Annotated in this window: 55 protein-coding genes and 2 pseudogenes (1 of these 57 running past the window's edge); 35 read left to right on the top strand and 22 right to left on the bottom strand. The window is 46.8% G+C overall.

Features of this window, described 5'->3' with window-relative positions; translation table 11 throughout:
• The 7 genes and pseudogenes from SPI9445_RS32280 to SPI9445_RS0116405 all read left to right on the top strand — a co-directional run.
• Nucleotides 1-1,991, top strand: a pseudogene (locus SPI9445_RS32280) (tetratricopeptide repeat protein) (its annotated part extends 937 nt beyond the left edge of the window); the annotation flags it as partial.
• 138 nt (nucleotides 1,992-2,129) lie between these two features.
• Nucleotides 2,130-5,279 carry a CHAT domain-containing protein gene (locus tag SPI9445_RS32285; protein ID WP_475297053.1) on the top strand — a complete coding sequence of 1,050 codons (3,150 nt, stop codon included), beginning with the start codon at nucleotides 2,130-2,132 and terminating at the stop codon, nucleotides 5,277-5,279.
• A gap of 406 nt (nucleotides 5,280-5,685) precedes the next feature.
• Complete coding sequence (locus SPI9445_RS0116380) at nucleotides 5,686-5,943, top strand: type II toxin-antitoxin system RelN family antitoxin (RefSeq protein ID WP_017305859.1); 258 nt, start codon at nucleotides 5,686-5,688, stop codon at nucleotides 5,941-5,943.
• Entirely contained in the window at nucleotides 5,933-6,289 is a 357-nt protein-coding gene (locus tag SPI9445_RS0116385) for a type II toxin-antitoxin system RelE family toxin (protein WP_017305860.1), read from the top strand. Before SPI9445_RS0116380 ends, SPI9445_RS0116385 begins: the two co-directional genes overlap by 11 nt.
• A 318-nt stretch (nucleotides 6,290-6,607) precedes the next feature.
• A complete protein-coding gene (locus SPI9445_RS0116395) occupies nucleotides 6,608-6,928 on the top strand; it encodes a hypothetical protein (protein ID WP_017305862.1) in 321 nt (106 codons plus the stop codon).
• A gap of 130 nt (nucleotides 6,929-7,058) precedes the next feature.
• Nucleotides 7,059-8,504 (top strand): hypothetical protein, encoded by a 1,446-nt coding sequence (locus tag SPI9445_RS0116400; RefSeq protein ID WP_017305863.1) that lies wholly within the window; start codon nucleotides 7,059-7,061, stop codon nucleotides 8,502-8,504.
• A gap of 123 nt (nucleotides 8,505-8,627) precedes the next feature.
• Complete coding sequence (locus SPI9445_RS0116405; protein ID WP_017305864.1) at nucleotides 8,628-9,470, top strand: Uma2 family endonuclease; 843 nt, start codon at nucleotides 8,628-8,630, stop codon at nucleotides 9,468-9,470.
• 32 nt (nucleotides 9,471-9,502) lie between these two features.
• Here SPI9445_RS0116405 and SPI9445_RS0116410 read toward each other — a convergent pair whose 3' ends face one another.
• Nucleotides 9,503-10,102: a methyltransferase domain-containing protein gene (locus SPI9445_RS0116410; RefSeq protein WP_017305865.1), complete on the bottom strand. Its 600-nt coding sequence runs from the start codon at nucleotides 10,100-10,102 to the stop codon at nucleotides 9,503-9,505.
• A 204-nt stretch (nucleotides 10,103-10,306) separates the two neighbouring features.
• On the opposite strand from SPI9445_RS0116410, the gene SPI9445_RS25895 reads away from it, so the two are divergent.
• The 4 genes from SPI9445_RS25895 (at nucleotide 10,307) to blsG (ending at nucleotide 15,236) form a co-directional block, all read left to right on the top strand.
• A complete protein-coding gene (locus SPI9445_RS25895) occupies nucleotides 10,307-11,398 on the top strand; it encodes a MinD/ParA family ATP-binding protein (protein ID WP_017305866.1) in 1,092 nt (363 codons plus the stop codon).
• A gap of 51 nt (nucleotides 11,399-11,449) precedes the next feature.
• Nucleotides 11,450-12,790 (top strand): hypothetical protein, encoded by a 1,341-nt coding sequence (locus tag SPI9445_RS0116420; protein ID WP_017305867.1) that lies wholly within the window; start codon nucleotides 11,450-11,452, stop codon nucleotides 12,788-12,790.
• A 73-nt stretch (nucleotides 12,791-12,863) separates the two neighbouring features.
• Entirely contained in the window at nucleotides 12,864-13,892 is a 1,029-nt protein-coding gene (locus SPI9445_RS27725; protein ID WP_164674542.1) for a hypothetical protein, read from the top strand.
• A 249-nt stretch (nucleotides 13,893-14,141) separates the two neighbouring features.
• The gene (gene blsG, locus SPI9445_RS25905) at nucleotides 14,142-15,236 is read left to right on the top strand and encodes an arginine 2,3-aminomutase (protein WP_017305869.1); all 1,095 of its coding nucleotides are present in this window, start codon (nucleotides 14,142-14,144) and stop codon (nucleotides 15,234-15,236) included.
• Between the two features lie 160 nt (nucleotides 15,237-15,396).
• Here the strand turns inward: blsG and rpsD are convergent, their stop codons facing one another.
• The 4 genes from rpsD to SPI9445_RS0116450 form a co-directional block, all read right to left on the bottom strand.
• The gene (gene rpsD / locus SPI9445_RS0116435) at nucleotides 15,397-16,005 is read right to left on the bottom strand and encodes a 30S ribosomal protein S4 (protein ID WP_017305870.1); all 609 of its coding nucleotides are present in this window, start codon (nucleotides 16,003-16,005) and stop codon (nucleotides 15,397-15,399) included.
• A 159-nt stretch (nucleotides 16,006-16,164) separates the two neighbouring features.
• Nucleotides 16,165-16,506 carry a histidine triad nucleotide-binding protein gene (locus SPI9445_RS0116440; protein ID WP_017305871.1) on the bottom strand — a complete coding sequence of 114 codons (342 nt, stop codon included), beginning with the start codon at nucleotides 16,504-16,506 and terminating at the stop codon, nucleotides 16,165-16,167.
• Nucleotides 16,507-16,612: 106 nt separating this feature from the next.
• On the bottom strand, nucleotides 16,613-17,239 hold the full coding sequence (locus SPI9445_RS0116445) for an exopolysaccharide biosynthesis protein (RefSeq protein ID WP_017305872.1): 627 nt from the start codon (nucleotides 17,237-17,239) through the stop codon (nucleotides 16,613-16,615).
• Between the two features lie 45 nt (nucleotides 17,240-17,284).
• Nucleotides 17,285-17,764 (bottom strand): Fur family transcriptional regulator, encoded by a 480-nt coding sequence (locus SPI9445_RS0116450; RefSeq protein WP_017305873.1) that lies wholly within the window; start codon nucleotides 17,762-17,764, stop codon nucleotides 17,285-17,287.
• Nucleotides 17,765-17,946: 182 nt separating this feature from the next.
• Here SPI9445_RS0116450 and bioB point away from each other — a divergent pair, with 182 nt between their 5' ends.
• Together bioB and SPI9445_RS0116460 are read left to right on the top strand one after the other, a co-directional pair.
• Nucleotides 17,947-19,065: a biotin synthase BioB gene (gene bioB, locus SPI9445_RS0116455; RefSeq protein WP_017305874.1), complete on the top strand. Its 1,119-nt coding sequence runs from the start codon at nucleotides 17,947-17,949 to the stop codon at nucleotides 19,063-19,065.
• Entirely contained in the window at nucleotides 19,043-19,699 is a 657-nt protein-coding gene (locus SPI9445_RS0116460; RefSeq protein WP_017305875.1) for a biotin transporter BioY, read from the top strand. Before bioB ends, SPI9445_RS0116460 begins: the two co-directional genes overlap by 23 nt.
• A 302-nt stretch (nucleotides 19,700-20,001) precedes the next feature.
• Here the strand turns inward: SPI9445_RS0116460 and SPI9445_RS25915 are convergent, their stop codons facing one another.
• Together SPI9445_RS25915 and SPI9445_RS0116480 are read right to left on the bottom strand one after the other, a co-directional pair.
• On the bottom strand, nucleotides 20,002-20,781 hold the full coding sequence (locus SPI9445_RS25915) for an S-layer homology domain-containing protein (protein WP_017305877.1): 780 nt from the start codon (nucleotides 20,779-20,781) through the stop codon (nucleotides 20,002-20,004).
• A 99-nt stretch (nucleotides 20,782-20,880) separates the two neighbouring features.
• Complete coding sequence (locus tag SPI9445_RS0116480; protein ID WP_017305878.1) at nucleotides 20,881-23,187, bottom strand: RelA/SpoT family protein; 2,307 nt, start codon at nucleotides 23,185-23,187, stop codon at nucleotides 20,881-20,883.
• A 402-nt stretch (nucleotides 23,188-23,589) separates the two neighbouring features.
• Here SPI9445_RS0116480 and patD point away from each other — a divergent pair, with 402 nt between their 5' ends.
• The 8 genes from patD (at nucleotide 23,590) to glmM (ending at nucleotide 30,325) form a co-directional block, all read left to right on the top strand.
• Entirely contained in the window at nucleotides 23,590-23,955 is a 366-nt protein-coding gene (gene patD, locus SPI9445_RS25920; protein WP_017305879.1) for a heterocyst frequency control protein PatD, read from the top strand.
• A gap of 75 nt (nucleotides 23,956-24,030) precedes the next feature.
• Nucleotides 24,031-24,672, top strand: coding sequence for a TFIIB-type zinc ribbon-containing protein (locus SPI9445_RS0116490; protein ID WP_017305880.1), 642 nt, complete (start codon nucleotides 24,031-24,033; stop codon nucleotides 24,670-24,672).
• A gap of 83 nt (nucleotides 24,673-24,755) precedes the next feature.
• Nucleotides 24,756-25,454: a YdcF family protein gene (locus SPI9445_RS0116495; protein ID WP_017305881.1), complete on the top strand. Its 699-nt coding sequence runs from the start codon at nucleotides 24,756-24,758 to the stop codon at nucleotides 25,452-25,454.
• 44 nt (nucleotides 25,455-25,498) lie between these two features.
• Nucleotides 25,499-26,500, top strand: a complete 1,002-nt coding sequence (locus SPI9445_RS0116500) for a hypothetical protein (RefSeq protein WP_017305882.1) — start codon at nucleotides 25,499-25,501, stop codon at nucleotides 26,498-26,500.
• A 183-nt stretch (nucleotides 26,501-26,683) separates the two neighbouring features.
• The gene (locus SPI9445_RS0116505; protein ID WP_026079866.1) at nucleotides 26,684-26,911 is read left to right on the top strand and encodes a Calvin cycle protein CP12; all 228 of its coding nucleotides are present in this window, start codon (nucleotides 26,684-26,686) and stop codon (nucleotides 26,909-26,911) included.
• Between the two features lie 517 nt (nucleotides 26,912-27,428).
• The gene (locus SPI9445_RS0116510) at nucleotides 27,429-28,028 is read left to right on the top strand and encodes a DUF3177 family protein (RefSeq protein ID WP_017305884.1); all 600 of its coding nucleotides are present in this window, start codon (nucleotides 27,429-27,431) and stop codon (nucleotides 28,026-28,028) included.
• A 23-nt stretch (nucleotides 28,029-28,051) separates the two neighbouring features.
• The gene (locus tag SPI9445_RS0116515) at nucleotides 28,052-28,351 is read left to right on the top strand and encodes a DUF7734 family protein (protein ID WP_017305885.1); all 300 of its coding nucleotides are present in this window, start codon (nucleotides 28,052-28,054) and stop codon (nucleotides 28,349-28,351) included.
• Between the two features lie 507 nt (nucleotides 28,352-28,858).
• Nucleotides 28,859-30,325 (top strand): phosphoglucosamine mutase, encoded by a 1,467-nt coding sequence (glmM, locus tag SPI9445_RS0116520; protein WP_017305886.1) that lies wholly within the window; start codon nucleotides 28,859-28,861, stop codon nucleotides 30,323-30,325.
• A 65-nt stretch (nucleotides 30,326-30,390) separates the two neighbouring features.
• On the opposite strand, the gene SPI9445_RS0116525 is transcribed toward glmM, so the two are convergent.
• The gene (locus tag SPI9445_RS0116525; protein WP_017305887.1) at nucleotides 30,391-30,726 is read right to left on the bottom strand and encodes a winged helix-turn-helix transcriptional regulator; all 336 of its coding nucleotides are present in this window, start codon (nucleotides 30,724-30,726) and stop codon (nucleotides 30,391-30,393) included.
• 109 nt (nucleotides 30,727-30,835) lie between these two features.
• On the opposite strand from SPI9445_RS0116525, the gene SPI9445_RS0116530 reads away from it, so the two are divergent.
• The 3 genes from SPI9445_RS0116530 (at nucleotide 30,836) to SPI9445_RS0116540 (ending at nucleotide 33,830) form a co-directional block, all read left to right on the top strand.
• On the top strand, nucleotides 30,836-31,534 hold the full coding sequence (locus tag SPI9445_RS0116530; protein WP_017305888.1) for a pirin family protein: 699 nt from the start codon (nucleotides 30,836-30,838) through the stop codon (nucleotides 31,532-31,534).
• A gap of 260 nt (nucleotides 31,535-31,794) precedes the next feature.
• Nucleotides 31,795-32,814: an IS4 family transposase gene (locus tag SPI9445_RS0116535; protein WP_026079427.1), complete on the top strand. Its 1,020-nt coding sequence runs from the start codon at nucleotides 31,795-31,797 to the stop codon at nucleotides 32,812-32,814.
• A gap of 338 nt (nucleotides 32,815-33,152) precedes the next feature.
• The gene (locus SPI9445_RS0116540; protein ID WP_017305889.1) at nucleotides 33,153-33,830 is read left to right on the top strand and encodes a class I SAM-dependent methyltransferase; all 678 of its coding nucleotides are present in this window, start codon (nucleotides 33,153-33,155) and stop codon (nucleotides 33,828-33,830) included.
• Between the two features lie 4 nt (nucleotides 33,831-33,834).
• Here SPI9445_RS0116540 and SPI9445_RS28740 read toward each other — a convergent pair whose 3' ends face one another.
• The 4 genes from SPI9445_RS28740 to folB all read right to left on the bottom strand — a co-directional run bounded on the left by SPI9445_RS28740 (nucleotide 33,835) and on the right by folB (nucleotide 36,400).
• Nucleotides 33,835-33,978, bottom strand: coding sequence for a hypothetical protein (locus SPI9445_RS28740; RefSeq protein ID WP_237747976.1), 144 nt, complete (start codon nucleotides 33,976-33,978; stop codon nucleotides 33,835-33,837).
• An 83-nt stretch (nucleotides 33,979-34,061) separates the two neighbouring features.
• On the bottom strand, nucleotides 34,062-35,114 hold the full coding sequence (locus SPI9445_RS0116545; protein WP_017305890.1) for a glycosyltransferase: 1,053 nt from the start codon (nucleotides 35,112-35,114) through the stop codon (nucleotides 34,062-34,064).
• Nucleotides 35,111-36,016: a glycosyltransferase family 2 protein gene (locus SPI9445_RS0116550; protein ID WP_017305891.1), complete on the bottom strand. Its 906-nt coding sequence runs from the start codon at nucleotides 36,014-36,016 to the stop codon at nucleotides 35,111-35,113. Before SPI9445_RS0116550 ends, SPI9445_RS0116545 begins: the two co-directional genes overlap by 4 nt.
• Nucleotides 36,017-36,043: 27 nt before the next feature.
• Entirely contained in the window at nucleotides 36,044-36,400 is a 357-nt protein-coding gene (gene folB / locus SPI9445_RS0116555) for a dihydroneopterin aldolase (RefSeq protein WP_017305892.1), read from the bottom strand.
• A gap of 24 nt (nucleotides 36,401-36,424) precedes the next feature.
• On the opposite strand from folB, the gene SPI9445_RS0116560 reads away from it, so the two are divergent.
• Both SPI9445_RS0116560 and SPI9445_RS0116565 read left to right on the top strand, forming a co-directional pair.
• On the top strand, nucleotides 36,425-37,387 hold the full coding sequence (locus SPI9445_RS0116560; RefSeq protein ID WP_017305893.1) for an o-succinylbenzoate synthase: 963 nt from the start codon (nucleotides 36,425-36,427) through the stop codon (nucleotides 37,385-37,387).
• A complete protein-coding gene (locus SPI9445_RS0116565; RefSeq protein ID WP_017305894.1) occupies nucleotides 37,363-38,703 on the top strand; it encodes a 2-succinylbenzoate--CoA ligase in 1,341 nt (446 codons plus the stop codon). Before SPI9445_RS0116560 ends, SPI9445_RS0116565 begins: the two co-directional genes overlap by 25 nt.
• Nucleotides 38,704-38,858: 155 nt before the next feature.
• Here SPI9445_RS0116565 and SPI9445_RS0116570 read toward each other — a convergent pair whose 3' ends face one another.
• The gene (locus tag SPI9445_RS0116570) at nucleotides 38,859-39,875 is read right to left on the bottom strand and encodes a CHAD domain-containing protein (RefSeq protein ID WP_017305895.1); all 1,017 of its coding nucleotides are present in this window, start codon (nucleotides 39,873-39,875) and stop codon (nucleotides 38,859-38,861) included.
• A gap of 167 nt (nucleotides 39,876-40,042) precedes the next feature.
• On the opposite strand from SPI9445_RS0116570, the gene SPI9445_RS0116575 reads away from it, so the two are divergent.
• Both SPI9445_RS0116575 and SPI9445_RS0116580 read left to right on the top strand, forming a co-directional pair.
• Entirely contained in the window at nucleotides 40,043-40,519 is a 477-nt protein-coding gene (locus SPI9445_RS0116575) for a hypothetical protein (RefSeq protein ID WP_017305896.1), read from the top strand.
• 606 nt (nucleotides 40,520-41,125) lie between these two features.
• A complete protein-coding gene (locus tag SPI9445_RS0116580; RefSeq protein ID WP_017305897.1) occupies nucleotides 41,126-42,133 on the top strand; it encodes a pentapeptide repeat-containing protein in 1,008 nt (335 codons plus the stop codon).
• 567 nt (nucleotides 42,134-42,700) lie between these two features.
• On the opposite strand, the gene SPI9445_RS0116585 is transcribed toward SPI9445_RS0116580, so the two are convergent.
• Nucleotides 42,701-43,117 carry a DUF4359 domain-containing protein gene (locus SPI9445_RS0116585; RefSeq protein ID WP_017305898.1) on the bottom strand — a complete coding sequence of 139 codons (417 nt, stop codon included), beginning with the start codon at nucleotides 43,115-43,117 and terminating at the stop codon, nucleotides 42,701-42,703.
• A gap of 109 nt (nucleotides 43,118-43,226) precedes the next feature.
• A complete protein-coding gene (locus SPI9445_RS0116590; protein ID WP_017305899.1) occupies nucleotides 43,227-43,649 on the bottom strand; it encodes an acyl-CoA thioesterase in 423 nt (140 codons plus the stop codon).
• A gap of 251 nt (nucleotides 43,650-43,900) precedes the next feature.
• Here SPI9445_RS0116590 and SPI9445_RS25925 point away from each other — a divergent pair, with 251 nt between their 5' ends.
• The 4 genes from SPI9445_RS25925 to SPI9445_RS0116610 all read left to right on the top strand — a co-directional run bounded on the left by SPI9445_RS25925 (nucleotide 43,901) and on the right by SPI9445_RS0116610 (nucleotide 47,440).
• Nucleotides 43,901-44,683, top strand: a complete 783-nt coding sequence (locus SPI9445_RS25925; protein WP_071525299.1) for an ABC transporter ATP-binding protein — start codon at nucleotides 43,901-43,903, stop codon at nucleotides 44,681-44,683.
• A 90-nt stretch (nucleotides 44,684-44,773) separates the two neighbouring features.
• A complete protein-coding gene (locus SPI9445_RS0116600) occupies nucleotides 44,774-45,280 on the top strand; it encodes an adenylyltransferase/cytidyltransferase family protein (protein WP_017305901.1) in 507 nt (168 codons plus the stop codon).
• Entirely contained in the window at nucleotides 45,277-46,530 is a 1,254-nt protein-coding gene (locus SPI9445_RS0116605) for a dihydroorotase (protein WP_017305902.1), read from the top strand. The genes SPI9445_RS0116600 and SPI9445_RS0116605 overlap by 4 nt, the downstream gene beginning before the upstream one ends.
• 232 nt (nucleotides 46,531-46,762) lie before the next feature.
• Nucleotides 46,763-47,440 carry a Uma2 family endonuclease gene (locus tag SPI9445_RS0116610; protein WP_017305903.1) on the top strand — a complete coding sequence of 226 codons (678 nt, stop codon included), beginning with the start codon at nucleotides 46,763-46,765 and terminating at the stop codon, nucleotides 47,438-47,440.
• Nucleotides 47,441-47,488: 48 nt separating this feature from the next.
• Here the strand turns inward: SPI9445_RS0116610 and nuoK are convergent, their stop codons facing one another.
• The 4 genes from nuoK to nuoH form a co-directional block, all read right to left on the bottom strand.
• Nucleotides 47,489-47,800: an NADH-quinone oxidoreductase subunit NuoK gene (gene nuoK, locus SPI9445_RS0116615; protein WP_017305904.1), complete on the bottom strand. Its 312-nt coding sequence runs from the start codon at nucleotides 47,798-47,800 to the stop codon at nucleotides 47,489-47,491.
• 79 nt (nucleotides 47,801-47,879) lie between these two features.
• Nucleotides 47,880-48,473 carry an NADH-quinone oxidoreductase subunit J gene (locus SPI9445_RS0116620; RefSeq protein ID WP_017305905.1) on the bottom strand — a complete coding sequence of 198 codons (594 nt, stop codon included), beginning with the start codon at nucleotides 48,471-48,473 and terminating at the stop codon, nucleotides 47,880-47,882.
• A gap of 62 nt (nucleotides 48,474-48,535) precedes the next feature.
• Nucleotides 48,536-49,132: an NAD(P)H-quinone oxidoreductase subunit I gene (gene ndhI, locus SPI9445_RS0116625; protein WP_017305906.1), complete on the bottom strand. Its 597-nt coding sequence runs from the start codon at nucleotides 49,130-49,132 to the stop codon at nucleotides 48,536-48,538.
• A 45-nt stretch (nucleotides 49,133-49,177) separates the two neighbouring features.
• A complete protein-coding gene (nuoH, locus tag SPI9445_RS0116630) occupies nucleotides 49,178-50,296 on the bottom strand; it encodes an NADH-quinone oxidoreductase subunit NuoH (RefSeq protein ID WP_017305907.1) in 1,119 nt (372 codons plus the stop codon).
• 447 nt (nucleotides 50,297-50,743) lie between these two features.
• On the opposite strand from nuoH, the gene SPI9445_RS0116640 reads away from it, so the two are divergent.
• Together SPI9445_RS0116640 and SPI9445_RS0116645 are read left to right on the top strand one after the other, a co-directional pair.
• Complete coding sequence (locus SPI9445_RS0116640; RefSeq protein ID WP_017305909.1) at nucleotides 50,744-52,672, top strand: AMP-dependent synthetase/ligase; 1,929 nt, start codon at nucleotides 50,744-50,746, stop codon at nucleotides 52,670-52,672.
• 63 nt (nucleotides 52,673-52,735) lie between these two features.
• Nucleotides 52,736-53,185 (top strand): YlqD family protein, encoded by a 450-nt coding sequence (locus SPI9445_RS0116645; RefSeq protein WP_017305910.1) that lies wholly within the window; start codon nucleotides 52,736-52,738, stop codon nucleotides 53,183-53,185.
• Between the two features lie 33 nt (nucleotides 53,186-53,218).
• On the opposite strand, the gene SPI9445_RS0116650 is transcribed toward SPI9445_RS0116645, so the two are convergent.
• Nucleotides 53,219-54,817: a B12-binding domain-containing radical SAM protein gene (locus SPI9445_RS0116650; RefSeq protein ID WP_017305911.1), complete on the bottom strand. Its 1,599-nt coding sequence runs from the start codon at nucleotides 54,815-54,817 to the stop codon at nucleotides 53,219-53,221.
• A 294-nt stretch (nucleotides 54,818-55,111) separates the two neighbouring features.
• Between SPI9445_RS0116650 and SPI9445_RS0116655 the strand changes: the two genes are divergently transcribed.
• Nucleotides 55,112-55,501: a response regulator gene (locus tag SPI9445_RS0116655; RefSeq protein ID WP_017305912.1), complete on the top strand. Its 390-nt coding sequence runs from the start codon at nucleotides 55,112-55,114 to the stop codon at nucleotides 55,499-55,501.
• 86 nt (nucleotides 55,502-55,587) lie between these two features.
• Here the strand turns inward: SPI9445_RS0116655 and SPI9445_RS32190 are convergent.
• Nucleotides 55,588-55,959 (bottom strand): annotated as a pseudogene (locus SPI9445_RS32190) (PIN domain-containing protein).
• Nucleotides 55,960-55,966: 7 nt separating this feature from the next.
• Nucleotides 55,967-56,263 (bottom strand): hypothetical protein, encoded by a 297-nt coding sequence (locus SPI9445_RS0116665; protein WP_017305914.1) that lies wholly within the window; start codon nucleotides 56,261-56,263, stop codon nucleotides 55,967-55,969.
• Between the last annotated feature and the right edge of the window lie 22 nt (nucleotides 56,264-56,285).

Consider the following 56,285-nt stretch of genomic DNA (forward strand, 5'->3'; position numbering starts at 1 on the left):
AAATGGCGGCAGTCTTTTTCAATCAAGGCGATTATGAAGCCGCACTAACTTATTATCGTCGATGTTTAGAGTTGGGGGAAGAGATTCAAAATGAACCGACCCAATTAGCAGCCTTTTGGGGGTTAGGGTCTTGTTATTTAAACCTCAAAGACTATGAGCAGGCTTTAAATTATTATCAGCAACAACTGGCCGCCGCCCAATCTCTTGAGCTTCTAGTTTCTCAGGCTCTAGCTTTACAAAACTTAGGGGCTGTCCATCAAGTCAAAGCAGAATATCCCCAAGCTATTGGTTATTACCAGCAGCAATTGGATATTGCTCAAAAACTGGACGATCCAACTCATCAAATCACGGCCTTAAGTAATTTAGTCAATGGGTTTATTTTACAAGAAGACTTTGACCAAGCCATTGAACGGCGCAATCAACAGTTAGACCTTGCCCAGAGGGTGGAGCGCAAAGACTGGCAGGCTGAGATTTTAGGAGCTTTAGCAGAAATTTACTGGTTGAAAAAGGGAGATTATCCCCCAGCAATTGATTATTTTGAGCAGCAACGGCAGATTGCTGAGGAATTAGGGGATATCCAGCAGCAAGGTCAGGCTGTGGGCAATTTAGGATATCTTTATCGAGGTTTAGGTGAATCTCAAACTGCTCTTCGTTATTTGAATCAATGGTTAGCAATTAGTCGCCAAATTGAGAATAAAATTTGGGAAAGTAATGCTTTAGTTGGGCTGGGAGATGTTTGTTACTCCCTAGGGGAGTATACCGACGCTTTGGAAGCTTATCAAGCACGATTGCCCATTATTCGGGACTTAAACGACAAAGCCGGGGAAAGTTATACAGTGGGTTGGATTGGGGCAAGTTATGCCAGTTTAGGGCAGCATGAATTGGCGATTGAATATCGTCAGCAGTGGCTGAATTTAGCGAGGGAGTTGGGGAATCGTCAGGATGAAGGAAATGCTTTGCAAAATCTGGCGATTAATTATTTTACCTTAACCCATTATCAGCCAGCAATTAATTGTTATGAATTGGCTTTAGAGATTCAGCGAGAGTTGGGGAATTTAGAAGAACAAAATGCTATTTTAGAATGGTTAGGACGAGCTTATTATGCGGTTCAGAATTACGAGCAGGCGCGGCTTATTTTTGAGCAGTGGTTAGGGTTATGTCGAGAGTTGGGGAACTTGACCCAAGAGGTAGAAGCCTTGGGTTGGGTGGGATATAGTGAGTGGCAGTTAGGTCATTTAGAGCAGGCTTTGAGTTATCTTGAACGGCGTTTAGGGTTGGTGCAGGAGTGGGAAGATAAGACGGTTTTCAAGGGAACATTGAATGATTTAATTAATCTTTCTAAGCAATTGCAGCAGACAGAAAAGGCTATTTCTTTTTCTGAAATGCAGGTGAGTTTGTTGGAAAATTTGGGGGATAGGGCGGGGGAATATTCCAATCGTTATGATTTGGCAGTGTTGCGGTTTAATAGTGGGCAATATCAGGAGGCGTTATCGGGTTTTGAGTCGGCTTTACCAGTGGCTGAAGGTTTGGAGGAGGGGAATGAGAAAAGCCGGAATATTGCCAATTGTCGGTATATGTTGGGGCAATGTTATCACAATTTAGACCAGAAGGAAGCGGCAATTAGTGATTATCAGCAGGCGGTGATTTTATATGTTCAATTGGGGGTGAAGGATTGGGCGGTTAAAGGGTTGGGTTATATCGGTTCTTTGTGTCGTAGTTTGAAGCGGTATGAGGAGGCAATTCAGGCGCAGGAGCAACGGTTGGGGATTGTGCGGGAGTTGAATGATAGGGTTTCTGAGCAGTCTTGTTTGTATGATTTGGGGTGTGTTTACAATGATCTCAAGGAATGGGAGCGGGGAGTTGAATATTTTGGGCTGGCTTTGGATTTGGCGGTTGAGTTGGGGCAGAAGCAAAATGAAGCAAATGCTCATTATATGTTGGGGCAATGTTATCACAATTTAGACCAGAAGGAAGCGGCAATTAGTGATTATCAGCAGGCGGTGATTTTATATGTTCAATTGGGGGTGAAGGATTGGGCGGTTAAAGCGTTGGGTTATATCGGTTCTTTGTGTCGTAGTTTGAAGCGGTATGAGGAGGCAATTCAGGCGCAGGAGCAACGGTTGGGGATTGTGCGGGAGTTGAATGATAGGGTTTCTGAGCGGTCTTGTTTGTATGATTTGGGGTGTGTTTGTAAGGATCTCAAGGAATGGGAGCGGGGAGTTGAATATTTTGGGCTGGCTTTAGATTTAGCGGTTGAGTTGGGGGAGAAATATAAACAAGCCAATGCTCATTATATGTTGGGGCAATGTTTTCGGAGTCTGAACTGGATTGATGAGGCAATTAAATCTTATTTGCAGGCAGGTGATCTATACAGAGAAACTAAAACAGAAAAATGGGCTGCTAATGTTTTAATTAAATTGGGAGATATTTATTTAAATAAGGTTGACGGGAGTAAAGCTGAAAATATAGAACAGGCTATTGGCTATTATAAAGCAGCATTAAAAGTCTATACTCGTGAAAAATATCCCGAAGATTGGGCAATAGTGCAATGTAGTCTGGGGGCTGCCCTCGGCACCCAAGCTGAGATGGGCATCAACCCCTCCGCCAATCTCAAAAGTGCCATCGTTGCTTGCGATGAAGCCGCCCGGATTCAGAGGGAGTTGGGGTTAGAGAAAGACCTCTCTGAAACCCTGACTAACCTCGGCAATGCCCGCATGATCCAAGCCCGGATGGGCATGAACCCGGTAGCGAATCTCGAAAGTGCGATCGCCGCCTACGATGAAGCCGCAGAGATTCGGCGGCGGTTGGGGTTAGACAAAGACCTCTCCGATACCCTGAATAACCTCGGAGTTGCCCGCAGCACCCAAGCCGAGATGGGCATCAACCCCTCCGCCAATCTCGAAAGTGCCATCGCCGCCTACGAGGAAGCCGCCAGGATTCTGCGGGGGTTGGAGTTAGAGAAAGACCTCTCCACAACCCTGAATAACCTCGGCGCTGTCCGCATGATCCAAGCCCAGATGGGCATGAACCCGGTAGCGAATCTCGAAAGTGCGATCGCCGCCTACGATCAAGCAGCAGAGATTAGTCGGCGGTTGGGGTTAGACAAAGACCTCTCCAGAACCCTGAATAACCTCGGAGTTGCCCTCGGCACCCAAGCCGAGATGGGCATCAACCCCTCCGCCAATCTCAAAAGTGCCATCGTTGCTTGCGATGAAGCCGCCAGGATTCTGCGGCGGTTGGGGTTAGAAAAAGACCTCTCCTCTACCCTGAATAACCTCGGAGTTGCCCTCGGCACCCAAGCCCAGATGGGCATCAACCCCTCCGCCAATCTCGAAAGTGCGATCGCCGCCTACGATGAAGCCGCAGAGATTCGGCGGCGGTTGGGGTTAGACAAAGACCTCTCAGATACCCTGAATAACCTGGGAGTTGCCCGCCGCACCCAAGCCCAGATGGGCATCAACCCCTCCGCCAATCTCGAAAGTGCGATCGCTGCTTGCGATGAAGCGGCAAGGATTAGTCGGCGGTTGGGGTTAGCCCGCGACTTAGCAGGAACTTTGAATAACTTTGGTTTTGCCTACCAAGCCCAATCTCGCCTAGCTGGGAACAGTCCCACCCAGACACAACAAGCCCTAGAAAATGCCTACCGTAGCTTCCAGGAAGCCCTAGACCAGGTGGAATATCTCCGAGGTGAAATTAAAGCCGATAGTGAAGGCTATAAACGCAACTTTAATGAAGAATGGAACAAGGTTTATCGCGGTATGGTGGAAGTGTGCCTAGAATTAGGCAGATACACTGATGCCATCGAATACGCAGACCGTAGCAAAGCCCGGAACTTGGTCGAACTCATGGCCACCCGTGACGCTTATCCGGGGGGCGTGATACCCGAAAACACCCGCCAACGGTTGCAAGCCCTTAAAATTGCCATTAGCCAAGAAGACCGCCGCCTACAAACAGACGAGAACCCGGACTATACCCACCTCAACCAACTGCAACAAGAAAAACAACAACTCGAACCCTATAAACCCCTGCATTTCGAGGCAATGCAAAAGTTACTCGATGAAGAAACCGCCATTTTGGAATGGTACATCCTCCCCGATAAATTCCTGACCTTCACCCTCACCCGCCACGGCCTCAACCTCTGGACATCTTCTCAAGAAGACCTAAACAACCTCAACGACTGGACTATTACCTATGTCAACGACTACCGCACCAACAAAACCCAATGGAGAACGAAACTCAAGCAACGCCTCCCAGAACTCCCCCAAATCCTCCACCTCGATGAAATCCTCTCCAACCTCCTGCAACAATTCCCCACCTGCCAAAAACTCATTCTCATCCCCCACCGCTACCTGCACCTCTTCCCCCTCCACGCCCTACCCGTCATCACCAAAGACGGTAAGAGTCAATGCCTACAAGACCTCTTCCCCCAAGGAGTCGCCTACGCCCCCAACTGCCAAGTCCTGCAACAAGCCCAAAACCGCATCAACCAACTCCCCCACTTTAACCAACTCTTCGCCATCCAAAACCCCACCCAAGACCTCTCCTTCACCGATATAGAAGTGGAAACCATCCAAACCCTCTTTAACCCCTCCCACACCCTCAAACACCACCAAGCCCAAAAAACCAACATCCTCGACTCCAACCCCAGCCAACCCAAAACCCAAGACTCCCTGAAAAACGCCCACTGCGCCCACTTCTCCTGTCATGGCTACTTCAACTTTCAAGAAGCCCTCAAATCCGCCCTCATCCTCGCCCAAAGCGAATTTACCCCCCCACCCCAACCCGACGACCCCACCCGCTACCTCCCCCTTAAAGAAAACAAATTCCTCGACCTGCAAAAGTGCCTCACCTTAGAGGACATCCTGCGCCTCGACCTGGGCAACTGCCGCCTCGTCACCCTCTCCGCCTGCGAAACCGGGGTAACAGACCCCACCTCCAGCAGTGATGAATATATCGGCCTGCCCAGTGGCTTCATTTTGGCGGGTTCTCCCAACGTGATAAGCACCCTTTGGACAGTGGCGGACATCTCCACCGCCTTCCTGATGATTCGCTTCTACCAGAAGGTGAAAGAGGGTCAAACCGTCCCCCTCGCCCTCAAAGAGGCTCAAATCTGGTTACGAGATACGCCACTACAAAGCTTAAGAGAATGGGCGGCTACAGTGTCCCCCACTTTAAGGGAGAAACTGAATCAAGAGTATCCAGAAAGGCAGTATCCACCCCAGAAAAAACTGTTCACAAACCCTTATTATTGGGCGGCTTTTTGTGCCATTGGTTTCTAAACTTTGTCGGTTGTATAGAATGAGATGTTATCCCATCTTTCCCAGTTGGTTGTTGGGTTGCGCTATCGCTCCACCCAACCTACGGATAGCTTTGTAGGTTGGGTGGAATGAAATGTAACCCAACATTTTCCAGTAGGTTGTTGTATAGAATAAAATGTAACCCCATCTTTCCCAGTTGGTTGTTGGGTTGCGCTGTCGCTCCACCCAACCTACGGATGGCTTTGTAGGTTGGGTGGAATGAAATGTAACCCAACATTTTCCAGTAGGTTGTTGTATAGAATAAAATGTAACCCCATCTTTCCCAGTTGGTTGTTGGGTTGCGCTTTCCCTGTGCCTAACCTACCAATCGCTTTAAAATGATAGCATTATGCCAGAATACTCGCTCCTTAATAATTGATGAGAAGCTATGAAAGCCTTTGAAGTAATGGGAAGAATTGATGCAGAGGGTAAACTATTACTTGATGAACCCTTAGAAATTAAATCGGAGAGTCGCGTTAAAGTGATCCTTTTGGTATCGGATGAAGGCGAATCTGACAATGAATCCGATGGTGACGATACACCTGTTGAAGAGATTCAGGCCAGTTTAAGACGAGCCTTGCAAGAAGCTCAAGCAGGTCAAAGAATCCCCTTAGAACAAATGTGGGAGGGAATTGATGCCGAATAACTCTCGACGGGTTCAAATTGATTTAACGCCTGAGTATCGCAATAATCTCAAAAAATTGGCTAAAAAATATAGAAACATTCGGTGTGACACTCAGGCTGTGATTGAACCCTTAAAACAAGGATGTGTCTTAGGGGATCGTCTTGCAGGATTTGGCGAGAATATTTATGTATACAAGGTTAGAGCCAAGAATAGTAATATCCAAAAAGGTAAAAGTGGTGGCTATCGCATCATTTATTTACTGGAATCAGAAACCAGTATTTTGCTGTTAACAATTTATACTAAATCCGAACAAGATGATATTACGGTAGAGCAAATTCAAGATATTTTAGCCGATTTCTCTGGATGAACTTATGTACCACCGATGAATATTAACGAAAAAAGTTCTAATCCAATTCGGAAAGCCAATATTTTGAACTCCGCTCAAGTTATTTATGCTCAAGGTAAAACCTCCGACTTTGTAGGTTAGGTGGAATGAAATGTAACCCAACATTTTTCAGTAGGTTTTTGGCTAGAATAAAATGTAACCCCATCTTTCCCAGTAGGTTTTTGGCTAGAATAAAATGTAACCCCATCTTTCCCAGTAGGTTTTTGGGTTGCGCTTTTCCTGTGCCTAACCTACGGATCATCTTAATGTTAATATATCCTTGAACCAAACTAAAACGCCATGAATATTGAAGAACTCATCGTCATTTTACCCCAATATCTTCAAGCAGAACCTAACGCTTTTTCTCCTGATGCGCTTAAGGCGTTGGATGAAATTCTCAACACCCTTGAAGACACAACAGACATTTGTCAAGTGATGCAGCAATGGCTACAAACCTATGACGAAGAATGGGACTCACTCCGCTTATATGCTCAAGAGAACCGAGAGGTGAGTCAACAAAAGGCTCTCTCAGAAATTGACGAGGCAACGATTCGTCAAAATCTGTTTGAGTTGCGACAAGAGCGACAAAATCAAACCCCACCCAATCCCCCCCAAAGATAAATCCCGTAGGTTCGGCACAGGAAAAGCTCAACCCAACAAATCACCCAAAAACCAATGGCTAAATATTGATTAATCCCTCCCCATTCAAATCAAATTAACTAACAATGCTTTCCCCAAACCATGAGAAAAAATGACTCAAATTTATGCTCCTAACGTTCATCTATTTACCTTTCATCTCGCCGAAAAAAACAACCCAGAGCATCTTTGGAATTACTATAACCAAACTATTAAAACCGCTTTTCATCTATCCCTACATCTAGAACCTAGACCCAGCCCTCTCGACATTAAAGCCTATTTAACCCCAAATGAAGCATCAGGAGTATTTTTACTCTTCAACGGTAAATTATCCGCTAAAAGCCCGGTTACGGATATCACCGGAATAGCTTGCCCTGTCCTAATTTATGATAGCTATGCTTTAGCCCTAAACCTGCGAATTCCAGAAAAAGATGAGCAAAATCAACCGACAAAACCTGTCAATTTAGCTGTTTTTAAAGAGTTTAATCCTCAACAAGTCTTACGCCCTGAAAAAGTTAATAGTAACTTAGGGCAAACCCTCCTTTTAACGGCTTGGCTTCTCCCACCAGAACAGAAACAGCGTGAACAGTGGCAAAAAATCGCTCATAATATCCTGAAAGAATTTCTCCATGATGAATATGTTCCGCCACTTTATCAAGCAAGCCAACTTTTTGGCAGTCCGATTTTTGAGTATGGTTCGCCTAAACATCCCAACTCACAGGGAAAAATTGAACATTATTTGGTCTGGCTTTTTTTAGATAGTACGGCTGATGAAAATTTGGGCTATTTTTATCAACAATTGATTGACCTCTGGTTATATCGCCAGAAAATCACTACAGCTTACCAACAAAGTCGGGCTGATTTTGCCAAGGTTAAGGCACAATATCAGGAGATTAAAAATATTTTCTCTGAAATCCCTCAACATCTCAACGTTAACGAACAATCAGCCCGTTTATCAACCTCCGATTTAACCTATCTCAAAACCCAACTCAAGAAACTGCCTAAACTCGATTTAGAGTATATGGAAAGCCTCAGTTCTTTAAAAAACTGGCATTCAACTTTGAGTATTAATCATCATAATTACAAGGAAAAAATTACCAATATTCAAGACAAAGCAACTAATCATGATTTGTCGTTTTTGTCAAGCTTCGGCACAAAAAATGCGGCGACTTTAAAAACCCAGATTGAGGATGATCTGAGCTATTTTGATCAAGGTTCTAATTGGGCAGATAAGGGGATTAATACGATTCGGGGCTTGGTGGAAATTGATCAAGCGGAAGCTAACCAAGATTTACAAGACCAAATCCAAGCGGTGGGGGTGGGTATTGCGGCGGGTGCTATTGTGGCTTCAACGTCGGGGTTAATCACCCAACCTTGGTATCTCCCCAATGGGCAAAAAATTCAATTGCCCTGCACTCTTCCTCATCCTTTTTTAATGGCATTGGTTGGGAGTATTATCTGTTCTCTGGGGGCTTGGTGGTGGACAAAGAGAGAGATTCAAAAAAGGCGTAGCCTTCCCAAGGAATCGCCTAATCCGCCCAAAGCAACGGATCAGCCCTGATTCCCAGTGGGTAGAAAAGGGGTTACAGGTTGGGTGAAGCGCCAGTGCAACCTAACAAGAAAACAGTATAATTGAATTAAGATAGTCACAGAAAACATCTGTCCTTTAACCTCGCGGATAGACATGACCCAAAGCGTAGACCGGACAATCATACCGCCTGCTTTTCCCGATCATACTCAATTACCTGAATCTGACGGAACGTTTGTGAAAAATTTTCAAGAACATCCCCAGAGTATTTTACTCACTGATTCTCTGGAAAGCACCCTGCAAGCTCTCCACCCTGATGGACAATATGCAATCGGCCAGGATTCTGGTATTTATTGGCGGGAAACGGATCCCCCGGAACGGGGCGCTGAGGCCCCGGATTGGTTCTATGTTCCCAATGTTCCACCCCGATTAGATGGGCAATATCGCCGTTCTTATGTGTTGTGGCGGGAGTATATTGTTCCGTTTATTGCGATTGAATTTGCGAGTGGGGATGGTTCTGAAGAACGAGATAATACTCCTTTATCTCGTTTGCCGGACGGTGTTAAGCAAAAACCGGGGAAGTTCTGGGTTTATGAGCGGATTATTCGTATTCCCTATTATGCAATTTATCTGATTCAAACGAATGAGTTAGAAGTGTATAACTGGCTGAATGGTCGCTACCACCGTTTGGAGCCTAATGAGCGTGGACATTATCCCATTGCTACGATGGGGGTGGAGTTGGGGGTGTGGGAGGGAAGTTATCAAAATCAAACTCAGCACTGGTTACGTTGGTGGGATACTGAGGGGAATTTGTTGCTGACGGGGAGTGAGTTGGCTAAACTCGAACGCCAACGGGCGGAAGCGGAACGCCAACGGGCAGATAGTGCTGAACAAAGTCAACGAGAGGCAATTCCTAAACTGTTGGCAATGGGTTTAAGTGTGGAACAGGTGGCTGAGGCTTTATGTTTGTCGGTGGAAGAGGTGGCAAGACTGGGGTAGATCCCATGAATCGGCCAGGATGAAAAACTAGGTTACTTTTTGCGCAACCGGGCAAAGTGTTCTTCTCCTTGCCGGGAGGGGACGGAGTGGGGGGTGGGGGAGAGGGTGAGAAGGTCAAAATAGGGGCTAAAACGTTGCTCGATTTCGGCCGGGGTGGTGCCAAAGGGAGGGCCTCCGGGACGGGTATGGGTGAAGAAAACGGCGATTAATTCCCCTTGGGGTTTGAGGAGAGAATGCACCAGTTCCACGTATTGGGGGCGCTGGTTTAAGGGGATGGCACAGAAACAGGTGTGTTCAAAGACATAATCAAAGGATTGAGGAAATTCTGTGGATAAATCAAAAATATTGCGTTCTAGGAAACGGGCGGGATTATCATAGTTTTGGGCGAGTTCTTGGGCATGGGCGATCGCAGAAGGCGCAAAGTCTACCCCTAATGTCTCATACCCCAACTCCCCAAACAACAGGGCATCATAGCCCCTTCCACAGCCCAAAACCACCACCGAACCGGGAGGGGGGGCTTCTGGACTCTGGAGGAAGTGGATTAAACTAGGAGTAGCTTGTCCTAAGTCCCAACGGGATGTTCCTTCTTGATAGCGGTTTTCCCAAAAGTGAGGGTGGGCAATTTCTGACATATCAATCCTTCTCTGGGTGGGGTTGAGGCCTCACAGGGGAAACTGTGGCAACAGAGGGAATAGCGCGAATTGAACCCGATGGAAAACTCTCTCTGGCTGATTTCCCTGATTCGGCACAGAAACCACTGTAACAAGAATTAGGGAGTTGGTGCGTCTTACGGGATTTTGCTTTGATTTTAATGACCTTGCCATCAGGATAGTGTTATGCCCCAAATTATCTCTATTCATTCTTTCCGTCATGGTACGGGCAAATCTACATTCACCACGAATTTAGCGGTGACATTAGGTCAACAGGGTTATCGGGTGGGTTTGGTGGAAACAGATATTCAGAGGCGATCGCATTTTTCCCCTCGTTCCCATTATTCCTCTTTGGGCGTAGATTGGGGGGAGCATCAACCTTTACTTCAGGATTATTTTCTTGGTCAGGTGAGTTTATCTGAGTTAGTGTGCGATCGCAGCGCACTCCTCAACCCCACTCTCTCAGATGCCCCCGGTTATCTAGGCATTATCCACCATCATTTTAACTTCGTCCAACCCCTGCCCCCAGAACTTCGTGATGTCCAACAAATTCACCAGATTCTTTGGGAAATTACAACCCATCTCCAGCTTGATTATTTACTCATTGATCTCTACCCCGGACTGAGTGAAGAAACTTTACCCCTAATTGCCCTCTGTGATATTTTTTTAGTCCTTTTATGTATTGACTATCCTGAATTTCAAGGGACGGCTGTCACGCTTGATGTTGCCAAACGTCTTGAAATTCCCCACATTACCCTCCTGCTTAATCAAGTTCCTAAAACTTTGAACACTCCCCTCTTAAAACAACAAATCGAAATGGCTTATGATACCTCAATTTTAGGAATTTTACCTTGGGCTGAACCCATGCAAACCCTTGAAAAAGAAGATATATTTTCCGTCTCTTTTCCTGACCATCCTTACAGCCAAGTTGTTCAAGATATTGCTCACCATTTACGTCAATTTTCTAGTGCTAACAGCCTCGAAAATAAACTTAACTCATCGTCAAATCCCGGATTAAGTATTTTTGAATTAATCGAGCTTTCTCCAGTTAAAAGACAACTTATAACAATCATGATTCGTCATTGCTCAATGACTTGGGAGGAACTAATCAACGCAACTGAACAAGAACCCCAGAAACTGCACATCTTATTACAAGAACTTCTCGAACAAGGTTTTATTGAAGCCCATCATACGAACCAAAAAACCTACTATAAACCTCGTTTAATTCGTTCTAAACCTTTACTCAAAAATCAATTATTTAATTTAGAAGACTTATAGTCTTATCTGAATAATTACCTTGATCATTTCATTCTATCCGTTGCTATTTACATGAAATTATTTCTCACTCGTCTTTTTGGTCTTCGTCCTCATGAACTGGTTTTAGTCTTACCATTAGGCTTAATCCTATGGAGTAATTCTCTAGCTGTCCAAATTTCCTATATTGCCTCCGTCAGTGGCTTTTTAAACAAAGTTGGAGTTAATCAATTTCTCCTTGTCTCAATTATTACCTATCTAATTATCTTGGGAATTCTTAGTTTAAAATCCCTGATTATCGATCGGCTATCCCGCGTCAACTTAATGGGAGGCATGACCTTTTCTTTTGCGATGATTTTTGTCCTGTTGCGACTGTTATTTGTCTTTAAGTTCCCTGACTGGCTAAACTATTCTTTCTTTTATTTACTAGCAGAACTCCAATGGTTATTTTTTCCGTTAATTTTTTGGATTTTTGCTAACTCTATTTTTAATATGGCCGAAGCCAAGCGACTCTTTCCCCTCATTGCCGCTTGGGGATTTTTAGGAAAATTACTAGGCATTGGCATTGCTACCATTGCACCGGGAGTTTTTGCTACCCTTGGTGTAGAGCCAGAAGAACTCATTTTGATTAATGTATTGTTTTATCTCTTTTCTTATATTTTAGTCAAAGTGTTTCTCAGTTCGACCCAATTTCATGATCAAACCCTTTATCAACCCGAATCAGTTCAAGATACCTTGACGGAATGTTTCAATTTTATTCAAGAAGTTCCTTCTTTTCAGTTTCTAACTTGGTCAATCCTCATCTTTTCCGCTTGCGACATCTTAATTGAGTTTCGCTTTTATGATATTTCTGATAATGCCTTTAGTTCATTAGGAGAATATCAAACCTTCTATGGGTTATATCGCTTAGGGATGACCCTTCTTTCCTTTGCCATACAAACCTTCTTAACGGGTAGAATTTTAACCTATTTTAACCTAAAAGATACGTTTTTGATTATGCCGTTTACCATGCTCACAGCACTTATTTTACTGCTTATTTATCCGAATTTAGTTGGAGGGGTTGGGGCGATTTTATTAGCGCGGCTTTCTTGGGATACGATTGATGAGTCTGCGCGGAAATCTTTTCAAGCATTAGTGCCAGAAGAGCGCAGAGGTCGTGTCAGTATTTTTATGGACGGGTATTTACTGGCAGTGGGAACAATTCTAGGTTCTGGAGTAGCTGGAATTGTTATTTTATTCCGTCATGTTCTTCCCTTTAGTGCCTTTTACGGGTATATTGGAATAGGTATTCTCACCGCATTTTTCGGGATCTGGTCAATTTTTCAAATGCGTGTTGTCTACGAAAATAGTCTGCTCAATTGGCGTTTAACTCGTCGTTCTAAAGCAAAAAGTGTTTTGGACAAGCTAAATATATAGGATAGCTCAAACCATGATCACCCAGGAGAAAAGTCTCAGTCAACAAAAAATATTTAGTTTGCGGTGGAAACTCTTGTTAGGGTTTACGCTACTTTTTAGTGGAGTTTTTACCATTGCTTTTTACTGGTTTTATAGCTTCTCAACAGAAAAAGCTTTAGAACGACTTAAGTTGGATTTACAAAACACCGCACTGGGAGCTGTAAAAAAGGTAAATGGTGATGAATCTTTGCGGTTGTATGAAGTAGGTCAAAGAAATTTTGTCGGCTACTCCCATGCACCTATTTATGAGAAACAACTCAACTGGTTTAAAACGGTTCATAGTATTGAACCTCGGGTTTATCCCTATACTATGTTATTAGGTGATCCTGCCACTAATCGCCGCATTGGAGAACCAAAAGTCGAGGAAGGAGAGCTAGAAATTATTTATCTAGTTGATTCATTGTGGGTTTATAATCCAGAACGAGCCTTATTATTTTTAGAACCTAATGCTCCTTCTCCAGAACACTTAAAAGCCTTTCAAGAAGAAAGGACAGTGATTCGGGATCTCTACACCGATCAATGGGGAAGTTGGCTTTCTGCTTATACCCCGTTAAAGGATAGTCAAGGGAATGTAATTGGTTTATTAGGGGCTGATATTGAAGCCAATCATGTGTTTGAAGTTCAACGCGCTATTCGCCAGCGTGTGATTATTGCCTTTGGCTTAACCTATGGTTCTTTATTTATTTTAGTTTATTTTGCTTCAGATTTCTTTATGAAGCCCATTTTACAACTGACCCAAATGGCTAAAGAAATTGGGGAAGCTAAATATGAACATGATTTTGCATTTTTTCAGAGAAAACGCTGGTTAGATGAAATTTCGATTCTGGCGAATGTTTTTGAAATGATGGTTGATAAGGTTCGCCAACGGGAAGAGAAACTGAAAAGACAAGTGGCGGAGCTAAAAATCGAAATTGATCAGGTAAAAAGAACGAAGCAAGTGAAAGAAATTGTCGAAACAGATTTTTTTTCTGACCTACAAAAGAAAGCGCGAGAGATTAAAAAACGTCGGCAATTGTCTGAGCAAGGTGGAGATGATTTAGGTTCTTCTGAAACGGGTTTGTGAAAGTTTTCCGGATTAGGTGTGCTTGCTCTGAACGGGGAAAGGAGATTACTGGTTAGGAATGAGGGGTGAGTGGTCATTGAGTCGTTTTTGTGGGTAGACTAGAAAAACAACGTAGCTTAATTGGCTGTGCATCTCTCTGACCTTGTACTCCTCATTACTCTGAGAAAAAACACTCAGAAACGATAAGAGGAGGGGGCGAAGTAATTTAACAAAATCCAGAAACTATCCAAATTATGGAGATTTTTGCTCATGTTGAACACCCAAAAACGTCAGTTGGTTTGGGAAGATTGGCGATCGCAACTGCAACACCGAATTAGCACCTTAGAACAATTGCGGGAGTGGGTCAACGTAACACCAGAGGAGGAAGAGGCGATCGCGCAATGTCAAGGAAAATACCGTTGGAGTATTACCCCCTACTATGCCTCCTTGATGGATCGCAACGATCCCAGCTGTCCCATCCGCCAACAAGCGATTCCCCAACTCGGAGAATTCAAAACCTTTGCCAACGCTTCAGAAGATCCCGTCGGAGACACAGAATATCGCAAAACGAACCGCGTCATACATAAATATCCCGATCGGGTGATCATGCTCGTCACAGAAGCTTGTGCTGTCTACTGTCGTCACTGTACCCGCAAATACCACACCACCGACCTAGAAGGCAGTTATTTTGAACAAAACGAAGCGCTGGCCTGGGATCAAGACTTCCGCTATATTCATGATCACCCTGAAATCCGGGATGTTTTACTCACGGGAGGAGATCCCCTGACCTACGGTGATGAAAAACTTGAGTGGATTATTGCCACCTTACGGAAAATCCCCCACGTTGAAATTATTCGTATTGGCTCCCGTTATCCTGTCTTGCTGCCTCAACGCATTACCCCCAAATTTTGCCAAATGTTGGATCGTTACCATCCCATCTGGCTAAATACCCACTTCAATCATGGCAAGGAAATCACCCCCGCCTCGGCCGAGGCCTGCGATCGCCTCCTACGTCACGGCGTTGTCGTCCAAAATCAAACCGTCCTTCTCAAAGGCATTAACGACAACCTCGAAACCATGAGGGATCTACTCAAAAGTCTCCTGAAAATTCGTGTTCGTCCCTACTATCTCTATCATTGCGATAACGTCACTGGAGTGTCTCATTTTGTCCCTAGTATTGAAACCGGACGAGCCATTATGCGCGGTCTACAAGGCTATATGACAGGCTTTGCAGTCCCCCAATATATCATCACCACCAAACTGGGTAAAATCCCCCTCTGGGAGCAACAAGTCCATCAACAAGGGAATGGCTATCACCTAGAAAACTATCGCGGTCAAACCATGCCGCTTTACGAAGACCTTTGAGATGGCAGACACTCGGTCTTAAAAAACTTAAAAAACCAGCTATCTCTGGGAGATAGCTGGTTTTTCAAGGAAGGAAACTAGGCGCACAGCGCGCCTCCACCCAAGCCTGTCAGCGATGGGTGGAGCATTCCCGCGCCATATTTTGGTAAGAACGAAAAAACTACACTTTGCGAGAATAGTACTCAACCACCAACAGTTCATTGATATTGAGAGCCACCCATTCCCGTTCAACAATACCATTCACCTTACCCGTCATGGTTTGTTTATCAAATTCCAGATGGCTCGGTAGATTCGCTAAACCGGGGTACTCCATATTAGCTTCCACCAAACGACGGGAATTCTCCTTATTCCGCACCGTAACCACATCTCCCGCACGGCATTGGTAACTGGCAATATCGACCACACGACCATTCACCATCACATGACCATGATTCACCAACTGACGAGCCGCCGGAATCGTTCCCGCCATTCCCAAGCGGAATACCGTATTATCTAAACGCATTTCCAGCAATTGCAACAGACGTTCACCTGTTGATCCCGTCGCTCTACGCGCTTGGCGCATATAACGAATTAACTGGCGCTCAGAAACACCATAGTTGAACCGTAACTTTTGCTTTTCCTCCAGACGGATGGCATATTCAGAACGTTTCCGCCGATTCTGTCCATGTTGTCCAGGGGGATAACTGCGACGGCTACTTTTCCGTGTTAAACCCGGCAATTCCCCTAGACGGCGGGTGATGCGCAAACGAGGTCCTCTATAACGAGACATATAATCTTCTTTCTCCTAATCGTACTAACGCGGCTTGGCGCAAATTTTTCAGAGGTTTGGCGATAGGGGGTTTGGTACAGAGCGAACCAAAATTTTACCCGAACTTTTAATTGTACAGCCTTTTGGGGCAATCGAGCAACACCCCTGATCCCCCCCACCCTAACCCGGTGGCCAAGCCAAGGGACGACCACCCAAAATATGGAGGTGGAGATGATTCACAGTTTGTCCCCCATCCTCTCCATTATTGATCACAATGCGATAACCATTGCTTAGTCCCGCCTGTGCAGCCACTTCTTTAACTTTAATTAATAAATGACCTAACAAGCGATGATCTTCCGGGTTAGCCTGAGACAGTTGGGGAATTGGTTGTTTAGGAATTAACAGAATATGAGTCGGTGCAACCGGGTTAACATCGGTAAAGGCCAAACAGAGATCATCTTCGTAGACAATATTAGCGGGAATTTCCCGGCGGATAATTTTCGCGAAAATTGTATCACTCATCAGTTTTGCAATTGTTTTTTTCCAAGTAACTTGGGAATCACCACAGGGTGAGTCAGGAGTTTTCAAAGGAATTCCCTTCCTCCTGACACACTCTTTTAAACCCCATTCATGATCGTCCTAACCACTCTTTGAGTAACTCCAATAAATTACTCCCCCCCCAAATGAGAGCAAAAAAGATGGACCCAGCCAACAATCCACCCATTAGACAGACGACTAAACCCATCAAAGTAATGATGCCATCATCTTCTACTAAACCAAACCCTGTAATAAAAATCCCCATAGCTGGGAGGGTATTGGTTCCCGGGATGGGGATCATCATACAAATGGCCATCAAGGAAATCGCTACCCCAATCACCACACGCCCGGAAAAACTGGTACAAATGGTCACTAATCGGGGTTTGGTGAACAATTCCAAGCGACGCAACCAAGGCATCCCACTTTTGACAATGCGTTGAGCGGTGGTTAAGCGCACGGTGGACTGTTTCATCCGTTCCGGCAACCAAGGACGTTTTCTCCCTGCCATTAACTGAACCGCTAATAAAAACATAACCACACCAAAAGGGATGGAGTAACCCGGAGCAGGTACGGGTAAGGCTGAGGGTAAGGACAGCAGAACAAAAAGAATCCCGAATACTCGTTCTCCGGCTAGGGTGAGAATATCGTAAAATGTGACTTCCGGGTTACGGTCTTCCTCGAAAAAGTAACGGTTCAATTCAACGGAAAGTTTGGCCATAGAGTTTGTATCGGGACAAAGAACTCAAAGTACTCGAATCCAACTTTAGCACTCTTGTTGACGATAGCCGTAAAAATCAATCCGATACTCGGTAATGGTTATCCCCGTCTGCTCCTCAATTTGCGCCAATAAATCGGCGGGTAACTCAATATGGACATCAATAATTTGTTGCGTATCTAAACAGTTAACATGACTATGAGTATCGCTGATGTTGCCGTACAGTCTGCCATCACAGCGCTCTACACACTCAATAATTCCCTGACTCGATAAAGCCTCTAAATTCTGATAAACCGAAGTGTGACCAATCCCTTTCCCTTTTTGATTCAAACGATCATAAATTGCTCGGGCGGAGAGGTGTTCTTGTTCTTCCCATAACAACTCTAAAATATAGCGACGTTGACGACTCAGACGCATCCCCAACACTTGACAGCGTTCATAGGCATCCTCTAAAGAACGAATAGGCTTTAAAGCGACTTTTGTCTGAGTTTGGGAAGACTGGGACAAGGGCAAATTAGTCTTGTTCATCCGTCAATTTTTGTGCATCCGTCAGTTGATGGCTATTTATTCATACTCGTTACCACTTTAGCTTAGAGGCTGGGAAATGTCTATCTTCACTTCGGAGGAATTCCTTGCTTTTCCGTTCTTCTCCCCAGGAAGATGATACAATTGCCTGACAAGCTTGGGGATAGTCGGCTAAATATCCAGCAATGGATCATACTATTGTTAGTAAAAAAGTATCGGAAAACGTGGTTCAAACAGTCATCAAACAAACCCCCCCCACAGAACCAGAGGCTTTAAAAAACTGGTTAGCAGAACTCGCAGAACGAGTGATTGCGGGGGAACAACTCAGTAAATCGGAAGCCTTGAGTTTAACGGAGATTACCGGACCCGAAAATATCTTACTGCTCTGTGAGGCGGCGGATTGGGTGCGTCAGGCTTGCTGTGGAAATGTGGTGGATTTGTGCAGCATTATTAATGTTAAGTCGGGGAATTGTTCGGAAAACTGCGGTTTTTGTTCCCAATCGGCTCACCATCCGGGGCAAGATTCCCCGATCTATGGTTTAAAGCCTCAAGCTGAGATTTTAGAACAAGCGAAAGCGGCGGCGGCGGCCGGGGCTAAACGGTTTTGCTTAGTCAGTCAGGGACGGGGGCCAAAATATAGTAGTCCTAAGTCCCAAGAATTTGAAGAGATTTTGGCTACAGTGCGGGAAATTATTGCCACTACGGAGATTAAACCCTGTTGTGCTTTGGGGGAAGTGACCCCAGAACAAGCCCAAGCGCTGCGGGAAGCGGGGGTAACGCGCTATAACCACAATTTGGAGACTTCTGAGAACTATTTCCCGGAAATTGTCACCACTCATAGCTGGCGCGATCGCGTCGAAACGATCAAAAACCTGAAAGCTGCCGGAATTCAAGCTTGTACCGGGGGTATTATGGGCTTAGGCGAATCTTGGGAAGATCGGGTAGATTTAGCCCTAGCCTTACGGGAGTTAGAAGTAGAATCTGTTCCCTTAAATTTACTCAATCCTCGCTCAGGAACCCCCCTCTCAGACCGCCACCGTTTAGACCCCTACGAGGCTTTAAAGGCGATCGCAATTTTCCGACTCCTGCTCCCCCAACAAATTCTCCGCTATGCTGGAGGACGGGAAGCCGTCATGGGAGAATTACAACATCTCGGCCTGAAAGCCGGAATTAACGCCATGTTGGTAGGTCATTACCTCACCACCCTCGGCCAACCCCCCGAAGAAGACGCTGCCCTGTTAAACGCATTAGGACTACAAGGAGGAGAAGCCCCTGTTCCCGGTGAGTATAAACCGTCGCACTAGAAGACCCAGAACAGCCCATTCCCAGCCCCGCCGCCCTAACGAGCGTCGGTTATCCTTTCCCCATCAACTGGCCTGGGCAGCCATTGGCTTAGTCTTAACCATTGGTGGCACCTTTATTGAAGCCTCGGCCACCAATTTTCCTTGGCAGTGGTCAGAACAAGGGGTAGTCGTCATCCCCCTCAGAATCTCCTTTCAAATTGCCGCCGTTTTATTTGTCGGCTGCATGGGAGGCGCTCAAGCGGCGGCCCTCTCCCAAGTCGTTTATGTTTTATTAGGCTTAATCGGTCTACCCATTTTCACCCAAGGGGGTGGCCCTGGGTATATTCAAGAATTAACCTTTGGTTATATTTTAGGCTTTATTCCAGGGGCCTGGATTTGTGGTTCCCTCGCCCTGCGCGCCAAAGCCCAACTGGAATCCTTAGCCTTTAGCTGTCTTTGTGGCTTGGCCATGATTCATCTCACCGGAATCACCTATTTAGCCGGACTTCAGTTATTAAGTCCCATTGGGGAGGGTTTAATGGCTCTCATTAGCGATATTATTCGCTATTCCGTTTATTTTTTCCCCCGTCAGTTAGTCTTAGTCTGCACTGTTTCCGTTCTCTCCTTCTGTCTGCGTCGGATTATGTTTTATTGAATAACTCGGGCTTGCTGAATAACTCTGCTCGTGGGGCTAGGGAACGGGGAACAGGGGAGCAGGGGAGCAGGGGAGCAGGGGAGCAGGGGAGAGGGGGAGATTTCTATTCGTCCTACTCCCTACTCCCTACTCCCTATTCCCTATTGCCTATTCCCTCTTCCCCGATTCCCGATTCCCGACACCCGATTCCCTAGGGCGCAAGCATTGCGCCCCTACACCGACTCCCGACTCCCGATTCCCGACTCCCGACTCCCTATTCCCCCGTTCCCTGTTCCCTTAACTTGTCAAGATTCGCCCTCCCCCTAAAGGGCGGGGATGGCTGGGGGACTGGTGGGGGGTGGGGGGAGGAAGTTGGGGATGGGTGGGGCGGGACTGCGGACGATGTATTGGGGGGGGAGGAGGGTGGAGTCCCCGAGGGCGCGACAGAGGAAGGCGGCGATTTCTCCTCGGGTGGCGAGTTGGCGGGGGTTGAGTTGGCGGGTGTCGGGGAAGTTGACGATTAAATCTTGTTCGGTGGCGGCGGCGATGATGTCATGGGCATAACGGGGGATGTTGGCGGCATCGCTAAAGCTGGTGTTGAGGATGAAGTCGGTAGGGTTGCGGGGGAAGTAGTGGTTTAAGCCAGATGCGATCGCCACAATCACTTCAACCCGGGGAATGTTTTGTAGGGGGGCAAATTGGCGGTTAGGATACCCGGAGAGAAAGTTCCTTTCGTAACTGTTGCGAATGGGTGCGATCGCCCAATACCAATCGGGTAGATCAATAAAACGGTCGGGTTGGAAAAAGCGCACGGGACTGGCATCGGGAAACGCCCGATTAATCACCGTGGCAAATTCCCCCCGCGTCATGGGGACATTGGGGCGAAAGGTTCGATCACCAAAGGGTTTTATAATCCCCTGTTCCACAATATGGGCTAAACAGTGTTGCGCCCAGTGGCCTTGGATATCCCGAGGGAGAACCGGATTTCTAGCCCATAGCCCCCCAAGGGGTAGGAGACTGAGTAAACAAGTTAAGACGGCGAGGAGGAAGAAAGTACCACGCCGACGGCAGAAGGATAAAAAGGGTAGAAGCAAGCGAAGCATCAAGAATTAAGGAGCAAGATCAAAGGGATTTGATCAGGGAGGGCATGAGGGATGAGAAGCACTGGCTGAAATTAACTGTCATTTCAGCCGCTTCCCGGGTTAGTCCTCGCTGCATTCACTGATTCGACGTAAATTTAACACATCACTCATCTGTCGAATATGGTTAAAAGTCAGTTCGAGTTGATGGCGATCGCGAATTTCAATCCCCAAGTTAATCACGGCTGGTTTTCCGGGGTTCGTCACCACATTAGCATTGGTCACATTGATATTCTGATCACTCAGTTTGGCTAGAATATCCCGCATAATCCCCACCCGGTCAATCACCTCCACCGAGATATTGACATGATAGGTCTGACAACGGCCGTGATGAGCCAGAGGATTCCAACTTACCGGAATCAGGCGATCGCCTTCCACCTTCTCCACATTAGGGCAGCCCTGACGGTGAATGGAAATCCCCTTTGTCCGCGTCACCACCCCTAAAATGGGTTCTCCCGGAATAGGACTACAACAGCCCGCGATATAGTGTAACAGTCCCTCCACCCCCGCAATCGGTGCATTGCTACAGACCTCCGGCTGAGTCGCCCGCATTTGGACTTGAGTCAACTCCTGAGACAGGGAAGGCGGTTCCGATAGAGTCTGCTGGGCTTTCACCGCATCCCGCAAACGGTTCACTACACCATTCAGCGTCACTTCCCCATAGCCTAAAGCGGCCAATAAATCGTCCACCGTTTGGTAATTAAACCGTTCCGCCACCAACTGCATGGGGTGAGACTTTAACAACGCTTCAAAACCATTTTTCCCCAGTTCCTTCTCCAGCAACTCGCGACCTCGGGCCATATTTCCCTCCCGGTGCGATCGCTTATACCACTGACGAATCCGATTCCGGGCGCTCGGTGTCACCACAAAATTCAACCAATCTAGGGTAGGATGACTATTTTTACTCGTAATAATCTCCACAATGTCGCCATTTTGCAGTTGATTATCCAACACCGACCAACGGCCATTAATCCGCGCCCCCTTCATGTGGTTGCCCACTTCCGTATGAATGCGATAGGCAAAATCTACCGCCGTTGCACCCCGTGCCAAAGAGATCACATCCCCTTGAGGCGTAAACACATAAACATCATCTTCAAACAGATTGCTCTTCAGATTCTCCACATATTCCTGAGCATCTTTTAGGTCATTTTGCCACTCCAACAATTGACGCAACCAGGTAAACTTTTCATCATCAGAACTGATTTGGGTAAACTCCGATCCCCCCGCCTCTTTATACTTCCAATGCGCCGCAATTCCATATTCCGCGATATGGTGCATTTCTAACGTGCGAATCTGAATTTCTAACGGCCGCCCCGTTGTTCCTAAAACCGTTGTATGTAGAGATTGATAACGGTTCGGTTTCGGCAAGCCAATATAATCTTTAAACCGCCCCGGAATCGGTTTAAACAAATCATGCACCACTGCCAAAGCCCGATAACAACTATCCTTAGTGTCCGTAATAATTCGCACCGCCGCAATATCATAAATTTCATGAAACGCCTTTTGTTGGCGATCCATTTTTTTATAAATCCCGTAGAGGTGTTTCGGTCTACCCTGAATCTCTACAATCTTAATCCCTAAACTGCCCACACGCTCGCGAATTAAGGCAATAACATCACTAATCCGTTCTTCTCGGTCAATGCGCCGTTCCGCCACCAGTTCTTGAATTTCCCGGTAGGCCGTCGGTTCTAAATACTTAAACGATAAATCCTCTAACTCCCACTTTAAACGACCAATCCCCAAACGGTTGGCCAACGGCGCGAAAATTTCCCGGGTTTCTTGAGCAATTCTTTTTTGTTTCTCCGGGCGTAAATACTCCAACGTGCGCATATTGTGGAGACGGTCAGCTAACTTGACCACAATCACCCGAATATCCTGCGCCATGGCTAAAAACATTCGGCGAAAGTTTTCGGCTTGTCGTTCTGTTTTGCTAGAAAAATTAAAGCTCGAAAGTTTTGTTACCCCTTCCACCAACTGCCGAACTTCTGACCCAAAACGCTCCTCAATTTCCTCCGGTGTTACCTCCGTATCTTCTACCACATCATGGAGAAACCCTGCCGCAATCATGGCACTATCTCCCCCTAAATCCCGCAATAATCCCGCTACAGCCACCGGATGGGCAATATAGGCTTCTCCTGACTTGCGGTATTGCCCCTCATGAAGAGTATAGGCAAACATAAACGCCCGACAAATTAAGGATATATCCGGATCTGGTACTGCATCGGAATTTTCTTGATAGGAAAGCAAGTAACGACTTAACCAATCCGGCAATTCCACCTCAAATTCCAGCTTCTCAGGAATCCGAGAAGCTATGGCAGAAAGCGGAGTAGAATTAACGAGGGTATTTTGGGTAAGTGTAGATACATTCATGGCGACTCCAAAGGTAGGGCGGTAAAGGTATAACGACTTAATCTGTGAGAGAAATGAGTTAGAAAAAACAGTGATAGAGCAGTGTCCCAAATTTGCAGGGAAGATTCAGTGCAGACAATTAACCAGTCGGGTTATTACAGAGACAATGGAATTGATGTAACTTCAGAGTTCCCAATATTAGCCCAGATGGAACAATCGGGAAAGGTTGAACTCTGAATGTAAACTCTGAATACAGGTGAACGCTTAAGCTAACAGAGCAGAGGAAAAACCGAAGACAGAATAGGGCGAGACTAAAACAGTGCCAATGAATTAAAACAGTGCCAATGAATTAAAACAAATGCACTTATTAGGAGACTTCAAGTATAGTGGTAACAAGTGTATTCTTGTTTTTAACCCTATTGTATGTTGTCTTCCCCTTATCGTGACGGATCTGAACAATTTTTGGAAGCCCTAATCACCTTAAAAGAGTCTATAGAATTGACGGAGCCAGACTTTAAACAAGTTCGTTTGCACTATCTTAAACTGCAAACTCTTGTTCAAGAAAACTTATCTCTAGAGAATTTGGAAGCTGAAAATCTGGCGATCGCACCCCGTCAACAATCTCTTCTAACCGAGATCCATCGCGCTCTGCGGTTACTACAAACCGATGTCTTATTCTTGCAAGCATCGCGCCAAAAATCAACCTTTTCCCAGCGTCTGGCTCTCTGCCGTCAGCGTATAGATCAACTCCAGCAGTTTTGTCAGCAATTCTTGAACTGCTGCGAATAACGCCTCCCTCAAGCCAAAAACTGTTTTTCCATCCTGCCTCCTACCCCTTAAAATAGGGAGCAATCGGTGAAATTTATGGAGGAAAACGAATCCGTGGAATGTCCGAAATGCAGAAAACCGATTCTGCAAGAAAAGCAATTAGGGGATATCTCCGCTCTCTGTTGTGACCAGTGTCAAGGACGCTGGCTCCCGGGTGACAGCTATAAACAATGGCAAGTTCAACACCCTCCTAAAACCGCGACTCCTGATGTTCTCCTCCAAGGGGTTGACTCTAACTTTCAACCCTCTACCCTCGACAGTCGAGCGGGATTGTGTCCCGAGTGTAGTCGTTATCTCTCCCGTGCAGCCGTTAAAACCCAACCTCCTTTTTTTGTGGAACGGTGTCCCCACTGTGAGGGCATTTGGTGCGACGCGGGAGAATGGGAACTCTTAACCCGGCTAGGTTTAAGTAGTTCGATTGAACAATTTTTTGATCGTCAGTGGCAGATGCAAGTCCGAGAACAAGAATCTCTCCAAACCGAGAGACAAACTCTGATGGATAAATTAGGCCCGGAATTAGCCCAGATTATTTTTGATTTAGCCGACCATCTCATGAGTCATCCTAACGGCGACTACGCCCTAGCTTATTTGATGCGTAAAATCATGAACAATACCGACTGGGCAGAATTCAAAGACAAACAAACCCTCAGCCAGGCGATCGCTGAAGAGATAAGATAGGTGAGCCGGGTGTGATGCCCTGTTTTGTTTTTGCCCCCGCGAGGTGCTAGAACGTCCTTAATTTAAACTTTCGGGCTTGTTTCATGAAACGATGGCGACTGATTATCTTAGCAATTCTCTCTAGTCTCGGGGTCATCCTCGCCGGCTGGGGAGTCAGCCTGATTCCGGCCTTGCAAAATGCCTCCAATCAGCCCATTGATGCTATTTTCGTCCTCGGTGGTAGTATTCGCCGGGAAATGTATGTCTCGGAACTCGCTCATGAATATCCGAATATTCCCATTTTAATTTCTAATGGGTCTAAAGATCCTTGTGTGTTGTTGCTGTTCCGACGCAGTGCAGCCCCGATTGAGAATGTCTGGTTGGAAAAATGCGCTCAAAATACCTTTCAAAATTTCGTCTATAGTGTCCCCATCTTGAAACGTTGGGGCGCACAACATATTAAGCTTATTACGTCCCCTACCCATCTCCCCCGTTCCCAATGGATGGCACAAATTCACTTCGGCGCTCATAAAATGTGGGTCGAAATGGATATTGTCGAAGAAATTGGCGTGCCGGGGAATCAGGAATTTTGGCTGAAAACTTTACTGGATCTCATTCGGAGTCTGTTCTGGGCTGTTTTGAGTCAAGGGTTTAATCCCTTGGTCTGCGATCAGGTGGTGGAACTGCCCCAGGTCAATCTCTCGGAGTGGTTACAGTCGGGGTTTGAGTGTGAATATCAAGGAGATTTGAATGAATGGATTGAACAACTCCAAAATTACAAGATAAGATCTTTTATTAACTGAAGCTGAATCGTTATCCTATGGGAATCTACCGATTTTTTTGACCCATGCCTAAATCTAAAACTGCCGCCAAACCCCTTGAAATCACTAACCTCCTGACCGGAGCCAATGTCGTGATTGTGGGGATTGCTTGGTCATTTTTTACCGTTTTATTCTTTTTATTGTTTAGTATCACGCCGCCGGGGCAAGAAAGCCCTTTTTGGTATTTAATTGGCACCTACATCTTAGAAACCTTTCCCTTTATCGTGGCTTCTGCGTTGTGTTATCGCAACTGGAAAAGCCCTCAAATTGCATCAGGAAGCAGTGTCTGGTTTTTTATATTTTTGGGAATTACGGCGTTTTCTTTAGGTAATATTGTCTTCGGCATTTGGGAGTTATATTTTGGGCTTGACCCGGAAATTTCCCCAGCCGACTTGTTCTATGTGGCTTTTACCCTATGTTTGGGCTGGGGGATGGTGTTGGCGGTGTTACCGCGACGGGTGAATTTAGACCCCAAACAGTGGGGGGTGATTGCCTTGGTGGCCATTGTGGGCATTGCCTTCGCGGTGTGGCTGAGTGTCTCAACCGCCCAAAGCCCAGAAGTTGAGGAGGGAGGAGAGACGGTGGAAACGGTGGAAGCAGAAGGGACGGGCGCGATCGCTGAGGCCCCAGCCATCGCGCCAGAAGTGGCGGCCAACCCCTATGATAACGTTCCGGGCTGGGTCAAGGCAGCGGATGATTTTCTGGCGGTCTTCTCCCGTCCTGTTAATCTATTTTATGCGATCGCCGATGTGGGCTTAATGATTATTGCCGCGACGTTATTGTTGGCCTTTTGGGGTGGGCGTTTTTCCCAGTCTTGGCGCATGATTGCGGCGGCCGCTTTGGCTAAATATGTTGCAGATATGTGGTTTAAATATGCAACCACCCTCTCCCAACCCTACGAAAGTGGAGGACTATTAGAGGTGTTTTATGTGTTTAGTGGGGTCTTATTCGCAATGGGCGCTGCTCTCGAATATGATGTGTCTACCAGTCGTCACAGTCGAGGCCGTCGGAGACGCGGCCGGGGTTAGCTAATCCGCGCCAGTTGCCTCGCGCTATACTGGTGGTTACGTGGGGAGGAAGTCACAATCTTGATCTATCCAAGTTCAAGGTTAAATTCTGCAAAATCGTCTCTAGAGTCCCCCGATTCTTGAGAATCCGCTAGAATAATCATGGATTTAAGTCCTGTAGCAGGAATTGGAAGCAAAACAATAATGGCGAATAACAACATTCACGAACAAATTGAAAAGGAACGCGAAGAGGCTAGAGCCGTTTGCAGCACAGAGGGCGCAACCTCGGCAGACTGTGCAGCCGCTTGGGATGCGGTGGAAGAACTACAGGCAGAAGCTTCTCACCAACAGGTGAAAGAACCTAAAAACTCTTTTGAGAAGTACTGTGATGATAACCCCGATGCTGCTGAGTGCAGAATCTATGATGACTAAAATCTAGCTTAAATTTAGAAAGATTGAGGGGCTAACTCCCCCATCCCTCTGCTTCAACTTTATGTTAATAGACCAAAAACACCGATCTCTATAGAGATCGGTGTTTTTCTCATCTTGTCCCCCCCGAACGTGATAAGTTCTGCTAATCCCCATAAAGTCAGGAGAGCCAGTGAACTACCCCACCCTGCTGAGGCGCGAGGATGGAGCTTCCTGATTCAATGGGAAGTGCTTTCTATACCGAAATATAGCGAGTCTTATCTTCCCTCCCCAGGCAGAAGTCCTAGTTCCTAAGACCCAAATTTTCTCTTGCAACACAGCCCTTTTTAGCATGGTTTTCGCTTTGGGAGTTAGTGGTCAAGTCCATCCCCTCCCTGCAAGCGAGGAAGGGGAATTCCGCAACATTTTTGTTAAAACCAGCGAGTCGCCCAACCCCTCGCTTGAAAGACGAGAGCTTGCGGGCATCCCATGTTATTATCGTCAAAATGATTAGGGCAATCTGGTTGACGAATAGAGAATCATGCAAGATGAAATCTGGTTTATTAAGCCTTGGGTTTGGATGGACTACCGTTTAGCGGTTTTGTTTGCGGTGTCTGTTCCCTTGGGGTTATTGATTTGGTCTTTAGTGAGGCGTTCTGAGGCCATTACTCGCCTATTGGTGATTTATTGGCGGGTGGCGAGTCTGTTGATGATTACCGTGTATTTGATGATTCCGGCTTGGCCGATTGCCTATGTGACTGGATTTATAGCGCGGATTTTGGTTCCCTTGGCGCTCTGGTTTTGGGTGGATATTAATGACGAAATCGAGGATATGCCGGGGAGTCGCTTTAAACTGTGGGTGACGGGTTGGCGTTGGGCGATGACAATTTATTGTACCCTGGGCGCACTGGTTTCTATTCCTACCCTGTCCTGTGCTTTTTCTCAGGTGGCCTTTCAACAGGAGTTTTGCCAAGTGTGGCGAGAAGCACCGTTACTCTATAAGGGGTGGTTTCATCGCAATACAGACCCCGGAATTGTAGGCTTTTTTGGAGCGGTGGCTTTGGTGGTTTATGGGGTCTATTTGGGGTATTTTTTGATTATTCGTCTGGCTCGTCAAGGTCGAATCGCGATTGAACAGTAGAGCAGGAGGAGGATTGAGGGGTTATGGTGGAAAGGAGTGCGATCGCCAAACGATTAGAACAATACACCCTGAACCATCCCGAAGAGGTTCTTCTGGTGACGGCAGAAATTGACGGGGAACTGGATCAAATTGCCATTTTTAAAGGGGTATCCAGTTCCCTGATGCGGCCTACTGCTTTTGATCCAGATGTGCCTGTTTTACCCCAGCAAGCCATGATTTTAAGTATTGATCGGATCCGTAGTCCCTACAATCCCGAACAACCGGATTATATTGCTCAGGGGTTAACCTTGGCGCAAATGCAGGACTGTTGGGAAAACGAGTAAACTACCCCACCCTGCCGAGGTGCGAGGATGGAGCTTCCTGATTCAAGGGGAAGTGCTTTCTATACCGAAATATAGCGAGTCTTATCTTCCCTCCCCAAGCAGAAGTCCTAGTTCCTAAGACCCAAATCTTCTCTTGCAACACATCCCTTTTTAGCTTGGTTTTCGCTTTGGGAGTTAGTGGTCAAGTCCATCCCCCCCCTGCAAGCGAGGAAGGGGCATTCCCCAACATTTTTGTTAAAGTCTGCTTGCCCGTTCAAAAGTTAACATAACCTATCTTGACCGGAGAACGGGCATTTTCGGGAAAACCCTTGAGGTTTGCCCGAAATCTTGCAAGGCAATCTAAAAAAGAAAGGTTATAATTGTGCCTTCTCTGCGCCGCGCTGTAAAAATCCCAGAAAAACCGGAAAGAGGCCAATTTCCCCAGAAAAGAAAGGTGTGTAACAATAATCTCGTTCTAAAGTGGTATTCTCCACTGTAAAGTTGTGTGTTGTGTGAGGAGTAATAGCGATGGTAACATCTCCCGTGCGAATTCAGGGATCGAACCCTGTTCATCTACCCCAAACCTTAGAATCGTTACGTCATGGCCCCCGCCAAGCCTATGCAGGTCTACCGAAAACCCCCCTCTTTGGCACCGATGGCATCCGGGGAAAGGTGGGGGAACTTCTCACCGCCTCTTTAGCCCTAGAGGTCGGTTTCTGGGCGGGTCAATTGTTTAAGGCTACGGCAGCACAAGCAGGCCCGGTGATTTTAGGGCAAGATTCCCGCAATTCTAGCGATATGTTATCTACCGCACTGACGGCCGGGTTAACGACGGCTGGGTTAGAGGTGTGGAATTTGGGCCTATGTCCTACCCCTTGTGTGTCCTTCCTGACGGCGCAAACGGGGGCGATGGGTGGGGTGATGATTTCCGCCAGTCATAACCCCCCAGAGGACAACGGAATTAAGTTTTTTGGCGCAAACGGGACAAAACTGAGCAAGGAGGCCGCGAAACAAATTGAGGCAGGATTACGAGGAGAGTTAGGCAGTCCCGTCACGATGCCCCACCATTGGGGACAATATCACAGTCGCCCCCGTTTAATTCAAAGGTATCAACAGGCTCTACAGGAATCGCTGCCGCCTAATTTAGATTTTAGGGGGTTGCGGATTGTTTTGGATTTGGCTTGGGGGGCTTCGGTTTATCTGGCTCCGGCAGTGTTCCGGGCGTTAGGGGCTGAGGTGATTTGTTTACATGAACAACCGGATGGCGATCGCATTAATGTTAATTGTGGTTCAACGCATTTGGCGCTCTTACAAGAGGCGGTTCAACGTCATCAGGCTGATCTCGGGTTTGCCTTTGATGGCGATGCAGATCGGGTGATGGCTATGGATAGTCAAGGCCGGGAAGTGAATGGGGACTATATTCTCTATTTCTGGGGTCAAGAATTGCAAAATAAGCAGCAGTTGCCCGATCAGTTGATTGTGGCCACTGTCATGGCGAATTTAGGCTTTGAGCGCGCTTGGGAGCAACGGGGCGGTCGTTTCCTGCGGACGGCGGTGGGTGATCAGCACGTTCAAGCGGCAATGTTTGAAACGGGCGCAATGTTAGGGGGTGAACAGTCGGGTCATATTCTCTGCCATCACCATAGTTTCTCGGGGGATGGTTTACAGACGGCGCTGCATTTGACGGCATTGGTGAAACAAGCGGGGGTAACGCTGAGTGAGTTAGTGGAGGAGAGTTTCCGCCCCTATCCTCAATTGTTGCGCAATGTGCGGGTGGAAGATCGCGATCGCCGTTTACACTGGCAAGATTGTGATCTGCTCACTTATGCGATCGCCCAAGCAGAAAAAGAACTCGGAGATCAAGGCCGGATCTTGGTCCGGGCTTCGGGAACAGAACCCCTAATCCGCGTCATGGTAGAGGCCGCAGAACTCAATGTGGCTGAATATTGGACGAACAATCTGGTGCAAAAAGTGCAGCAATATTTAGCGGTTTGAAATAGTTTTGGCACTAGAACTCATGTCCTAGGGGTAATTCATGAATTGCCCCTACCAGAACCGATTCAAGAATTAGGATGTTTTTCTCCCCAACGGTGCATTTCCTCTAAAATGGGCTTTAGACTCTCTCCCAAAGGCGTGAGGGAATATTCCACCTTGGGGGGAACTTGGGCATATACTTGACGGTGTACGATGCCGTCCCTTTCCATTTCCCGCAACTGTTGGGTTAACATTTTCTGGGTAATCCCGCTTAACGCCCGTTGTAACTCCCCGAAGCGCTTCACTCCATCGAACAGTTCCCGTAAAATCAAGACTTTCCACCGGCCGCCAATAACGCGCAAGGTGATTTCTACGGCGCAACTCACCTGTTTTCCGACGGTTACTGTGACTGCATTTTCCATAGTATCTTTTTGGGTACTACCTTACTTTTAAGTGCATACTTTCCAAATTCATTGTACTTGCTTTAAAGTAAAAATAGAACAAACACCCATTGAATTGAGAGGTTTTCTGATGATTAAGCTTCGCAAATCCCACGAACGAGGTCACGCAAATCACGGCTGGTTAGATAGTTATCACACGTTTTCCTTTTCGAGTTATTATGACCCCAATCACCTGAATTTTAGGAGTTTACGGGTCATTAATGAGGACTGGATTAATCCAAGTTCGGGATTCGGAACTCATGGTCATAAAGACATGGAAATTATTACCTATGTTTTAGAAGGTTCTCTCGAACATAAAGATAGTATTGGCAATGGTTCTATTATTCAGCCCGGAGAGGTGCAACGGATGAGCGCGGGGACGGGAATTTATCACAGTGAATATAATCCCTCGACTTCGGAAAAAGTCCATCTTTTGCAGATTTGGATTTTGCCGGAACAACAGGATTTAGAACCGAGTTATGAACAGAAAAGTTTCCCCATTGCTCAGACACCTAATCATTTACATTTAGTGGCGGCGAGAGGGGGTAAAGATGGGGCGGTGACGGTGCATCAGGATATGAGTTTATATGCGGGTATTATTCCGGCAGGGGAGCAGGTTTCCTATGAGTTAAACCCTCAACGGTATGCTTGGTTACAGGTAGCTAAAGGGGCTGTTGAGTTAAATGGAGTGGTTTTAAATACCAGTGACGCGGCGGCGGTGAGTGAGGAAACAAGGCTGGATATTAAGGCAACTCAAGAGGCGGAAATTTTATTGTTTGATTTGGCTTAGTGGCGGTTTAAATCTAGTTAGGGCTTGCTGAATAACTCTACTCCGGCTGGGAAACGGGGAACGGGAAGGGGAGTCGAAAAAAGGCAAGCCTTTTTGATTATTTATCCCTAAAACCTTGCAGTTTATCGCTCTTAAAATGGCTGAAACTCCTAGTAACACTGCTTAGAGGGCAGAAGTGTTGAATGTTAGTAAAAAACTTGACAAAAAGCCCCTATTGTTTTAAAATAGGGGCTTACTTTTTTAAAAAAACTAATCCCTTGATTCTATCCAACTTTCCTCAAATTGTCAAACAATGCCTCGGTCATTTGCCTCAAGATGACTATCCCGTCTTAAATACTTTTAAATTCGTTTCCATTTGGCTTGAATTTGTTCTTGACCAGAGTCAAACCAGTATGAGAAGTCTCTTCAAGAGGCTTAATATTATGGGGGAGTCTGTTGATATTTCCACCTTTTCTAAAGCCAGTAAGTATCGCGATCCTCAAATTTTTTATCAATTGTGGGTTCATCTAACACAACAGTTTCTTAAACAGAATAAGATTCCATCCAATCAGCTACAACTTTTTCCCTTAGATTCAACCATTGTCACTCTCACCAGTAAGTTACTCTGGCATCAAGAAGTTCACCAAGTCAAGCTTTTTGCGGGTCTAAATCTCTTCACCGGAATTCCAGGCGGACTCTTCCTTCATTTTGGTCAAGGTCATGACTATAAATATGGCGATACAACCCTAGAATCAATTCCAGCTAATGGCGTTGGAATAATGGATAGAGGCTTTTTTAGCCTAATTCAAATTGCCCTGTTACAAAAGTTGAAGGATCGCTACTTCGTTCTGAGAATTAGGAACAATGTTCACTTAACTTTCCTAGATAATGGCAATTGTTTACTAGGCCAAGGTCGCGAACAAATTGAAGCTAGAGTCGTAAGTTTTAGCGACTTAGAGAAAAAGACTGAGTTTCGATTAGTAACGAACTTACCCGAGACGGGAGAAGGAGGAGTTAGCTCAGAAGAAATTGCCGAGTTTTATCGTTTGCGTTGGTCAATTGAGTTGCTTTGGAAATTTTTAAAGATGCACCTCAAATTAGATCGCCTCATCCCTAAAAATATCAACGGAATTGAAATCCAGATTTATAGTTGTCTGATTGCCTATTTACTTCTAAATATGCTCAAGATACCGACAGAGTTCGGTAAATCTTTATTGGATAAATTGCGATATTTACAGGCGTTTATGTGTCAAAAAATTAGCTATGTACACTGGTTTAGAGAGCTAGTGCCACCTGGTTAAATTTACCCCTTAACAGGGTTAGTGTGTCCATTTGTACTTAGTTCATAAGTACCGATTCAACACTTCTGCTTAGAGGGATATATTGCTACGCAACGCTTCGCGAACAGCAGACCCTAGGTAATAAAATTAATTTCTAAAGTCTTGATGCGCCCTACAAATCCTTTGGGCGTATGCAATACGCCCCTAGGAACCGAATACACAAACTTAGTACACAAACCGAATACAATGTAGAGGTGATTTACTAGCTTTTGTTGGGTTGCGCTTTTCCTATGCCTAACCTACGGGGGTCAATTTACGGGAGGTGATTTACGGGGTTTTAAGTTGAGGACAGGTTACTAATGTTAGGAGGAATGATGGATGATTTAGAGAAAATTCTACGCAATCAAGAGGATATATTGGCGATGCAGTATTTAGCGCCTTTATGTGGCGAGTATCTGCCTTGGAGTGGCTACGCGATGCGCCCTAGTGGTTTGGTGCAAGTGCTGAATGAAATTGTGATTAATCAACGCTCTAAAATTGTGGAGTGTGGGGCGGGGGTTTCGACGTTTTATATTGCCCGGTTACTTCGTCAAAAGGGGGGACATCTTTATACGATTGAACATAATTTAGATTGGATGAATTGGGTTCAAGGTGAGTTGGAACGGGAAAGTTTATCTCACTTGGTTACTTTGGTTTATGCGCCTTTACAACCTACGGATTTATCGTTACAAAATACCCCTTGGTATGATACGGAAATTCTTCGGGCAACTCTAGGTTCTCTACAAGGGATTGATTTATTATTGGTGGATGGCCCCCCGGCCTATGAGGAGTCGATTCAATATTCCCGCTATCCGGCGTTGCCTTATTTTTTGCCCCAATTTGCCCCGGATGTGACGGTGGTGATTGATGATGCTAACCGTGAGGGGGAAAGGGAGATTATTAAACGCTGGGAAGGGCTGCTTAATGTGGGTTTTGAGCAGAAGGATGGCTATATTGCGATCGCCCGTTTCCAACATTCAGGGAATAGTGATGAGTGAGGGACTAGGGAGCAGGGGAGCAGGAGAGAGGGAGAGGGGGAGAGGCAATCTCCCGACTCCCGACTCCCGACTCCCGACTCCCGACTCCCGACTCCCGACTCCCGATTCCCGACTCCCGACTAGATTGCTTCGTACCTCGCAATGACATTACTCCCGACTCCCGATTCCCGACTCCCGATTCCCGACTCCCGATTCCCGACTCCCGATTCCCGACTCCCGATTCCCCGTTCCCTACAGTACGCGATTAAACCAGCGGATTAGGCGATCGCCAAAAGCCCCCATAGAATAGCGCTCTTCTGCCTCTTGGCGGCACACAGCGCGCTCGATTTGCTCAATTTGACGCATCCCCTCAATTAACCCAGAAACAGAATCAGGTTCCACTAACCACCCACTCTTCCCATCGGCCACCAATTCCGAGGGGCCCCCGCGATTATAGGCAATGACGGGAACCCCACAGGCCAGCGCTTCCAACACAACCCGGCCAAGGGCTTCAATCCATTTGTGGGTCATCAACAGCCCCTGACATTGCCTTAATTCCTGCTGAAAATCTTGGGTTGATAAAAACCCCCGATAGTCTAAATCCGCGTCGGGATATTGGGCTTGTAACTTGCGCCAATATTCGGGATCTTGTAAATAGCCAAAGACTTTGAGGGGAACGCCAAGGGTTTGGGCGGCGGCGATCGCATCCTCTAATCCCTTCTCCGGTGAAATCCGACCCGCCCAAGCGAAACTCTCCCCCGGAGTATCACAAAACTCGTATTTTGTCAAGTCAATTCCCCCACCCAAAATTCTAAAAGCTTCTGGGCAAGGATAGGTATTGGCTTGAGTTTGGGTATGAGCGCCCAGAGTCCCCGGACAAAGATCAGCCACTCGTGCGATCGCCCGATCCATGACCGAAGTCCAAGAGGCGATACAAATGTAGTGCAGTACTGGACGCTGAAAAAAGGGCGACAGGTAGAGGGGGAGCCACTCATAGCCAAAATCCAGAATCAGGTCATAATCTAGCTGGACTTGACGGGCATAGTCCCACAGATTCGCGACAACGGCATTGTCCGGGAGGATAACCGGATCTTCATAGGTGGGATGGGGGACTAAACCTTGTAGCGTGCCAGGAATTTCCGTCACCTTTAACCCTTCTAAACGAGAATCCGGGGGGGCGACAATTTCCACCTCATGGTGTCGGCCGAGCATTTCTCGGGCAATCGTTTGTAGATTGACCGCCACTCCCCCCAGACGACCACTGTTCAGGGAGCTAACCGGACTAGAGATAAACAGAAGTTTCATGATTGTTGGGCCTTGGGGCGAGGGAGGGCGTTTAATTCGGGTTGCAACCAAGCCGCATGGCCATTTTCCGTCAGATCGAGAAATTCCTCTAGATTTTGGCAGCGTCCCTCCTGCATATACTGACGAAAGAGATCATTTAAACGGAGATTGGCGGTAAATTCAGCCTGTGCCGAGGCGCGGATGGTTGGGGTCAGTTCTAATTCTCCCCGGTCTAACAGGGATAAAATGGCTTGATAAGCTTGTTCTGCTGTCTCAAAGGCCTTGGGGGATTGGGTGATGGAGTTATCCCGTTTGTAGTAGCGATAGAGGGGTTGAGGGTGAAGGGCGACCTGTTCACTGCGGCTGAGGAGTTCGAGGTTAAATAAAACATCGGCCGCAAAGGGAACCCTTGTCCACCCTGACCCGGCCAATTCCCGACGAAAGACGGGGAAAAAGGGGACACGAGGATTTAAGATATCCTCGGCTGTGGCAAAACTTAGGGCGGTGCGGTCGGGAAAGGGACGCTTATAAAGCTGACCTTGGGAATTGTAAACCCCTGTATTATCTAGGGCTACACCGAATTTTAGGGCGAGAGGAACTAACTCAGCGAGACGATTGGGTTGATAAGCGTCATCCGCGTCTAAGTTGGCGATAATTTCCCCTTGAGCAAGGGTGAGGGCGGCGTTGCGGGCGGGGGCTTCTCCGGTGCCGTAACCTCCTGTATCGGCTTGTTTTAAGCGGGTGTCGCTAATTCCCTGTTGCGCGAGGTGGTCTAGATAGTCTACTTGGTCATCAGAACCGATAACCGCTTCCCAGTGGGGATAGGTTTGGGTCAGTAAGCTTTGGATGGTATCCCCAAGGGTCTGTTTAGCACGGTAAGCGGGGATGAGGATACTGACGAGGGGGGATGAGGTGGGAGACATAGGAGGGCTCAATCAAGGGGGGGACGATTACCGTTCTCGGGTCATGTCAATCATGACATGGCCGGGGAAACCGGGAATGGGGGGAGAGAGTTTGATTAAGCGCGATCGCACTTTTTCCACCCGTTCAAACTGTAACAGGGTTTCAATGATCACGGTGTTTAACCGTTCAAGGGTCTTAAATTTCGAGGTTTCCATGAGGTATTGCACTTTTTCCACCACCTCGGCATAGTTGAGGGTGTCGTCGAGTTGGTCGTTTTGTCCGACGGTGGAAAGGTCTAACCACAGGGTTAAGTTCACTTCAAACCATTGACCTAAAACTTGTTCTTCCGGTAAGAAACCAACATAACCGTAGTAGCGTAACCCTGTAACTTCAATTGCGTCCATGTTTGAGGGGAGGTTGAAAGAATCATGTCCTATTGTTTCACGTTTCGCGTCTACCAGCGCCCTTTTTTGCGGCCGTTACACACCCATCACGGCATCTGGGAGGTACGGGAGGGGATTATTCTCCGTTTAGAAAACCTACAGCAGGAAGTGGCCTGGGGGGAAATTGCACCCCTGCCAGAGTTTGGGTCCGAAACCTTGGAGGAGGCGATCGCATTTTGTCAAAGTCTCGGCCCCCAAGTCTCCCCCACCCTCCTTTCCAGCCTCCCCGATTCCCTCCCCGCCTGTCAATTTGCCTTTGAATCCGCCTTGCACCAATTACTCACCCCCTCCCCTCCCCCTACCCTTCCCCCCTCCCGTTTTGCCTATCTCCTCCCCTCGGGTCAAGCGGCCTTAGAGACCTGGCCTAGTCTGATGGCACAGGGAGCGAGAACCTTTAAATGGAAAATTGGGGTTTTGCCCTTACACCAAGAATTAGATATCTTTCAACAACTCGACACCCTCCTACCCCAAGGGGTACAACTGCGCTTAGATGGCAATGGGGGACTTAGGGAAAAGGAAACGCGGGAATGGTTGAAAATGGGGGAAAGCACCTCCCGGATTGAATTCCTCGAACAACCTTTACCCCCCGCAGAATTTACCACCCTCTGCACCCTACAAGCACAATATCAAACCCCCCTCGCCCTAGATGAATCTGTTGCCCGTTTAAACGACCTCAAAACCTGCTATAATCAAGGATGGCGCGGTGTTTTTGTTGTGAAGGTTGCGATCGCCGGATCCCCCCAAAAACTCCGCCAATTTTGTCAAACCCACCCCCTTGATCTCGTCCTTTCCTCCGTCCTAGAAACCGAAATCGCCCGCACCGCCGCCCTCCACCTTGCCCAAGAAATCGCCCCCCAACGAGCATTAGGCTTCGGCACAACCCAATGGTTCCAACCCCTGAAAAAAACTTGGTTAAACGACCTGTGGACAACCTCACAACCCACCTAAAAAACCCTCCCCACTGGTTAATTCATCCCCCCGGAAACCTATTCTTAAATCACCTCAATTCCTATCGCCAAACCCTGCAAACCTACCCCACCCCCCCGCGAATTTGCCTCGCCGAATCCGACCCCATTAAATTCTTGGCGGCCTTCTTTGCCTCCCTACTCCACAACGCCCCCCTCTTCCTCTGTCACCCCCAATGGACCCCCCAAGAATGGCAATCCGTCCTAGAACTCACCCAACCCCAAATCATCTGGGGAATCTCTCCCCCTCCCCCCACCTTTCCCCCAACTCCCACCCCCCAACTCCCCCCCCAAGCCATCATGATCCCCACCGGAGGATCATCCGGTAAAATCCGTTTTGCGATTCATACTTGGGAAACCTTAACTCATGCCGTCGAGGGCTTTTATCACTACTTCAATCAACAACCGGTTTGTAGTTTATGCCTGCTTCCATTATACCATGTTAGTGGATTAATGCAAGGGATAAGAGCATTTTTAACACAAGGAAAACTCGCCATTTATAATTATTCTGACCTCAAAAAAGCCCTAACAAATAATAACCTTTTCGCCCCCCTTTTAAGCCACAACTGGCAAGACTTTTTTATTTCCCTCGTCCCCACCCAACTCCAGTTTATTCTAGAACACAATCCCCAATGGTTGCAGCAATTTAAAACCGTTCTAGTCGGAGGCGCATCCACCCCCAACGCCCTGTTAGAGCAAGCCTATCACCATCAAATCAACCTCGCCCTAACCTATGGCATGACCGAAACTGCCGCCCAAATTGCCACATTAAAACCCCGTGATTTCCTGAACAAAATTTGGTGTAGTGGTCAGACCTTACCCCATGCCAAAATTACGCTACAATCCCCCCAAAACCCCATCATTCAGATTGAAAGTTCCGCCCTCTATTGGGGATACTATCCCCACGGAACAGAACAAGCGAAAATCTTTATCACCGATGACCTCGGCAAGATTAATCCAGAGGGATATTTATCAATATTCGGTCGCAATAGTCAAAAAATCATTACTGGAGGTGAGAATGTTTTCCCCCCAGAAATTGAACAGATTATTTTTCAAACCAACTGCGTGCAAGATATTTGTATCATTGGGCTACCTGATGCTAAATGGGGAGAAATTGTCACCGCCATTTATGTTCCTAAATCAGGAGATATTACCCCAGAAATAATTCAGGCAAAAATTGCCCCCTTATTAAGTCCCTTTAAACATCCCAAACGTTGGTTAGTGAGAGCCAAAATCCCCCGCAATGCCCAAGGAAAAATCAACTATCCCGACCTAAAACAGTGGGCAACAAACCAATAAACCCTAGGTTAGGTGAAGCGGTAGCGTAACCCAACAAATCAGGATATAATCGCGTACAGCTTACCAGAGGTTTTGGATATGAGGCTTTTTGGCAAATCTGGGTAAATGCCTTGCACCCTGACGCACCCTTTTTGAAACTCCCGGAGAGAAATGTTCTAAGACTCTGGGGCAAAAACTAAATCTTTGGGGAGATGAGGCTGAATTACGGGTTCCAGTTTTTGGATAGTCAAGCGGAAATGATTCCGGATCTCAGCTTGAGTAAACTGAGTTTGTAAACTTTGCCAAGCTTGCCATTTTTCCCAGCGAATTTCTTGTAGTTTTTGAGTTAAATGGGGTAATTCTTGCTCAATGGGATCGGCAAAAATACTTTGTAAAAATTCCACTAAAACAAAACTATCTTGAATGTCGCCTAAGACGGTCTGAATTTTTTTGATATCTTGAACATAGTTTTGATAGGTTTCCCCGTAGAACTGGGTAAATAGTTCCAGTTGATAGCGCGATCGCTTGGCCTCTTTGCGCAAACTATGTAAACAGGTAATCTCATGGGTGAACACTTGTTCCATCAAGGCACGAGGAGACGGATCCAAAACAACAGCACCCGTTGAACTCCCCACTCCTACCCACCAGCCCGGATGTAGCAACAATTGACTCACTTGGGGCAAGAGTAAATCTGCGAGAACATCCTCAATGGGCAGGGAGGCAATGGCGTGATATTGGGGGAATTCTAACCAATCTGTAAACTGTTGTTTTAATTTCAGGTAGGGTTTATCGTTGAGAGCTTTCCGAACTTGTTTAAAAGCTTTATGGCGTTGGTGTTTGAGGACAGGGAACACATCTCGCAGCACCTTCTGCTCTTTTTTGGGTAAATGGGGGAGATAGTCCTTCTGGAGACTTTCCCCCAACACATCCAAATCTCGTAACTCCCCTAAAATACGAGCCAACTTGCCCACTTTTTGCTCGCGGATGCCTTTGGGTAGGTTTAACGCCGTGGTAAAACCAATTAAGACGGTGCGTAAACGCCGCATCCCTACTCGCATTTGATGTAACTCTTCGGGATCTTGATCTTTGAGGACTTCTGGCTCATGTTTGAGAATTTTTTGGTAGTGCTTGGCAATGGCGACATAAGCCCAATCGCCAAACGTCAAAGCCGTTTCCGGTGTAGGTTGTTTCATAACTCCCCGATGAGCAGTGCAAAGCTATCTATTCCATCTTAGATCGATTTGTTTATCCGGCAAAAACAAGACCTTAGCAGCCCCCCAGAAACAAAAAGCTTGCATTGATTGCAAAACCTCATATTATTATCGGTAAGTGTAAATCGTCTCATGGGGTAGATTTAATCATGCGTCTTACGAAATTCGCTGTGTTGACTGGAACAGCCCTCGCTGTTGGTTTAAGTGCGATCGCCGCCGATGTAGTACAAGCTCAACCCGATAGCAATCCTCTTCTCCTCGCTCAATCCAGCCCCTCCCGTGAGCCTAAAATTCGCGGAGTCGTGCGCAGTGTTGTGGGAACTCAGGTTTTAGTCGAACTCGAACGAAGCGAGGATCCCTTAATGTGGGTCGGTGTTTCCCAATCAGACTTAGGGGCCATGAACTTAATGGGCGGAACCCCCGTCTTTGTTCAAGGGCGGCGCATTGTAGGATTAGCCCCCAGAGGAATCTCCATCTCTTCCCCCTCCGACTTCAGCAGCCGGGTTGAATCTCTCTGGGCTGAATATGACCACAACCAAGAAGAACCTCGTTCTTCGGTTTTACCCTCCTCTGAACCCATGATGGCCCCTGTTCCTCAAACGGCTCCTATCCCCGGTTTATGGTAAGTTAGCTCCCCGCCGAGAAGCCCCGCGCTGTAATTTTCAATTCAGCGTCGGCAGGAAGTCACCTTCTTTTTCCCCTAGGCGCACCCTCTCTTAGGGTGCGCTTTTCGTTAACCCGCCGAGAAGCCCCGCGCTCTCCCCTCTAGATCCCCCTTGCCAGAACCCCCCTCAAGCGAGTATCCTTAAGGGATATAGAGAATCAGTTGAACGTCGAATCCATCCAATTTATTTATCAAGTTTTAACTGTATGTCATGCCATGACTGGGAAGAAAGCGGGTTCTTAGCCAGACTCTCCGCAATCAAGGACTTCTCAAGCTTAATGCCTAGACCGGGTTGGACAGCCCGTTTCCTTTGTTGGATGCAAAATCAGGGAATTTCCTTTGTCCATTTGTAGCTGATTCACCGTCGAAATTCCCCAACCATCAGGACAGATGAGAAAATCTCACGAAAACTGAGCCTTCAAACCCCTTAGTTTTTAGCCCTACTTAGAAATTTTCTCATCGGGTCGCTTTTTAACTGGATCGAATCTTTTCCTTTTCCTATCTTTATATCCATTCATTTTGATCGAGTGTTTTGTCTACTCCATCAAAAACCATCCACCCATTTTTTATGAGTAAAAGCCAGCTTTTCAGCATTGATGAACTTTTACGTCGAGTGAGCGAAGGAGAGCGCAATTTTTCCCGGATTAAAGTCCGTCAGGCGAACTTTGCCCACGCTAACTTCAATCAAATTAACTTGAGTTACTCCTCCCTTAAGCACGCAGACTTAACGGAAGCGAAGTTAATGCGGAGTAATTTAAGTCAAGTGAATCTCAATCATGCTCAACTCAATCAAGCACTCTTAATTGAGGCTAATTTGAGCGGAGCGACTATGATTGAAGCGAGTTTGATTGCCGCAGACCTCAGTGGGGCTATTCTCTCGAATGTCAATCTCTCTGGGGCAAATCTTAATCGGGCTTCTTTGGTAGGCTGTAGTTTGGTGCAAGCACAATTTCTCAAAGGAAGTAAATTAAAGGGTGCAAATCTGACGGGAGCCACTCTAACTCGTGGGGCCTTGGCAAAAGCGAACTTAAATCAGGCTAATTTAACTCGGGCTATCTTAACTCAAGCCAATTTAGAACAGGCTAGTTTACAGTCTACCATTTTGACTTGTGCCTATCTTAATGGGGTTAATTTGCGGGGGGCGAATTTGCAAGGGGCGGATTTAAGTTTTACCAATTTGCGTAATGCAGATTTAACGGCTGCCAATTTGAAGGGAGCGAGTTTAGAAGGGGCTGATTTAAAGGGAGCCATTCTGACCTCTGCTAATCTGCGTTATGCCCAATTACAAGGGGCAGAATTGACCAATGCCAATTTACAAAAGGCGAAATTGTCTCATGCCGATTTAACGGGGGCGAATTTATTAAGTGCGAATTTGTCCTATGCTAATTTGTCTCAAGCGCGACTTTGCCAAGCGGGATTATTATTGGCTCATTTAATGGGGACAAAGTTTAATCAGGCTAATTTAAAGGGGGCGAATTTGATTGGGGCGAATTTGAGTTTGGCGGATTTTTCCCATGCTTTACTGGAGACGGCTATTCTGCCTAATGGTCAAACGGGAGAATCAATGGTTAATTAACTATAACTTCACTGGTTCCCGGTGGGTTGCGACCTGCCGGATGTTTTTGGGTTGAAATTTATGAATTTTGGAAGGACAAATTAAAAACAAAAAATGGACAAAACAGAAGGGGTAAATCTTGCTGCTTTATCCATCTATTTCAGGCGTGAGCATTCAAAAACTTGTCTGGGTAGATGTTCTGAGAAAAACTAAAGATTGTAATATTTCTTCTCTACTGTTTGCTTCTACTTTCGATTCAATGATGCCACCCTGTTCTAGAGTTTAAAATTCCCCGGATAGAAACGAAAACACTGAGGATGGATTATTGAACTGGATTCTTGAACCTAGATCAAGACGACTTGCTTTCATAGAATCAGGTCATAGTATCAGGAACATCATGACCCGAAACATTTTGAAAAAGTGGTCTTTTCCTCAAGTCCGTTCTCTATGTTTCTACTTTAACGAATGGGGATAAGCTTCTACAATAGCCAATTCCTCTATTTTTGCTGCGCTTTTGATTAAGAAAGAATACGGATGAGATAAGGTTTTTGGGGCTTGTATCCGTGGAAATGCGCAGAACAGCAAGTGCTAGGTAAAGCTGATGAAGTGGCCTAGGATGGCGAGGGTGGTCACTTTTTGATCGAGGATTTCTGTGTGATAGAGGGAAAAGATTTGAAAGTTTTGCTGGGTGGTGGATTGTTGGATAAAATCTTTTAGGAAGGGTTTGAGGCGATCGCCTCCTGCGGTTAAACTGTCCTGACAAAGCTGCTGTAAGCGGTTTTGGCTATTGTCTAAACCGATATCTCGCAAGAAATCATGAACTCCCCCCGGAATCCGATGTAACACATTTTGCTGACAAGCACTTTCTTTTATTTCGCTAACGAATTTTTCCGAGGCATAATTGAGATAAGCCTCTTCTGGGGGATTGGTGGCGACCAAACCACCCACTAGGGCGATTAAGGCGATCGCACTCCCCCCTTGAATAGTCTGGCGAGAAAGTCCCATAGTTTTAGTAAGCCTGACTGCACAACACTTGTGATTGTCCTACAAGGGGAAAGCTTGGTGTTCCGGACTTCCCGGAAATTCTAGGGCTTCCTTTGTAGTCAGTTTCAGGTTATGAATCCAAGGCTTGCCACCGGGTCAGCCAATGAATCAGGTCGGGAGGAAGAGTCAGACGCTGACGTTGGATGGGGTCAATGGCAACATGACGGGTTAAAACTTGGGCAACGGGGCGATCGCCTGTGGGGTGATGATAGATTTGGTATATCACCTCAAAGCTACTGGAATCTAAAGTGTGAGGTGTGAGGACAATCAGAATGCGATCGCCACAAAACAAAGGTCGGAAAAAGTCCACCGCACAATGAGTAATCGGCAACGCCAAACCTGTGGGACTGACCAAAGCTTTGAGGTCAATCCCCACCGCCAGTAAGGAGTCCTCATAGGCCACATGGCACAAGTGAGGGACATTAGCAAAATAAACCACTCCGGCCGCGTCAGTTTCGGAAAGATGGATGGTATAACTAGCAGTAAAACTCATAGGTTAGGCGATTCCGCAATTACCATGATGTATCACGATTGGAGGGGGAGAATTATGATAGGGTTCAGAAACATTTGCAGCCAATTAACGCTCTTAAGCTTACAACAGAGGCTTTAACCCTGACTTAGTTTATTTGTATTTGTTCTAGCTATAATCGATCATTTGATTTTCCAGTCCGGTCAGAAGTCGCTACTATAGCGTTACATTCAGTAACATACCGTCTCTAGATTTAGTCAATTCACTCAATTTTGATGGTCACATCTCGACTCCAACTAACCAATCCGAGCCAGGTTGTTCCTACTTTACACTGTGTCGAATTTATGCCTAAAGGCGCGATTAAGTGTTGCGGGGTAGACATGACCTTCTCGATGGGACAGCAACAAATCCCTGTATTACAAGGTATTGACCTTTCCATTGAACGGGGGGACATTCAGCTTTTAATGGGGCCTTCCGGGTCTGGAAAAACCACCTTACTGTCAATTTTAGCTGGACTCTTGACCCCGAGCCAAGGGAAAGTCTATCTCTTGGGTCATGAAATTACCCGGATGTCCCGTCGTCAATTAGCCCGCTTCCGTCTCCACAATATTGGCTTTATTTTTCAGGGCTTTAATTTATTTCCAGCGCTTACGGCCTTGGAAAATGTGGAATTAGCCATGAAAATGAAGGGCATCCGCAAAGGGGAACGTCGTCCCGAAGCCATCCATTTATTGGACAAAGTGGGGTTAGGGAACAAGATGCACCACTTACCCCGAGACTTGTCTGGGGGTCAACAACAACGAGTTGCGATCGCCCGCGCCCTAGTGGGAACACCTCAACTCATTATGGCAGACGAACCCACCGCCGCCCTAGACTCCCACAGTGGTCATGGGGTGATTGAACTGCTGCGGGAATTAGCCAAAGAAGAACACTGTACCGTTGTCATGGTGACACACGACCCCCGCTTAAAAACCGTCGCCGATAAAATCACCTACCTTGAAGACGGGATCTTAATGCGTGAACCGTCCTGTGAACAGACCCCCAGTTTCACCCACTAATCCCCCTTCGTCCATGCTAACTTAATGGGTCAAAGAGAGACGCGAGAATCCCCGATGGTTCAGGTTCTTTCCTCCCCCCCTCTTACGCTTATGTCTTGCCTCTACTCCCTCGAAGCACTACAACAGGAAATCACCAACCATCCCGACCAATGGCGGCCTCTCGTGTTTACCAATGGCTGTTTTGACCTGATTCATGCGGGTCATGTGCGCTACCTACAAACCGCCAAAGCCTTGGGCAAAACCCTAATTGTCGGTTTAAACAGCGACCGTTCTGTGGCTCAAATTAAGCCCTACAGCCCCGGAATGCCCTCCCGCCCCATTATCCCTCAACAAGAACGAGCAGAGGTCTTAGCGGCTCTAAAACCCGTGGATGGTGTCGTTATTTTCGAGCAAACCACCGCGACTTTTCTCCTTGAAACACTCAAACCAGAAATTTATGTCAAGGGGGGCGATTATACCCCCGATACCTTACCCGAATATCCTACGGTTCAAGCCTACGGTGGACAGATTGAATTAGTACAGGTCGAAATTCCCTCTTCAACGACGAGTATTATTCAGCGTATTCTGGGCAAGCAACCGGAATTTAAAACCCTATGAACGAATTATTGCAACAAGTTCGGATTCTCGACCCCCTCTCCCAAAGCGATCGCACCACAGACGTTTTAATCTGTGGGGGCAAAATTGAGGCCCTAGCCCCCCAACTGACCGAATACCCCGCCGATACCCAAATCACCCCCCCCTCCGGCTATATTCTCGCCCCCGGTTTAGTCGATCTCTACAGCCATAGTAGCGACCCCGGCCACGAAGACCGAGAAACCCTCGACCAACTCGCCCAAGCCGCCCTAGCTGGGGGGTTTACCCATGTTACTCTGCTCCCCGACACCACCCCCCCCTTAGACACCCCAGCCGCCTGTCAATTCCTCCAGCAAAACGCCCAAACCCTCCCCAAACGCCCCCAATTTGACTATTGGGGAGCCATTACCCGCCATCTCGCCGGAGAACAACTAGCCGAACTCGACGACCTGCGGCAACAGGGCGTAATCGGTTGGAGTGACGGCAAAACCCTAGCCCATTGGGGCGTACTGCGTCGGGCGCTCGAATATGCTCAACCTTGGCAAAAACCCCTTGCTTTCGGGCTAACTCACCCCCAACTGCAAGAACAGGGCGTAATGCGTGAGGGTCCCCTCTCCATTCAAGTGGGACTGGTGGGAGATCCCGCCTATTCCGAAAGTGCCACCCTCGCCGCCCTGTTGGAAATTATCGCCGCCTTCTCTACTCCTGTTCATCTGATGCGGGTTTCTACCGCTCGTTCCGTGGAACTGATTGCCGAAGCCAAAGGGAAAGGCCTCCCCATTACCGCCAGCACCCCTTGGCACCATCTCCTCCTCGACACCAGCGCCCTGATGGACTATGACCCTAATTTGCGCCTAGATCCCCCCTTGGGGAACAATTCCGACCGCCGAGCCTTGGGAGAGGGAGTGAAACGTGGGGTAATTGATGCGATCGCCATTGACCACACCCCCTACAGTTACGAAGAAAAAACCGTCGCCTTTGCCGAAGCCCCCCCCGGTGCCCTCGGCCTGCAACTCGCCCTCCCCCTCCTCTGGCACCACCTAATCCTCCAAGGAGATTGGACCCCCCTCCAACTCTGGCACGCCCTGAGTACCGCCCCCCGCCGTTGTCTCCAACAACCGCCCCTAGAATGTACCCTCGGCACCGAAGGCGGCTTTATTCTCTTCGATCCCCAAGCCCCTTGGACAGTGGATTCCACCACCCTCCATTCCGCCTGTCAAAACACTTACTGGTGGGGGAAAACCTTACAGGGGAAAGTTTTACGGGTTTGGTAGATTCGGGCTGGCTGAAAAAGTCTACTTGTGGGGTTAGGGAACAGGGGAGCAGGGAATAGGGAATAGGTAATAATTCTTGATTCCTCGACTCTCGACTCCCTAGGGCGCAAGCATTGCGCCCCTACACCGACTCCCAACTCCCTGTTCCCCGTTCCCTAATTTTGCACACAACTCAAGTTAAATTAGCATTAGAATAAGGCTGAATCTGTTACCTAGGGGGAGCAACAGAACAATGGTTCAAACACCCATCACCCACTTAGACCTATATCCTGATTCCGATGGTCAGCCTATGGCAGAAAATACCGTCCAATATCGTTGGATTGTCCGTCTTGTGAGCAACTTAAAACGCCTCTTTGCTGGACAAAATGTGTTTGTCGCGGGTGATTTACTCTGGTATCCTGTCCAAGTCCAAGCCTCCCCCGTGCCAGCCCAAGCCCCCGACGCAATGGTAGTTTTCGGTCGTCCCCCCGGAGATCGAGGCAGTTATAAACAATGGCAAGAGAATGATATTCCCCCTCAAGTGGTCTTTGAGATTCTCTCCCCTAGTAATACCCGGCGGGAGATATTCATAAAACAGACCTTTTATCAACAGTATGGGGTGTTAGAGATGTTTTTTTATGACCCCGATTCCCGAGATTTTTGGGGATTTGTGCGAGAAACTCCAGAACAGGAATTTTCCCTAATCACCCCCCTGAATCTGCCTTGGACTTCTCCCCTGTTACAGATTCGCTTTGAATTAGGGGGGGATGAATTAAGGGTTTTTCATCCCAACGGTGAGCTTTTTCAAGACCCAGAAGAGGTGATGGCAGAACGGGAGCAAATACAACGGGATTTAGAGCAAGTGACACAGGAACGCGATCGCGCCCTAGCCAAATTACGGGAACTAGGCATAGATCCCAACGAACTCTAAAGAAGAAGCCACTCATCATCGCGTAACGATGATGAGCTGTAGTTCACTCTACCACTTCAATAGATTAAACTGTTCCATATCAATCGTGTCACGGTTGCGATAAATCGCCAAAATAATCGCCAAACCTACCGCCGCCTCAGCCGCCGCCACCGTAATCACAAACACCGTAAACACCTGTCCCTTAATCTCCACAGGGTCTAAAAAATTAGAAAACCCCATGAGATTCAAATTCACAGCATTGAGCAACAACTCCACAGACATCAGCACCCGAACCGCATTCCGACTGGTGACTAGCCCATAAATTCCAATGCAAAATAACGCCGCCCCCAGTAACAAAAAATATTCTAACTGTAATTCCATTACGACTCCTCAATACTCATTTAGACCCTAGGGGTAATTCAGAAATTACCCCCAACACAATTGACAATTCACTACCCCATTAACTACCCGACAACTCACGAGGACGTTCCGGCAAAGTTAAAGCCGTTTCTACCTCAGTCGTTGTGGCCTTCCGTTCCGGGATAAAGTCACGACGGGCGAGAATAATAGCCCCCACCATCGCCATTAACAACAACACCGAAGCCAACTCAAACGGCAAGAGAAAATCACTAAAGAAATGCTTCCCAATTTGGATAATCGTACTACTAGCATTGACCACCGTAGTATCCACCGCCCAAGGAGTCGCCAACACCATCGTACTGAGCAACGCCAATAAACCCACACAAACCAACGCCGTCGCCCCTTGACGAATCCAACGATTGCGCACAGGTTTAAACTCTTCCTTCTTGTTCACCAACATAATGGCAAACAAAATCAACACATTGACCGCCCCCACATAAATCAAAATTTGGGCAGCCGCCACAAAATCAGCATTCAACAGGATATATAACCCCGAAATGCTCATAAATACACCACCCAGCAAAAACGCCGAGTAGACAATCTGATTGAGGAGGACAACCCCCAACGCTGCCCCTAGCATCATCACAGCCAAGATGCCAAAGGAAACAATCTGAACACCTTCCGCTAAATTCACGCCTTTCTGTTCTCCTTCCTGCTGTTAATACTCATGTTCGTTCATCGCGGCTCAAGCCTCACCTAGTCCGAAGACCCCGCCTTCATAGCTTCCATAATTTCTTCCGGACGTTGACCTGCCCGTTGGGAACCGGGGGGTAAATCATGGGGGTCATCCACCCCTTTAGGCAAATAGGCAAACTCTCGCAACGGTGTCACCATGGGGTCATCTGTCACCTTGTAAGGTAAACGACCCAAAGCGACGTTATCATAATTCAACTCGTGACGGTCAAAAGAGGCTAACTCGTACTCCTCCGTCATGGATAAACAATTCGTGGGGCAATATTCAACACAATTCCCACAGAAGATACAAACGCCAAAATCAATACTATAGTGATTGAGTTTTTTCTTCTTGGTTTCCTTATTAAATTCCCAATCCACCACCGGGAGGTTAATTGGGCAAACCCGCACACAAACCTCACAAGCAATACATTTGTCAAACTCAAAATGAATGCGGCCGCGATACCGTTCTGAGGGGATGAGTTTCTCGTAAGGGTACTGTACCGTCACCGGACGGCGCTGCATATGGTCAAAGGTGACAGATAGCCCTTGACCGATATATTTAGCCGCTTGTACGGTTTCTTTGGCATAGTCGCCCACTTGTTTGAGGAACTTAAACATAATTAGCCTCTGTATTTTGCAAATTTTAAGGACTTATGCCTCATTTTAGCCCCCGAAGGCGATGGGGAAAGCCAGTTTCAGGCCGGCCGTTAGGAGTAAATTCACTAAGGCCACGGGGAGTAAAAACTTCCAGCCCAGGTTTAAGAGTTGGTCAATACGGACGCGGGGCAGTGTCCAACGGAGTAAAACGGCGATAAAGACCAGAAAATAAGCCTTGAGAACCGTCATAATGATGCCCAAGGAGGCCGTCACCACTTGTAACCAAGGGGTTGTTTCACTAATGCCTAACCAGCCGGCGAGGGAGTCTAGGGGAATGGGGAATTCCCAACCGCCGAGGTACAGAATAGAGACAATCAGGGCGGATAACACGAGGTTAATATAAGACCCTACATAGAAGAGGGCGAAGCGCATTCCGGCGTATTCCGTTTGATACCCGGCGACTAATTCCTCTTCGGCTTCTGGTAAGTCAAAGGGTAAGCGTTCACATTCGGCGAGGGCTGCAATCCAGAAAATTAGGAAACCGACGGGTTGCCGCCAGACATTCCAGCCTAAAATCCCGTAGCCGGACTGTTGCTGCACGATGTCAATGGTGCTTAAGCTGTTGGACATCATGGCGACGGCTAAGACGGCCAAGGCGAGGGGGATTTCATAACTAATGGATTGGGCGGCGGCGCGCAATCCCCCTAAGAGGGAGTATTTATTGTTGGAGGCATAGCCCGACATTAACAAGCCGATGGGGGCAATACTGGAGAGGGAAATCCAGAGAAAAATCCCTACGTTGAGGTCGGTAATCAGGAGGTTTTGTCCAAACGGCACAATGAGGAAGGACAAAATCACGGGGATTACGACCAAGACGGGACCCAAGGTGAACAGCCAACTGTCGGCTTGGGCGGGAACAATATCTTCTTTGAAGACCAGTTTCAGACCGTCGGCAACGGGTTGTAGTACGCCGAGGGGTCCGGCATATTCTGGACCAATACGTTGCTGGGCGGCGGCGGAAATTTTCCGTTCTAGCCAGACGCTCACGAGGACTCCAACCACTGCCCCAATGACCATTAATATCATGGGCAGGGGGAGCCAGAAGACTTTGGCAATTTCTGGGGGAATTCCCAGTTGTTGGAGGGATTGTATAAAACTTCCTTGTAGGTCAATTCCTGAATTCATCGATTTTGAGTCACTTTAAGGGCATTGTGGGCTGGGTAAGGGGGGATATGATGCCTAAACCAGCCAAAACAGGTTATTTCAGTTTGTTATCAGCGAATCAGTCTTTAGTATATCGTTCAATGTTTCCCTCTCTGGTGGGGGGAGGGGAGAAAATCTACTTATGGGGGGATTCGGAAACATTTTAAGGTTGCCTATTACCTATTACCTCTCCCCTGCTCCCCTGCCCCCGACTCTCGGACTTATTCAGCAAGCCCTACTAAGTCCCTATTCTCTCTTGCCTAGTCCCCATCCCGTTGTGGGTGGGATAGTTGACTTTCTGTCCACTGGGGAAAAAAGAGTTCTCAACAGAGGATAGACTTAAAAAGTCAATGGCTGCCCGGGTTTCTGGAGAGCCTATTGTAAAAAATTCCCATTCTAAACTGCAACTCTCAGTGAGGTTTAAATCCTATGAATAATGCACTACGCAATGGTTCTGCTTCTTTGGACTATTCAAGGTTACAAGGGTTGAGTGAACTGTGGCCAATTTTGGTGGAAAATTATGGTGAAATTATTGCCCTCCATGACCCCCACAGTAAACCGGAGGTGATTTTAACCTATGCCCAACTCTATGAAAAAATTAAGCAGTTTGCGGCGGGGCTGCAAGGGTTGGGGGTGAAACCCCATGATAAGGTGGCTTTGTTTGCGGATAATAGTCCCCGGTGGTTTATTGCGGATCAGGGGATTCTGTTGGTGGGGGCGGCTGATGCGGTGCGCTCGTCTCAGGCGGAACGGCAAGAGTTACTGTACATTTTTGAGCATAGTGATAGCACCAGTTTGGTGGTGCAAGATTTAGCCACTTTACGGAAGTTACAGCCGGACTTGGCGGATTTGCCTGTGCAGTTTGTGGTTTTGTTGTCCGATGAAACGCCTCCGGCCGAGAGTCCCTTTAAGATTGTCAATTTTGCTCAGTGTTTGGTGCTGGGGGAAGAAACGACTTTAAAACCTGCGACCCAAACGCTGGATATGTTGGCGACGTTGATTTATACGTCGGGGACGACGGGACGACCGAAGGGGGTGATGTTAACTCATGGGAATTTCTTACATCAGGTGAATGGGGCGGCGACGGTGATTGAACCGCAACCGGGCGATCGCGCTTTAAGCATTCTCCCCAGTTGGCATTCCTATGAGCGCAGTGTAGAGTACTTTTTGCTCTCTCGGGCTTGCACCCAAATCTACACCAGCATTCGCACGTTTAAGAAGGATATCACCCAGTTTAAGCCCCATTTTATGGTGGGGGTTCCCCGTCTCTGGGAGTCGATTTATGAGGGGGTTCAGAAGTCGTTCCGGGAACAACCCGCCAGTAAACAACGCTTGATTCACTTTTTCCTGGGGGTATCCCAAAGCTATGTACAAGCGCGACGGATTGCCCAAAATATGAGCCTCGAACATCCAAACCCCAGCAGTTCAGAACGCTTCCTAGCACGGCTAAAAGCCCTCAGTTTAACGCCCTTACATCTGTTAGGTCATAAAATCGTCTACACCAAGATTCGGGCGGCTACAGGGGGCTGTGTGAAGGCGTTTATTAGTGGGGGTGGATCTTTAGCCCGTCATATTGATGCCTTTTTTGAACTGCTCGATATTCCCATCTTGGTGGGCTATGGTCTAACGGAAACCTCGCCTATTGCTACGGTGCGCCGTCCTCAGAACAATTTACGCGGTTCTTCGGGTCTACCTGTGCCTTACACGGAAATCCGCATTGTAGACCCCACAACACGCCAAACTCTACCCAACCAAACTCAAGGACTGGTTTTGATTCGCGGGCCGCAAGTGATGAGGGGATATTATAAAAATCCTGAAGCGACGGCGAAGGCGATTGATCCCGAGGGCTGGTTTGATAGTGGGGATTTGGGTATGATTACTCACGGAAATCAACTGGTTTTGACCGGACGGGCAAAAGATACCATTGTTTTGAGTAATGGGGAAAATATCGAACCCCAACCCATTGAGGATGCTTGTATTTGCAGCCCTTATATTGATCAGATGATGTTGGTTGGACAGGATCAAAAAATGCTGGGGGCGTTGATTGTACCGAATTTTGACGCACTGCAAAAGTGGGTCACGGAAGAGGGGTTAGGTTTGACCTTACCCCAGCCGGGGGATTCTGCACGACAAGACCTAGATCATCCGAAAATTATGGACTTGTTCCGACAAGAACTCAATCAACGGGTGAAAGAGCGTCCGGGCTACCGACTTGATGATCGGGTTGGGGTGTTCCGTTTGATTCCCCAACCGTTCACCATGGAAAATGGTCAATTGACCCAAACGTTAAAAATGCGTCGTCCTGTGATCGCGGAACAGTATCGCGATATGATCGACGGGATGTTTGAACGGAGTTGATGGGCGATCGCTTCCCATTTTCGACGACGAACCTACAACGAGCAGAGTAAGGAAACAAGATTGATGGATGAAAACAAACCGCAATTAATGTTAAAACGTCCGATTAACCTCAAGGTGGTTGTGACTCCTCGTTGGAAGGAGGAAATGCAGCAGCAGCTACAAGCCCAAACAAGCCAACTGGATCGCCAACTACAAGAGATTGATATGCAGGGACAACGGGCGATTTCAGAAATTCAAAAACAGGGGATTACGTTGACAAATCCCCAAGCCCTCCAACAAATTGAGGCGATTCAGAACCAAGTGAATCAAAAGAAAAATGAGTTTCAGCAGCGCAAAAATCAGTTACTCCAACAATTGGATCAACTGTCTGCGCTGGAGTTGGAACAAGAGGTACATCAAGGACAGATGGAAAGCTTTTTCAATGTCCAAGTGGGGGATAATCTCGTGCGCAAACTCAATGTAGAAATTTTGGTGCGGGATGGTGTCGTGGAAGAAATTCGCGGCGATGTTTAGGTAAATTGATCATCAATTATCAATTATCAATTATCAACTCATCGACTCTTGAAGATGCTTAATCAAGGTGGACTGAGGGAGAGGCCCAGCGAGGTGTTGCCAAGGCAAGACTTGCTGGGTGTCCCAGTTTTGATGAACGTAAAAGTCTAAGGGGGGGAGTTGTCCTTTGAGTTCTTTAAACGCTCGTTTATAACTGCCTAAAGAGTCGCCATAGTGACGGGTTAATTCTAATAGGGGGGTGATTCGGCGATCGCCTCGGGAAATTAAGGCTTGAATTACTGACCAATTATAGCTTTCGGGACGGAAATCAATCCCGTGCGATCGCAATTGTTTCTGTAAATACTGTAACCGCTTCTTACTCTCACCATTCACCCCCAACCACTGAAACGGCGTATGAGACTTAGGCACGAAGGTACTACAACCCAACGTTAAACGCAACCCCGGCACCCCCCGTTTAATCTCCTTCAACATCTGCACCGTTGCCTCAATATCCTCCTCCGTTTCCCCCGGAATTCCCACCATTCCATAAAGTTTGAGCGCTTTTAATCCCCCCGCTTTTGCATTCTCGGCCGCTTGTAATATCTCCTCATTGGCTAATTTTTTATTAATAATTTGCCGCACTCGTTCTGAACCACTTTCCACGGCAATAGTAATCGAACGACTATCATGTTGACTCAAAATTTGCGCCAGTTTTTCCGTCACCGTATTTGTACGCACCGAAGAAATACTGAGACGCACATCTTCATATTTCGGTTGATTAATATAATCTAAAAGGGCTTCAAACTCTGGATGTTGCGTTACCGATGCCCCCAACAAACCCAGACGATTTGTTACCTTTAATCCTCGTTCAATCGCTGGAATTAAAGACCCTTCAACGCTGGGAGTTCTAAAGGGTAACGTTAAATAACTCGCCAAACAAAAACGGCACATTTCCGGGCAACTACGCACCACTTCCACCATATAGATGCTTTCCCATGCGGCCTTTTCTGTCACCACCGTAGAAGCGGATAACATATTGCCACGATAGGTTTGTTTTTGGATCATGCTAGGAATCTCTGTAATTTTAGGCTTAATTTCTTCAATTCCAGATGTTATGTCTTGATAAATCACCTCATATAAACTGGGAATATAAACCCCCGGAACTTGTGCCAGAACGCGCAACTTCTCCTGACGAGGGGCATTTCTCAAGACTTTATAGGTATCAATAAACTGGTCTAATAAATCCTCTCCATCCCCCAATAAAATGACATCAAAAAATGCGGCAAACGGTTCTGGATTAGCCGTTAAAACCGGTCCTCCTCCAAACACCAGAGGATGGTGTTCTCCTCGTTCCTCGCTATGAGTCGGAATATCGAGGGATTCCAATAAATTTAAAATATTCATATAATCCAGTTCCCAAGAGAGGGAGAAACCTAATAATTCTGCTTCCCGGGGTAATGTTTCTTGAATATCCGTAAATAAACGACTTACTTCAACATCAGAACGGAGAGCCAAGGTAGACCAAACCACCTGATAGCCTAAACTGGTAATTCCCACACTATATTCATTGGGAAAGGCAAAAATAACTGGAATCCCATCGCTTTCCACAGATGCGGGGGTAAATAAAATTTTTTCAGCGCTCAATATTGTCATACTATTTCTCTGCCATTTTTAATAATGTTCCCATGATTCCCGATCGTATTTGTCCCGTTGTTAGTTGGAAAAATTAAGCCTTATGGCAGTTGTCCCCGAGATATAAATCTTAACACTGATCAAGATCACAGTAAAAACACGGATAGATCACAAAGTGAAGGTTGACTGCATCACAGTTGTATGACCTCTAATCGAGTTTAATAATGCCTATAAATGCCTTGTCTTGCGAAAATCAGCGTCGAACGCCTCTCTCCTCCAATCATCTAAACGTCTAAGCGATGTGAATGGGTTCTTATGAATCAAGTTCTAATTATTGATCAATCTCCTTGTTTCCGGCAAAAGCTGGCTAGTGTATTACAATCCTTCAACTTTAGCGTAGTGGAAGCAGAGGATGGCTTAGAAGCACAAGTCAAATTTGCCGAATATTTGCCGGACTTAGTTATTACCGATACCATTGTCCCTTCCTTAAATGGTTATCAATTTTGCACTTGGTTAAGAAATCACCCCCATTGGAATCAAGTTCCGGTGGTGTTCTGTTCTAATCGAAACACAGAGTTTGATCGGATGTGGGGGCTGAAAAAAGGAGCTAATGCCTATGTGGTCAAATCTGCGATGAGTCAGGAGTTACCCCCTATTCTCGCTATGCTTCTCCGGAGTGAAATGCAGGTAAAGCAAGTGGCTTGAACCCTTGACACTCTCGGCTTCTGCCGAGATGGAGATTTTTGGTTCAACCCGTTAGTGTACCTATATTCGGTGTTGTCTGGGCAGCATCAGCGTCGGGAGTGCGTCACAAGGCTTTCTAACTCCCTAAGCTGCTTGTCATTCCCAGTGGCTGCAATTAAAATGTCTTCAGTTTGAATAAGTAAACCCCTTAATCTCAGATTCGCGTGAATTTCGGCAGCTTTTTATAAAATTGCCAAATCATCTAAGAAAAGTATTGGATAAACTTGACAAAATTCCTCAAATTCTGTCCTTTGTCTGGGTGAATCAACCGCCAAAAAACCTCGCCTCACTTCAAAATAGGTGATACAGCTAATAAATATGGTTTTCTTTCGCAGGTTAATACCGTCAATTTTTTGCAGGATTTTACTATTTTTTCTAGCCGCTAAAGAGACAATATTAGTATCTAATAAATAACCCATAAATCTCTTATTTACGTCTAACTGCATCTTCAAAAATTGCCATCTGTTCGGGAGTAAAAGAATCACCAATCGCTCCCAGAAGTCTTAGTGCCATTATGCCGCGACTATGTTTTTTTAATTGCTCATCTGACAAGGCATTAAATTCTTCAAAAGATAAATTTCTTTGAAAAGCATCTAACAAATCTTGTAGGGTTTCTCCATAATCGAGAGCCTCTTTAAAGACAGGGCGTTCTTCCATTAAAGCAGATACAACTTGCTCAAGTTTCTTGAGCATTAATTCTTGTTGATGATCATTGGTTAACATGATCCTGACCTCCGGGTAGTTT

The organism is Spirulina subsalsa PCC 9445 (assembly GCF_000314005.1).
GTDB lineage: Bacteria > Cyanobacteriota > Cyanobacteriia > Cyanobacteriales > Spirulinaceae > Spirulina_A > Spirulina_A subsalsa.

What these genes read in the sequence shown, in the direction of transcription:
- SPI9445_RS0116380 (WP_017305859.1), top strand. Translation starts at nt 5,686, where the DNA reads ATGAAAGCCTTTGAAGTAATGGGAAGAATTGATGCAGAGGGTAAACTA.
- SPI9445_RS0116385 (WP_017305860.1), top strand. Translation starts at nt 5,933, where the DNA reads ATGCCGAATAACTCTCGACGGGTTCAAATTGATTTAACGCCTGAGTAT.
- SPI9445_RS0116395 (WP_017305862.1), top strand. Translation starts at nt 6,608, where the DNA reads ATGAATATTGAAGAACTCATCGTCATTTTACCCCAATATCTTCAAGCA.
- SPI9445_RS0116400 (WP_017305863.1), top strand. Translation starts at nt 7,059, where the DNA reads ATGACTCAAATTTATGCTCCTAACGTTCATCTATTTACCTTTCATCTC.
- SPI9445_RS0116405 (WP_017305864.1), top strand. Translation starts at nt 8,628, where the DNA reads ATGACCCAAAGCGTAGACCGGACAATCATACCGCCTGCTTTTCCCGAT.
- SPI9445_RS0116410 (WP_017305865.1), bottom strand. Translation starts at nt 10,102, where the DNA reads ATGTCAGAAATTGCCCACCCTCACTTTTGGGAAAACCGCTATCAAGAA.
- SPI9445_RS25895 (WP_017305866.1), top strand. Translation starts at nt 10,307, where the DNA reads ATGCCCCAAATTATCTCTATTCATTCTTTCCGTCATGGTACGGGCAAA.
- SPI9445_RS0116420 (WP_017305867.1), top strand. Translation starts at nt 11,450, where the DNA reads ATGAAATTATTTCTCACTCGTCTTTTTGGTCTTCGTCCTCATGAACTG.
- blsG (WP_017305869.1), top strand. Translation starts at nt 14,142, where the DNA reads ATGTTGAACACCCAAAAACGTCAGTTGGTTTGGGAAGATTGGCGATCG.
- rpsD (WP_017305870.1), bottom strand. Translation starts at nt 16,005, where the DNA reads ATGTCTCGTTATAGAGGACCTCGTTTGCGCATCACCCGCCGTCTAGGG.
- SPI9445_RS0116440 (WP_017305871.1), bottom strand. Translation starts at nt 16,506, where the DNA reads ATGAGTGATACAATTTTCGCGAAAATTATCCGCCGGGAAATTCCCGCT.
- SPI9445_RS0116445 (WP_017305872.1), bottom strand. Translation starts at nt 17,239, where the DNA reads ATGGCCAAACTTTCCGTTGAATTGAACCGTTACTTTTTCGAGGAAGAC.
- SPI9445_RS0116450 (WP_017305873.1), bottom strand. Translation starts at nt 17,764, where the DNA reads ATGAACAAGACTAATTTGCCCTTGTCCCAGTCTTCCCAAACTCAGACA.
- bioB (WP_017305874.1), top strand. Translation starts at nt 17,947, where the DNA reads ATGGATCATACTATTGTTAGTAAAAAAGTATCGGAAAACGTGGTTCAA.
- SPI9445_RS25915 (WP_017305877.1), bottom strand. Translation starts at nt 20,781, where the DNA reads ATGCTTCGCTTGCTTCTACCCTTTTTATCCTTCTGCCGTCGGCGTGGT.
- SPI9445_RS0116480 (WP_017305878.1), bottom strand. Translation starts at nt 23,187, where the DNA reads ATGAATGTATCTACACTTACCCAAAATACCCTCGTTAATTCTACTCCG.
- patD (WP_017305879.1), top strand. Translation starts at nt 23,590, where the DNA reads ATGTTGTCTTCCCCTTATCGTGACGGATCTGAACAATTTTTGGAAGCC.
- SPI9445_RS0116490 (WP_017305880.1), top strand. Translation starts at nt 24,031, where the DNA reads ATGGAGGAAAACGAATCCGTGGAATGTCCGAAATGCAGAAAACCGATT.
- SPI9445_RS0116495 (WP_017305881.1), top strand. Translation starts at nt 24,756, where the DNA reads ATGAAACGATGGCGACTGATTATCTTAGCAATTCTCTCTAGTCTCGGG.
- SPI9445_RS0116500 (WP_017305882.1), top strand. Translation starts at nt 25,499, where the DNA reads ATGCCTAAATCTAAAACTGCCGCCAAACCCCTTGAAATCACTAACCTC.
- SPI9445_RS0116505 (WP_026079866.1), top strand. Translation starts at nt 26,684, where the DNA reads ATGGCGAATAACAACATTCACGAACAAATTGAAAAGGAACGCGAAGAG.
- SPI9445_RS0116510 (WP_017305884.1), top strand. Translation starts at nt 27,429, where the DNA reads ATGCAAGATGAAATCTGGTTTATTAAGCCTTGGGTTTGGATGGACTAC.
- SPI9445_RS0116515 (WP_017305885.1), top strand. Translation starts at nt 28,052, where the DNA reads ATGGTGGAAAGGAGTGCGATCGCCAAACGATTAGAACAATACACCCTG.
- glmM (WP_017305886.1), top strand. Translation starts at nt 28,859, where the DNA reads ATGGTAACATCTCCCGTGCGAATTCAGGGATCGAACCCTGTTCATCTA.
- SPI9445_RS0116525 (WP_017305887.1), bottom strand. Translation starts at nt 30,726, where the DNA reads ATGGAAAATGCAGTCACAGTAACCGTCGGAAAACAGGTGAGTTGCGCC.
- SPI9445_RS0116530 (WP_017305888.1), top strand. Translation starts at nt 30,836, where the DNA reads ATGATTAAGCTTCGCAAATCCCACGAACGAGGTCACGCAAATCACGGC.
- SPI9445_RS0116540 (WP_017305889.1), top strand. Translation starts at nt 33,153, where the DNA reads ATGTTAGGAGGAATGATGGATGATTTAGAGAAAATTCTACGCAATCAA.
- SPI9445_RS28740 (WP_237747976.1), bottom strand. Translation starts at nt 33,978, where the DNA reads ATGTCATTGCGAGGTACGAAGCAATCTAGTCGGGAGTCGGGAATCGGG.
- SPI9445_RS0116545 (WP_017305890.1), bottom strand. Translation starts at nt 35,114, where the DNA reads ATGAAACTTCTGTTTATCTCTAGTCCGGTTAGCTCCCTGAACAGTGGT.
- SPI9445_RS0116550 (WP_017305891.1), bottom strand. Translation starts at nt 36,016, where the DNA reads ATGTCTCCCACCTCATCCCCCCTCGTCAGTATCCTCATCCCCGCTTAC.
- folB (WP_017305892.1), bottom strand. Translation starts at nt 36,400, where the DNA reads ATGGACGCAATTGAAGTTACAGGGTTACGCTACTACGGTTATGTTGGT.
- SPI9445_RS0116560 (WP_017305893.1), top strand. Translation starts at nt 36,425, where the DNA reads ATGTCCTATTGTTTCACGTTTCGCGTCTACCAGCGCCCTTTTTTGCGG.
- SPI9445_RS0116570 (WP_017305895.1), bottom strand. Translation starts at nt 39,875, where the DNA reads ATGAAACAACCTACACCGGAAACGGCTTTGACGTTTGGCGATTGGGCT.
- SPI9445_RS0116575 (WP_017305896.1), top strand. Translation starts at nt 40,043, where the DNA reads ATGCGTCTTACGAAATTCGCTGTGTTGACTGGAACAGCCCTCGCTGTT.
- SPI9445_RS0116580 (WP_017305897.1), top strand. Translation starts at nt 41,126, where the DNA reads ATGAGTAAAAGCCAGCTTTTCAGCATTGATGAACTTTTACGTCGAGTG.
- SPI9445_RS0116585 (WP_017305898.1), bottom strand. Translation starts at nt 43,117, where the DNA reads ATGGGACTTTCTCGCCAGACTATTCAAGGGGGGAGTGCGATCGCCTTA.
- SPI9445_RS0116590 (WP_017305899.1), bottom strand. Translation starts at nt 43,649, where the DNA reads ATGAGTTTTACTGCTAGTTATACCATCCATCTTTCCGAAACTGACGCG.
- SPI9445_RS25925 (WP_071525299.1), top strand. Translation starts at nt 43,901, where the DNA reads ATGGTCACATCTCGACTCCAACTAACCAATCCGAGCCAGGTTGTTCCT.
- SPI9445_RS0116600 (WP_017305901.1), top strand. Translation starts at nt 44,774, where the DNA reads ATGTCTTGCCTCTACTCCCTCGAAGCACTACAACAGGAAATCACCAAC.
- SPI9445_RS0116605 (WP_017305902.1), top strand. Translation starts at nt 45,277, where the DNA reads ATGAACGAATTATTGCAACAAGTTCGGATTCTCGACCCCCTCTCCCAA.
- SPI9445_RS0116610 (WP_017305903.1), top strand. Translation starts at nt 46,763, where the DNA reads ATGGTTCAAACACCCATCACCCACTTAGACCTATATCCTGATTCCGAT.
- nuoK (WP_017305904.1), bottom strand. Translation starts at nt 47,800, where the DNA reads ATGGAATTACAGTTAGAATATTTTTTGTTACTGGGGGCGGCGTTATTT.
- ndhI (WP_017305906.1), bottom strand. Translation starts at nt 49,132, where the DNA reads ATGTTTAAGTTCCTCAAACAAGTGGGCGACTATGCCAAAGAAACCGTA.
- nuoH (WP_017305907.1), bottom strand. Translation starts at nt 50,296, where the DNA reads ATGAATTCAGGAATTGACCTACAAGGAAGTTTTATACAATCCCTCCAA.
- SPI9445_RS0116640 (WP_017305909.1), top strand. Translation starts at nt 50,744, where the DNA reads ATGAATAATGCACTACGCAATGGTTCTGCTTCTTTGGACTATTCAAGG.
- SPI9445_RS0116645 (WP_017305910.1), top strand. Translation starts at nt 52,736, where the DNA reads ATGGATGAAAACAAACCGCAATTAATGTTAAAACGTCCGATTAACCTC.
- SPI9445_RS0116650 (WP_017305911.1), bottom strand. Translation starts at nt 54,817, where the DNA reads ATGACAATATTGAGCGCTGAAAAAATTTTATTTACCCCCGCATCTGTG.
- SPI9445_RS0116655 (WP_017305912.1), top strand. Translation starts at nt 55,112, where the DNA reads ATGAATCAAGTTCTAATTATTGATCAATCTCCTTGTTTCCGGCAAAAG.
- SPI9445_RS0116665 (WP_017305914.1), bottom strand. Translation starts at nt 56,263, where the DNA reads ATGTTAACCAATGATCATCAACAAGAATTAATGCTCAAGAAACTTGAG.